The organism is Blautia acetigignens, from assembly GCF_025566865.1.
Classification (GTDB): Bacteria; Bacillota; Clostridia; order Lachnospirales; family Lachnospiraceae; genus Blautia_A; species Blautia_A acetigignens.
Genome location: NZ_JAOQJM010000009.1, coordinates 1 through 57,671, shown reverse-complemented (window position 1 = coordinate 57,671; position 57,671 = coordinate 1). Strand labels below are relative to the sequence as shown.

At 42.2% G+C, this 57,671-nt stretch carries 54 protein-coding genes and 4 pseudogenes (1 of these 58 running past the window's edge); 41 read left to right on the top strand and 17 right to left on the bottom strand.

Features of this window, described 5'->3' with window-relative positions:
* The 6 genes from OCV70_RS11830 to OCV70_RS11805 form a co-directional block, all read left to right on the top strand.
* A protein-coding gene (locus tag OCV70_RS11830; protein WP_262579715.1) for a S1C family serine protease crosses the window boundary here: on the top strand, positions 1–12 show its end. 1,380 nt of this gene lie to the left of the window's left edge; 12 of the gene's 1,392 nt are visible here — the last part of the coding sequence; the start codon falls outside the window, past its left edge; its stop codon occupies positions 10–12.
* Between the two features lie 202 nt (positions 13–214).
* Positions 215–922: an HAD family hydrolase gene (locus OCV70_RS11825; RefSeq protein ID WP_021925256.1), complete on the top strand. Its 708-nt coding sequence runs from the start codon at positions 215–217 to the stop codon at positions 920–922.
* 194 nt (positions 923–1,116) lie between these two features.
* Positions 1,117–3,102, top strand: a complete 1,986-nt coding sequence (locus OCV70_RS11820) for a diguanylate cyclase domain-containing protein (RefSeq protein WP_173767081.1) — start codon at positions 1,117–1,119, stop codon at positions 3,100–3,102.
* Between the two features lie 42 nt (positions 3,103–3,144).
* Positions 3,145–4,626: a sensor histidine kinase gene (locus OCV70_RS11815; protein WP_173767083.1), complete on the top strand. Its 1,482-nt coding sequence runs from the start codon at positions 3,145–3,147 to the stop codon at positions 4,624–4,626.
* Complete coding sequence (locus OCV70_RS11810; RefSeq protein WP_021925252.1) at positions 4,623–5,654, top strand: ABC transporter substrate-binding protein; 1,032 nt, start codon at positions 4,623–4,625, stop codon at positions 5,652–5,654. The genes OCV70_RS11815 and OCV70_RS11810 overlap by 4 nt, the downstream gene beginning before the upstream one ends.
* The gene (locus OCV70_RS11805; protein WP_243000116.1) at positions 5,629–7,233 is read left to right on the top strand and encodes a response regulator; all 1,605 of its coding nucleotides are present in this window, start codon (positions 5,629–5,631) and stop codon (positions 7,231–7,233) included. Before OCV70_RS11810 ends, OCV70_RS11805 begins: the two co-directional genes overlap by 26 nt.
* A gap of 6 nt (positions 7,234–7,239) precedes the next feature.
* Here OCV70_RS11805 and OCV70_RS11800 read toward each other — a convergent pair whose 3' ends face one another.
* Complete coding sequence (locus tag OCV70_RS11800; RefSeq protein WP_173767085.1) at positions 7,240–8,331, bottom strand: GntR family transcriptional regulator; 1,092 nt, start codon at positions 8,329–8,331, stop codon at positions 7,240–7,242.
* Positions 8,332–8,814: 483 nt separating this feature from the next.
* Between OCV70_RS11800 and OCV70_RS11795 the strand changes: the two genes are divergently transcribed.
* From OCV70_RS11795 to OCV70_RS11780, 4 genes are all read left to right on the top strand, one after another.
* Positions 8,815–9,798, top strand: coding sequence for an ABC transporter substrate-binding protein (locus tag OCV70_RS11795; RefSeq protein WP_173767087.1), 984 nt, complete (start codon positions 8,815–8,817; stop codon positions 9,796–9,798).
* Positions 9,799–9,944: 146 nt separating this feature from the next.
* The gene (locus tag OCV70_RS11790) at positions 9,945–11,462 is read left to right on the top strand and encodes a sugar ABC transporter ATP-binding protein (RefSeq protein ID WP_021925084.1); all 1,518 of its coding nucleotides are present in this window, start codon (positions 9,945–9,947) and stop codon (positions 11,460–11,462) included.
* The gene (locus OCV70_RS11785; protein WP_021925083.1) at positions 11,462–12,523 is read left to right on the top strand and encodes an ABC transporter permease; all 1,062 of its coding nucleotides are present in this window, start codon (positions 11,462–11,464) and stop codon (positions 12,521–12,523) included. Before OCV70_RS11790 ends, OCV70_RS11785 begins: the two co-directional genes overlap by 1 nt.
* The gene (locus OCV70_RS11780; protein ID WP_021925082.1) at positions 12,520–13,539 is read left to right on the top strand and encodes an ABC transporter permease subunit; all 1,020 of its coding nucleotides are present in this window, start codon (positions 12,520–12,522) and stop codon (positions 13,537–13,539) included. The genes OCV70_RS11785 and OCV70_RS11780 overlap by 4 nt, the downstream gene beginning before the upstream one ends.
* A 105-nt stretch (positions 13,540–13,644) precedes the next feature.
* On the opposite strand, the gene OCV70_RS11775 is transcribed toward OCV70_RS11780, so the two are convergent.
* Positions 13,645–14,196: a prolyl-tRNA synthetase associated domain-containing protein gene (locus tag OCV70_RS11775; RefSeq protein WP_021925081.1), complete on the bottom strand. Its 552-nt coding sequence runs from the start codon at positions 14,194–14,196 to the stop codon at positions 13,645–13,647.
* 245 nt (positions 14,197–14,441) lie between these two features.
* On the opposite strand from OCV70_RS11775, the gene OCV70_RS11770 reads away from it, so the two are divergent.
* The 3 genes from OCV70_RS11770 to OCV70_RS20205 all read left to right on the top strand — a co-directional run bounded on the left by OCV70_RS11770 (position 14,442) and on the right by OCV70_RS20205 (position 17,542).
* Positions 14,442–15,002, top strand: a complete 561-nt coding sequence (locus OCV70_RS11770; RefSeq protein WP_021925080.1) for a TetR/AcrR family transcriptional regulator — start codon at positions 14,442–14,444, stop codon at positions 15,000–15,002.
* 156 nt (positions 15,003–15,158) lie between these two features.
* Positions 15,159–17,126, top strand: a complete 1,968-nt coding sequence (locus OCV70_RS11765) for an oleate hydratase (protein WP_021925079.1) — start codon at positions 15,159–15,161, stop codon at positions 17,124–17,126.
* Positions 17,127–17,299: 173 nt separating this feature from the next.
* Positions 17,300–17,542: an AlbA family DNA-binding domain-containing protein gene (locus OCV70_RS20205; RefSeq protein WP_021925078.1), complete on the top strand. Its 243-nt coding sequence runs from the start codon at positions 17,300–17,302 to the stop codon at positions 17,540–17,542.
* A gap of 114 nt (positions 17,543–17,656) precedes the next feature.
* On the opposite strand, the gene OCV70_RS11755 is transcribed toward OCV70_RS20205, so the two are convergent.
* The 3 genes from OCV70_RS11755 to OCV70_RS11745 all read right to left on the bottom strand — a co-directional run bounded on the left by OCV70_RS11755 (position 17,657) and on the right by OCV70_RS11745 (position 23,057).
* Complete coding sequence (locus OCV70_RS11755; RefSeq protein ID WP_262579710.1) at positions 17,657–21,085, bottom strand: glycoside hydrolase family 3 protein; 3,429 nt, start codon at positions 21,083–21,085, stop codon at positions 17,657–17,659.
* Positions 21,086–21,219: 134 nt separating this feature from the next.
* Complete coding sequence (locus OCV70_RS11750) at positions 21,220–22,386, bottom strand: HAMP domain-containing sensor histidine kinase (protein WP_243000114.1); 1,167 nt, start codon at positions 22,384–22,386, stop codon at positions 21,220–21,222.
* The gene (locus OCV70_RS11745; protein WP_173716471.1) at positions 22,383–23,057 is read right to left on the bottom strand and encodes a response regulator transcription factor; all 675 of its coding nucleotides are present in this window, start codon (positions 23,055–23,057) and stop codon (positions 22,383–22,385) included. The genes OCV70_RS11750 and OCV70_RS11745 overlap by 4 nt, the downstream gene beginning before the upstream one ends.
* Positions 23,058–23,233: 176 nt before the next feature.
* Here OCV70_RS11745 and OCV70_RS11740 point away from each other — a divergent pair, with 176 nt between their 5' ends.
* From OCV70_RS11740 to OCV70_RS11730, 3 genes are read left to right on the top strand one after another with little or no spacing between them, the layout of a single operon-like run.
* Positions 23,234–24,475 carry a TlpA family protein disulfide reductase gene (locus OCV70_RS11740; RefSeq protein ID WP_173767091.1) on the top strand — a complete coding sequence of 414 codons (1,242 nt, stop codon included), beginning with the start codon at positions 23,234–23,236 and terminating at the stop codon, positions 24,473–24,475.
* Positions 24,476–24,493: 18 nt separating this feature from the next.
* A complete protein-coding gene (locus tag OCV70_RS11735) occupies positions 24,494–24,643 on the top strand; it encodes a CD1871A family CXXC motif-containing protein (RefSeq protein ID WP_021925575.1) in 150 nt (49 codons plus the stop codon).
* Between the two features lie 4 nt (positions 24,644–24,647).
* The gene (locus OCV70_RS11730) at positions 24,648–25,490 is read left to right on the top strand and encodes a 4Fe-4S binding protein (RefSeq protein ID WP_021925574.1); all 843 of its coding nucleotides are present in this window, start codon (positions 24,648–24,650) and stop codon (positions 25,488–25,490) included.
* Positions 25,491–25,617: 127 nt separating this feature from the next.
* Here the strand turns inward: OCV70_RS11730 and OCV70_RS11725 are convergent.
* Positions 25,618–26,573, bottom strand: a pseudogene (locus tag OCV70_RS11725) (L-lactate dehydrogenase).
* A 228-nt stretch (positions 26,574–26,801) separates the two neighbouring features.
* Between OCV70_RS11725 and OCV70_RS11720 the strand changes: the two are divergent.
* From OCV70_RS11720 to OCV70_RS11705, 4 genes are read left to right on the top strand one after another with little or no spacing between them, the layout of a single operon-like run.
* Complete coding sequence (locus OCV70_RS11720) at positions 26,802–27,221, top strand: Fur family transcriptional regulator (protein WP_021925374.1); 420 nt, start codon at positions 26,802–26,804, stop codon at positions 27,219–27,221.
* 11 nt (positions 27,222–27,232) lie between these two features.
* The gene (locus tag OCV70_RS11715) at positions 27,233–28,309 is read left to right on the top strand and encodes a metal ABC transporter substrate-binding protein (protein ID WP_021925373.1); all 1,077 of its coding nucleotides are present in this window, start codon (positions 27,233–27,235) and stop codon (positions 28,307–28,309) included.
* Positions 28,306–29,019 (top strand): metal ABC transporter ATP-binding protein, encoded by a 714-nt coding sequence (locus OCV70_RS11710; RefSeq protein WP_173767093.1) that lies wholly within the window; start codon positions 28,306–28,308, stop codon positions 29,017–29,019. The genes OCV70_RS11715 and OCV70_RS11710 overlap by 4 nt, the downstream gene beginning before the upstream one ends.
* Positions 29,016–29,861, top strand: a complete 846-nt coding sequence (locus tag OCV70_RS11705) for a metal ABC transporter permease (RefSeq protein WP_173767095.1) — start codon at positions 29,016–29,018, stop codon at positions 29,859–29,861. Before OCV70_RS11710 ends, OCV70_RS11705 begins: the two co-directional genes overlap by 4 nt.
* A 91-nt stretch (positions 29,862–29,952) precedes the next feature.
* Here the strand turns inward: OCV70_RS11705 and OCV70_RS11700 are convergent, their stop codons facing one another.
* Positions 29,953–30,723: a sulfite exporter TauE/SafE family protein gene (locus OCV70_RS11700; RefSeq protein WP_117849526.1), complete on the bottom strand. Its 771-nt coding sequence runs from the start codon at positions 30,721–30,723 to the stop codon at positions 29,953–29,955.
* A complete protein-coding gene (locus tag OCV70_RS11695; protein ID WP_173767097.1) occupies positions 30,720–31,172 on the bottom strand; it encodes a MarR family winged helix-turn-helix transcriptional regulator in 453 nt (150 codons plus the stop codon). The genes OCV70_RS11700 and OCV70_RS11695 overlap by 4 nt, the downstream gene beginning before the upstream one ends.
* 178 nt (positions 31,173–31,350) lie before the next feature.
* Here OCV70_RS11695 and OCV70_RS11690 point away from each other — a divergent pair, with 178 nt between their 5' ends.
* The gene (locus tag OCV70_RS11690; protein WP_243280828.1) at positions 31,351–31,890 is read left to right on the top strand and encodes a hypothetical protein; all 540 of its coding nucleotides are present in this window, start codon (positions 31,351–31,353) and stop codon (positions 31,888–31,890) included.
* A 16-nt stretch (positions 31,891–31,906) separates the two neighbouring features.
* A complete protein-coding gene (locus OCV70_RS11685) occupies positions 31,907–32,317 on the top strand; it encodes a hypothetical protein (protein WP_243000112.1) in 411 nt (136 codons plus the stop codon).
* Positions 32,318–32,386: 69 nt separating this feature from the next.
* Here OCV70_RS11685 and OCV70_RS11680 read toward each other — a convergent pair whose 3' ends face one another.
* The 4 genes from OCV70_RS11680 to OCV70_RS11665 all read right to left on the bottom strand — a co-directional run bounded on the left by OCV70_RS11680 (position 32,387) and on the right by OCV70_RS11665 (position 34,739).
* Positions 32,387–32,533 carry a hypothetical protein gene (locus tag OCV70_RS11680; protein ID WP_173767099.1) on the bottom strand — a complete coding sequence of 49 codons (147 nt, stop codon included), beginning with the start codon at positions 32,531–32,533 and terminating at the stop codon, positions 32,387–32,389.
* Entirely contained in the window at positions 32,523–33,125 is a 603-nt protein-coding gene (locus OCV70_RS11675) for a sugar O-acetyltransferase (protein WP_117849524.1), read from the bottom strand. Before OCV70_RS11675 ends, OCV70_RS11680 begins: the two co-directional genes overlap by 11 nt.
* Before the next feature lie 11 nt (positions 33,126–33,136).
* Positions 33,137–33,739, bottom strand: coding sequence for an HDOD domain-containing protein (locus OCV70_RS11670; RefSeq protein WP_117849523.1), 603 nt, complete (start codon positions 33,737–33,739; stop codon positions 33,137–33,139).
* 88 nt (positions 33,740–33,827) lie between these two features.
* The gene (locus OCV70_RS11665; protein WP_173767101.1) at positions 33,828–34,739 is read right to left on the bottom strand and encodes an AraC family transcriptional regulator; all 912 of its coding nucleotides are present in this window, start codon (positions 34,737–34,739) and stop codon (positions 33,828–33,830) included.
* A gap of 172 nt (positions 34,740–34,911) precedes the next feature.
* Between OCV70_RS11665 and OCV70_RS11660 the strand changes: the two are divergent.
* Positions 34,912–35,013, top strand: a pseudogene (locus OCV70_RS11660) (TnpV protein); the annotation flags it as partial.
* A 286-nt stretch (positions 35,014–35,299) separates the two neighbouring features.
* Here OCV70_RS11660 and OCV70_RS11655 read toward each other — a convergent pair.
* Positions 35,300–36,511 carry an ATP-binding protein gene (locus OCV70_RS11655; RefSeq protein ID WP_416795313.1) on the bottom strand — a complete coding sequence of 404 codons (1,212 nt, stop codon included), beginning with the start codon at positions 36,509–36,511 and terminating at the stop codon, positions 35,300–35,302.
* Positions 36,512–36,592: 81 nt separating this feature from the next.
* Positions 36,593–36,805, bottom strand: a pseudogene (locus OCV70_RS11650) (SAM-dependent methyltransferase); the annotation flags it as partial.
* Positions 36,806–37,069: 264 nt separating this feature from the next.
* On the opposite strand from OCV70_RS11650, the gene OCV70_RS11645 reads away from it, so the two are divergent.
* The 3 genes from OCV70_RS11645 (at position 37,070) to OCV70_RS11635 (ending at position 39,248) form a co-directional block, all read left to right on the top strand.
* Positions 37,070–37,216 (top strand): hypothetical protein, encoded by a 147-nt coding sequence (locus OCV70_RS11645; protein WP_173767103.1) that lies wholly within the window; start codon positions 37,070–37,072, stop codon positions 37,214–37,216.
* A gap of 124 nt (positions 37,217–37,340) precedes the next feature.
* The gene (locus OCV70_RS11640; protein ID WP_243280825.1) at positions 37,341–38,324 is read left to right on the top strand and encodes a PDDEXK nuclease domain-containing protein; all 984 of its coding nucleotides are present in this window, start codon (positions 37,341–37,343) and stop codon (positions 38,322–38,324) included.
* 66 nt (positions 38,325–38,390) lie between these two features.
* Positions 38,391–39,248 carry a reverse transcriptase domain-containing protein gene (locus OCV70_RS11635; protein WP_330385722.1) on the top strand — a complete coding sequence of 286 codons (858 nt, stop codon included), beginning with the start codon at positions 38,391–38,393 and terminating at the stop codon, positions 39,246–39,248.
* A 115-nt stretch (positions 39,249–39,363) separates the two neighbouring features.
* Here the strand turns inward: OCV70_RS11635 and OCV70_RS11630 are convergent, their stop codons facing one another.
* On the bottom strand, positions 39,364–40,722 hold the full coding sequence (locus OCV70_RS11630) for an MATE family efflux transporter (protein ID WP_117849520.1): 1,359 nt from the start codon (positions 40,720–40,722) through the stop codon (positions 39,364–39,366).
* A 651-nt stretch (positions 40,723–41,373) separates the two neighbouring features.
* Between OCV70_RS11630 and OCV70_RS11625 the strand changes: the two genes are divergently transcribed.
* From OCV70_RS11625 to OCV70_RS11550, 15 genes and pseudogenes are all read left to right on the top strand, one after another.
* Positions 41,374–42,243 carry an IS701 family transposase gene (locus OCV70_RS11625; RefSeq protein WP_243280824.1) on the top strand — a complete coding sequence of 290 codons (870 nt, stop codon included), beginning with the start codon at positions 41,374–41,376 and terminating at the stop codon, positions 42,241–42,243.
* Positions 42,228–42,842, top strand: a complete 615-nt coding sequence (locus OCV70_RS19380; protein ID WP_243280823.1) for a site-specific integrase — start codon at positions 42,228–42,230, stop codon at positions 42,840–42,842. Before OCV70_RS11625 ends, OCV70_RS19380 begins: the two co-directional genes overlap by 16 nt.
* Positions 42,843–43,442: 600 nt before the next feature.
* Positions 43,443–44,660 (top strand): annotated as a pseudogene (locus OCV70_RS11615) (SrtB-anchored collagen-binding adhesin); the annotation flags it as partial.
* Between the two features lie 4 nt (positions 44,661–44,664).
* Positions 44,665–45,795 (top strand): conjugal transfer protein, encoded by a 1,131-nt coding sequence (locus OCV70_RS20320; protein WP_470256107.1) that lies wholly within the window; start codon positions 44,665–44,667, stop codon positions 45,793–45,795.
* A gap of 17 nt (positions 45,796–45,812) precedes the next feature.
* A complete protein-coding gene (locus OCV70_RS11600; protein ID WP_262579705.1) occupies positions 45,813–46,481 on the top strand; it encodes an ABC transporter permease family protein in 669 nt (222 codons plus the stop codon).
* 58 nt (positions 46,482–46,539) lie between these two features.
* On the top strand, positions 46,540–47,199 hold the full coding sequence (locus OCV70_RS11595) for a response regulator transcription factor (RefSeq protein WP_015530206.1): 660 nt from the start codon (positions 46,540–46,542) through the stop codon (positions 47,197–47,199).
* Entirely contained in the window at positions 47,196–48,200 is a 1,005-nt protein-coding gene (locus OCV70_RS11590) for a sensor histidine kinase (RefSeq protein WP_055223653.1), read from the top strand. Before OCV70_RS11595 ends, OCV70_RS11590 begins: the two co-directional genes overlap by 4 nt.
* A gap of 293 nt (positions 48,201–48,493) precedes the next feature.
* Entirely contained in the window at positions 48,494–48,913 is a 420-nt protein-coding gene (locus tag OCV70_RS11585) for an RNA polymerase sigma factor (protein WP_009261829.1), read from the top strand.
* A gap of 1 nt (position 48,914) precedes the next feature.
* Positions 48,915–49,163: a helix-turn-helix domain-containing protein gene (locus tag OCV70_RS11580; protein WP_004613734.1), complete on the top strand. Its 249-nt coding sequence runs from the start codon at positions 48,915–48,917 to the stop codon at positions 49,161–49,163.
* Between the two features lie 434 nt (positions 49,164–49,597).
* Positions 49,598–49,792, top strand: coding sequence for a hypothetical protein (locus OCV70_RS11575; protein ID WP_004614488.1), 195 nt, complete (start codon positions 49,598–49,600; stop codon positions 49,790–49,792).
* A 104-nt stretch (positions 49,793–49,896) separates the two neighbouring features.
* On the top strand, positions 49,897–51,117 hold the full coding sequence (locus tag OCV70_RS11570) for a tyrosine-type recombinase/integrase (RefSeq protein WP_055223655.1): 1,221 nt from the start codon (positions 49,897–49,899) through the stop codon (positions 51,115–51,117).
* Positions 51,118–51,401: 284 nt separating this feature from the next.
* Positions 51,402–51,869: an Hsp20/alpha crystallin family protein gene (locus OCV70_RS11565; protein ID WP_117849513.1), complete on the top strand. Its 468-nt coding sequence runs from the start codon at positions 51,402–51,404 to the stop codon at positions 51,867–51,869.
* 368 nt (positions 51,870–52,237) lie between these two features.
* Positions 52,238–52,720, top strand: a complete 483-nt coding sequence (greA, locus tag OCV70_RS11560) for a transcription elongation factor GreA (protein ID WP_173767105.1) — start codon at positions 52,238–52,240, stop codon at positions 52,718–52,720.
* Positions 52,721–52,733: 13 nt separating this feature from the next.
* Positions 52,734–54,779: a lysine--tRNA ligase gene (lysS, locus tag OCV70_RS11555; protein ID WP_173767107.1), complete on the top strand. Its 2,046-nt coding sequence runs from the start codon at positions 52,734–52,736 to the stop codon at positions 54,777–54,779.
* A gap of 219 nt (positions 54,780–54,998) precedes the next feature.
* Positions 54,999–55,601, top strand: a complete 603-nt coding sequence (locus OCV70_RS11550; RefSeq protein WP_173767109.1) for a Type 1 glutamine amidotransferase-like domain-containing protein — start codon at positions 54,999–55,001, stop codon at positions 55,599–55,601.
* A 131-nt stretch (positions 55,602–55,732) separates the two neighbouring features.
* Here the strand turns inward: OCV70_RS11550 and OCV70_RS11545 are convergent, their stop codons facing one another.
* On the bottom strand, positions 55,733–57,031 hold the full coding sequence (locus OCV70_RS11545; RefSeq protein WP_117915774.1) for a tyrosine-type recombinase/integrase: 1,299 nt from the start codon (positions 57,029–57,031) through the stop codon (positions 55,733–55,735).
* A gap of 87 nt (positions 57,032–57,118) precedes the next feature.
* The coding region (locus OCV70_RS11540) for a transcriptional regulator (RefSeq protein WP_262579704.1) at positions 57,119–57,671 on the bottom strand (553 nt) is incomplete at its 5' end.

The following is a 57,671-nucleotide window of genomic DNA, read 5'->3' as shown; positions in this document are numbered from 1 at the left end:
GGCTGGAACTAAAGAACAAAAATAAAATACAGTTTGAATTTGGAATTCAAGACTGATTCCGGGTTTGGATTTGAAACTGCAGAGACTCATCTATAACAGGTGGGTCTCTTTTTTTGCGCCTTTTGCGCTCAAAGAATCCATTGCACATCCTGACGTAAAACGGTATAATTATTGAATCACGTAATGTAGAAAAGTGTAGAAAAGAGTCGATTTGATGAACAAAGAAATTTCTCTGGTTTTTGATATAGATGACACGCTGTACAGCCAGATGGAACCGTTGCTTACGGCGTGTGAATTTAGTCTTGGAAGAGCGCTGCCGGATCCGGAGCTGTTTTACCGGATCTTTGGGAAAAGAAGCGCGGAAATGTTTCTGTTCAGCGAGAGCGGACAGGTTTCTATCCACGAGTCCAGGCTGTACAGAATTGAGAACACCATGAAGGATATGGGTATCCCTTTTACCCGGGAACAGGCGGAAGTTTTTCAGGCAAGATATAAAGAAAATCAGTCTCATCTTCATGTGTCCGATATCCTTGCGGGAATGTTAGATACATGCCAGGAAGCCGGCGTGAAAATGGGGGTGATCACCAACGGCCCTTTTGCCCACCAGGTGCAGAAGTTTCATACATTGGGACTGGACAAATGGTTTACAGAGGATCAGCTGATCGTATCCGCTGGCGTAGGCGTAGCTAAGCCTGATGTGCAGATTTTCCGGATAGCAGAAGAGAAGTGGGGAATGAATCCTGCCAATACCTATATGGTGGGAGACTCTCTGGAGAATGATATTACGGGGGCCAAAAATGCCGGCTGGAAAACCATCTGGATGAATCACCACAGATATACAGTATCACCTGGTATGGCAGAACCGGATTACATCGCATATACAGAAGAAGAACTAAGAAAATTAGTAGAAAAATTAATCTGAATTCTATTTTTGCGTGTATGTTAGGCGAACTAAAGATAGACAAATAACGTTTGGTTGATTATAATAAACATATTAGTAAATTAGATGATGCCATCTGATTTGCAGCTGGCGCTGACCGTATAGCCCGGTAGTGACTGTGGCTGTGCGGTCATTTTTTTGCATCACAGGCTTCACGATGAAGAGGAAGATAAAATATGGATTCAGATTACAAAATTACAATGGAACAGGCAGAAACAGAAATGGCCTGTTATCGCAAGGTTTTCGATGATGTGTGGCTTTACGACGAAGCGGCCGTAGACGCATTGAAAAAAGAGGATGATTGTGGAGAGGAACAGCATCCCACGCACCAGTGCATGGGACATGTGGCCGTGGATGCTTTTTACAAAAAAGAAGAGTTATCCAAGCTGGAGTTCATCGGTGATGATATTTACCAGATCATGGCGAAATATCTGGAGATTGACGGCAAGCCATATGTGATGGAACTGCTCAAATCCATGGATAAGAATTACCTGGTTGCACAGGGCGACCGTGACCGCCTGATCCGCAGTCTTTCCGGCTACAATGAACGGCTGTACAGTGATGTGCTGACCAAGGTTTATAACAGACGCTATTTCGAAGAAGAACTGAAGAACCAGAAGGGTCCTGCCGGAATTGCAATGATCGATCTGGACGACTTCAAGCTGCATAATGATACATATGGACACAAGGCAGGCGATATGGCCCTTGCCACAGTAACCCAGGTGATCTCCAGATACATTCGTAAGACCGATATTCTGGTTCGTTACGGCGGGGATGAATTTCTTCTGATCATTCCCAATGTGAAAGAGGCAGAGTTTACCCACAGACTGCAGGAGATTCTGGACAGGATCCATGCAGCTACCATACCGGGATATGCCAGAATCCAGCTCTCTGTAAGCATTGGAGGTACCATTGCCAGTGCGGATGAGACCATTGAAAGTGTTGTGGGAAGAGCGGACCGCTTTATGTATCAGGCGAAGACACATAAGAACCTGGTAGTGACAGAGACGAATGAAATAAGAAATCAGGATGAGGACGGTACAGAGGTTGACCGTAATGAGCTGAAGCAGCAGATTCTGATCGTAGATGATTCTGAATTGAACCGTGAAATACTAGCGGAAATCCTGCACCCTGATTTTAAGACTATGGAGGCCTGCAGCGGGGAGGAGTGTCTGTCAATGCTGCGGCAGTATGGCGCAGGAATCTCGCTGGTATTGCTGGACATTGTTATGCCTGGTATGGACGGTTTCGCAGTTCTGGATGAAATGAACCGAAATCACTGGCTGGAAGATATTCCGGTCATTATGATCTCCAGTGAAGAGACAGAATCATATATACGCCGTGCTTACGAAATGGGAGTCTCTGACTATATCAGCCGTCCATTTGATTCCAAGGTTGTTTATCGGCGTGTATATAATACCATTAAATTATACGTAAAACAGAGGTACCTAATCACACTTGTAACGGATCAAATTCGGGAAAAAGAAAAAAATAGTCAGATTCTGGTAGATATTCTCAGCCATATCGTAGAATTTCGTAATGGAGAGAGCGGACTTCACGTTCAGCACATCAAGACGCTCACCGGACTTTTACTGGAGAGACTTGTGCAGAAGACGGATAAATACCATCTGCAGTGGTCGGATCAGTACATGATCACAGTGGCATCTGCCCTTCATGATATCGGCAAGGTGGGAATCGACGAGAAGATCCTGAACAAACCGGGCAGACTGACCAAAGAAGAGTTTGAGGAGATGAAGAAGCATACTCTGATCGGAGCCTCCATGCTGAAGAGCCTTGGCGTATACCAGGACGAGGAGCTTGTGAAGGTTGCTTATCAGATCTGCAGATGGCATCATGAGCGCTACGATGGAAAAGGCTATCCGGATGGACTGAAGGGCGAAGAGATCCCCATTTCCGCCCAGGTAGTTTCTGTAGCGGACGTATATGACGCACTGACAAGCGAGCGTGTATACAAGAAAGCCTTTACCCATGAGAATGCAATGGAGATGATCCTTGCCGGAGAATGCGGAACCTTCAACCCGCTTCTTCTGGAGTGTCTGAAGGATATTGCAGGAAATATTCCGGTAGAGATGGCGAAAGCCGCTGAGCAGCCCACCTATTCCCAGGGAAGCCATGCAGGGAAGCTGCTTGAGAGCATATAAAAAAATACGGGATTTTGAATAAAGGGAGGTACGCTCTGCTTTATGAAAAAGAAAATTCTTACATTAGCGGCAGTGGTAACACTGCCGTTTATTCTTCTGGTAATGTATCTGCTTGCTTCCATGGCAAGCTACAGCAACACATATTCGGAGATTGTAAGCAACATGACAGTTGCCAACAATTATAACCTGAATTTCAAAGAGGAAATGGATGAAAGCCTTTATAAACTGGTAGTTGGCTATGTGACGCTGGATAACATTGAGTCGGACAAAAGCCTGAAGAATCCATATGTCCTGATCGAGGAACTGCGCAGTGAGTTTACCAGACTTACGGCAATCACTACAGAATCAGAAAGTAAGCTGTGGCTGGAGAGTCTTTTGCGAAACATCAATGCTCTGGAAAAAAGAGTGGATGATATTGTGGACAGCATCGATGCCGGAGGCCGGTACAGTGAGAATATCGAGATGCTGGATAACAATATCTATATTCTTACAGAGCTGATCCAGGATGACATCCAGTATTACATTTACTATCAGACCCGGTACATGGAAAAGGTTACAGACACCCTGCAAAAACAGATTGGACGCTTTATGGTGGTGTGCAGCATTCTGATCGCGGTGCTGATTGCAGTAGTGGCTGTCAGTGCGGTGATGATCGTTTCCGGAATCCTTCAGCCCATCCGGCAGTTGAATTCCGTGACGGAGAAAATTGCCCAGGGAGATTTCAATGCCAGGGCACAGGTGAATTCTGACGATGAAGTTGCGGAACTTGCGGTGAGCTTTAATAAGATGGCGGGAAATATGCAGTCCCTGATCGACAAGGTGAAGGAAGATGAGCGCAAAATGCGAAAGGCAGACCTGCGCCTCCTCCAAGAGCAGATCCAGCCGCATTTCCTTTACAACACACTCGACACCATTGTGTGGCTGATCGAATCCAATGAGCCAGACGAAGCAGTGACAATGGTTGTTACCTTGTCGGACTTTTTCCGTGAGATTCTCAGCAAAGGCAAGGAGTTTATTTCCATTAAGGAAGAGGAGAAGCACATCAGCAGCTATCTGCAGATCCAGGAAATGCGTTACCGGGATATTCTGGAATATGACATTCAGCTGGATCAGGTAATTTATAAATATCAGATCCTGAAGCTGACACTTCAGCCGGTAGTGGAGAATGCGCTTTATCATGGAATCAAATATAAGCGTGCCAAGGGATGCATTCACATTCACGGGGAAAAAGAGGGGGATATTATCCGCCTGACTGTCCGGGATGACGGCGTGGGTATGGATGAGGAAGAACTTGCGCAGCTTCGCCAGCAGATCGAGAAGCCTTGTCAGGAGACGGAGAAGGGCTTTGGGCTGGCAAATGTAAATGAGCGTATCCATATGTATTTCGGTTATGAGTACGGCATGAAGATTGAGTCTGAAAAGGGCAAAGGAACTACGGTGGAGATTGTGATTCCTGCTATTCTGGAAGCCCCGGCAGAGAATGCCGCAAATGTACAGCCACAGCAGGAGGGGGCACGCTTATGAGACAGTTTATAAAGAAAAACATCTGGGCTGTGGCGCCGGTTGTATTTGTGCTGGTAGCGCTGGTTCTTCTTGGAAGCCCTTTTGGAAGCGGCAATGTGCAGGAAACTCCTGCAGAGGATGACAACTTAATCGTAGTGGGCGTTTCCCAGGTAGGAAGTGAATCCGTGTGGAGAACCGCACACACCCAGTCTGTTCAGGATGCTTTTACCAGAGCCAATGGCTATCTGCTGATTTTTGACAATGCCAGACAGAAACAGGCCAACCAGATCAAGGCAATCCGAAGCTTTATCTCCCAGCAGGTGGACTACATTGTGCTTTCGCCCATTGAGGAAACCGGTTGGGACACTGTGCTTCAGGAGGCGAAGGATGCAGGGATTCCGGTGATCCTTATGGACCGTACTGTGGAGGTAGCGGATGATTCCCTCTATACCACATGGGTAGGCTCTGACTTTATCCGGGAAGGACAGGATGCGGGATACTGGCTGGAGGATTACCTGAAAGAACAGGGAAGAGATGAGGATGAAATAAACATTGTGGTTTTGCAGGGAACCAAAGGGGCAACTGCTACCATTGGAAGAACCAGAGGGTTCAATGAGACTGCAAAGATCCAGCATAACTGGAATATTCTGGAACAGGTAGACGGAGAATTTACCACAGCCAAAGGCAAAGAAGAGATGGCAAGGCTTCTGGAGAAATATGAGGATATTGATGTGGTGGTGTCCCAGAATGATGACATGACGTTCGGAGCCCTGGAGGCTATTCATGCTGCTGGCAAAACAACTGGCGTAAACGGCGATATCACAGTGATTTCCTTTGACGCGGTAGATGCTGGAGTGGAACTGGTAAGAAACGGTGAAATCAACATTGACGTCCAGTGTAATCCGGACCAGGGAAAATATGTGGAACAGGTTATAAAGGATATGGAAGCAGGTAAAGAAGTAGAAAAAGCGTATTATGTTCCGGAACGGGTATATACGCAGGAGAATGCAGGGGAGGATGAAGATGCTGCTGAAGGTATTTCTGGTTGAAGATGAGACTGTGATCCGGGAAGGTCTGCGTGACAGGATTCCCTGGGATCAGTTTGGATATCGCTTTGTGGGGGAAGCTGCTGACGGAGAGATGGCGCTGCCTCTAATCCGAAAAACAAGGCCGGATGTGCTGATTACAGACATTAAGATGCCTTTTATGGATGGGATTTCTTTAAGCAAAATTGTAAGCAAGGAATTTCCGCGGATGAAGATCATCATTGTCAGCGGATACGATGATTTCGAATACGCAAGACAGGCGATAGAGGTAGGAGTGGATCAGTATCTGCTGAAGCCGGTAACCAGGATGAAACTGAAAACCGTTCTTCTTGAATTGAAGGATAAGATCGAACAAGACCAGGAACAGGAGGATTACCGCACCCAGTTTCAGAATGAGATCCAGGAGTACGAGCAGTTTTCCAGACGCCGTTTTATGGAGAAAATTTTGGAAGGGGAACTTTCCGTTAAGGAGATTTACGACGAGGCAGACCGCCAGTCCATTGAGATTACCGCAGCAGGGTACAATCTTCTATTCTTATATCTTCAGGAGAAAAATAAGGACAAGATGGAAGGCTTCCTGAAAAAACAGGACGAAGTGCTTCACTATTTTCTGCGCTATCCGCAGTATCTGCTTTTCCGCTGGAATGTAAACAGCTATGGCGTTCTGGTGAAAGGAGAAATGTCCCAACTGGAAGAGCTGACCGGGAACTGTGTGGAATATATGGAAAGAACCTGCGGAGACCAGGATCAGCTGGAGTGGTATGTGGCTGTGGGAAAACCAGTCGAAAGGCTGAGTCTGCTTTCCCAGTGCTATCAGAGTGTGAACCACTATTTTGCATACCGCTTTATGGTGCCAGGGCTGCATGTTCTTACGGAAAAGACTTTGGAGAATTATGTAAACTCACAGGGAGAGAACCGGCTGGATGGAGTAGATTCTTCTCAGCTGAATCCGGAAGTCATAAAGGATTTCCTTACCAAGGGAACCAGCTGCGAAATCCAGGATTTTGTCCAGGGGTATTTAAGCGGTATGAGCAAGGCTCTGGAATCCAGAATGTTCCGGGATTACGTAGTGCTTCACATTCGTTTTACGACTATCATGTATCTGGAATCTCTTGGCGTTGCCAAGGAAGAATATGTGGGCCGGATTGATGAGAAATATGAGGAAACATGCCTGAAAGCTTCCCAGGTGGCGGAGTATTGTACGGATATGCTTCAGGCAGCAGTGGACATCCGGGATGAGAGAAGTGAATCCCAGGGGACCAGTGCCATGAGAAAGGTCCTGGATTACATTGATGAGAACTGCTGCAGGGAGAGCATTTCCCTGAACGAGGTTGCGTCAGCTGTAAATATGAGTGCCAATTATTTCAGTGCTATTTTCAGTCAGAAGATGCAGAAGACGTTTGTGGAATATCTGACTGGAAAAAGAATGGAGCGGGCGAAGAAGCTCCTGCGCGAAACGGATAAGTCATCCGGGGAGATTGCGCAGGAGGTGGGCTATAAGGATCCTCATTATTTCAGCTATGTGTTTAAGAAAAATATGGGCTGCAGTCCAAGGGAATACAGAAGCAAGGGCAGCGCATAATCGTTTTTATTTGGGCGGCAGCAGCTGCAATGGGACTTCCTGTGAAGAGACAGGGAGTCCTTTTAATTTGTCTGCAATCATCCGGGCAGCCATCTGGGCGGGCTCATGGGTTGGACTGGTCAAAGTGGCGGCGCGCAAAAGCCCGGAAGCGGTGAGATAACTGGTATTGAAGGCCGACAATGCCAGTTGGGAGATGCTGCCAGAGGGCTGTGTTTCCATAAATGGAGCAGAGGAAGAGAGGGAAAGCTTTTCCCACAACAGCCAGGCAATAAAGTCATCTTCGCAGACGATTGCAGTACAGTCAGCAGTGAGTTTTTCCAGGAATTTCTGCAGAAAACGGATATCCCGATTCTGCCTGAAATCATCCAGATCTTCTGTGGTAAACCATCCAAGGTTTCGGTCCGGAACCAAGAGCCCCTGATTTTCCATGGCGTTCAGAAAGCCCTGGCAGTGCTGATGTCCCCGCAGGTCATCCATCTGGAAAATGCCTGCAATGCAGGTATGGCCTTTGGCAGCCAGATCCTGTACCAGCAGGCTGGCTCCGTAATCCGGATTGCCGGAAAGAACCGGAACCTGTGAAAGGCCAGGGTAGGCACAGCCCAGGAAAAAGACGGCAGTTCCCTTTTGAAGAAGCATCTGATAAAGCTCGGTGTTGAGAGTGGGCAGCGCGCTTTTTACAGGTTCTGCAAGAATGGCACGAAGAGGATTTTTCAGGAGAAACTGGAGAATCTGCCGTTCCTGATCCTGATGACCGTAGGTGGGGAAAACTTTGCAGGTATAGCCGTAGGCTGCCAGGGCTGTGCGAAGGTTATTTACAAAAGCGGGGTATTGGTACTGCTGTTCATCTGGGATTAGGACACCGATCACGTTGCGGGATTCCTGGTCGGAAAGTCCGGTAATATAGGAGCCGCTGCCCTTTATCCGGCGGATTTCCTGAGATTCCTTCAGGACTGCCAGTGCAGCCCGCACGGTCTGGCGGCTGACCCGATAGCGGGCGCATAATTCCTGTTCTGCGGGCAGCCTGTTCCTTCCATTTTGAATATATTCCTGAATCAAGTCCCGCAGCTGTTCGGTGAGCCATTTATATTTGATTGCCATAGGTTCCTCCTGAATAGATGTGCCGTTTTTCCGGCAGCGTTCTTATAAATGAAAAAATTATTTACTGTGTTAAAAAAATCTCATAATTTTTCCTACCGTAAAAAATTATAAATAGAAAATTTCCTGGTTTTTTACCAAAGAAAATCTTACTTTCTTTTCGGGAAGTTAAACTTTTTTATACGTTGTTGGACAGTTTGCCGCAGTGAAAAACGGGGAAAAAAGAGGAATATTTCTGGGATATCTTAAGAAAACAAACGTTTTTCCTATATAATCCGTAAAAAATTCCACCTTTTGCAGGTTAGGAATCATTATAATACAAATCTGTATTTGTTTCACTACTAAAATAACAAAATCTGTATTGGATGAACTGACGAAACTGCCAAAAACACGGAAAGTAATATTGAATTTTATGTTGATTTCAGCTAAATTATAGACATCAAGAAAAACGTAAAACCTTTAAAAAGAAAGAGAGGAACAAACACTATGAAAAAGAAATTAGCAGTTATGGCACTCGCAGCAGCAACACTCAGCATGATGGCTATGCCAGTATATGCAGATGATCTGGTAACAGTTGGATATGCACAGGTTGGACATGAGTCAGACTGGCGTACAGCAAACACCCAGAACTATCAGGATGTTTTCTCAGAAGATGCTGGATACAGCCTTGACCTTGTAGACTGCGACAATGACAATGCTGCACAGCTTGAAGCTGTTCGTACTTTCATCAGTAAAGATATGGATTATATCGTAATTGCTCCGATCCAGTCCGCTGGCTGGGACACCGTTCTTCAGGAAGCACAGGATGCCGGAATCCCGGTAATCATTGCAGACCGTGAAATCGAAGCAAGCGATGACTTATATGACGCATGGGTTGGAACAAACACCACAAACGAAGGTATCACAGCAGGAAACTGGCTGGCTGAGTATCTTGGCGATGCAGACGCTAACATCCTTGTAATCGAAGGTTCCGTAGGAGCTTCCGCAACACTTGGACGTACAGATGGATTCAATCAGGTAGCTGGCGAGCATGACAACTGGACAATCCTTGATTCCCAGTCCGGTGACTTCACACAGGCTGGCGGCCAGGAAGTTATGGAGTCCTTCATCAAATCCTACGAGGGACAGTTCAACGTAGTTATCTGCCAGAATGATAACGAAGCATACGGCGCAATGGATGCAATGGATGCAGCAGGTATCACCTATGGTGTAGACGGAGATGTAACTCTTATTTCCTTCGATGCAACACATGACGGACTTCAGTACACATTAGACGGAAAGATCAACTGTGACGTTGAGTGTAACCCAATCCAGGCTGAGACCGTTAAGGGCGTTATCGAGAAAATGCAGGCTGGCGAAGACTATGAGAAGACAACACTTGTTGAGGATCAGGCATTCGTAGCACCTGGAATCGAGAGCGAATATGCAACAACTATGACTCAGGAAGTTCTGGACGGACGTGCTTACTAATTAGAAAAGTGTGAACTTACAGGGGGAGGAAAGTCCCAGGGCGGATTTTTCCTCCCCCTTATCATTGAACAGGACTGTGGCGCAGTCCTGCTGGCAAATGAGGAGAATGAAAAAATGTTGCTCGTAACGGGAAGGGAGGAATCGCGTTGGAGGCAGGAGTAGTATTGAAAATGCAGGGAATCTGCATGACATTCCCAGGTGTAAAAGCACTGGAAGGCGTGGACCTTACATTGAAAAAAGGTGAAATCCGTGCGCTGATGGGAGAGAATGGCGCGGGTAAATCCACACTGATCAAATGCCTGACTGGCGTAAATAAATTTGAAGCCGGAGAAATCTATCTGGAAGGATTTGATCATCCCATTGTAAATAAAGATACCATGGATGCCCAGAAAAAGGGTATCTCCACTGTATATCAGGAAGTAAACCTCTGTCCGAATCTTTCAGTGGCAGAGAACCTGTACATAGGCCGTGAGCCTTTAACAAAGCTTGGCACGGTCAACCGAAAGGCCATGAACCGTCAGGCAGCAGCACTGATGAAGCAGCTGGAGCTTGACATTGATGTAACACGTAATCTTGAAGAATATTCACTGGCATTGCAGCAGATGATCGCAATTGCCCGTGCTGTAGATATGGATTGTAAAGTGCTGATCCTGGATGAGCCCACTTCTTCACTGGATGACCGTGAAGTAGAAAAGCTTTTTACCATGATGCGCAGACTGAAGGAAAAGGGTGTTGGAATCATATTCGTTACCCATTTCCTGGAGCAGGTATATGCGGTATGTGACGGAATCACAGTTCTTCGAAATGGTAAGCTGGTAGGAGAATATGACATTGCAGACCTGCCGAGAGTAAAGCTGGTAGCAGCTATGATGGGAAAAGATTTCGATGATCTGGCATCCATCAAACCGGAGACTACTGGAGATAAGAGAAAAGAGCCGATGGTTATTGAAGCCCGCGGATTAAGCCACGCTGGTACCATCAAACCGTTTGATCTTGATATTCACAAAGGAGAGGTTATCGGACTGACCGGACTTCTTGGAAGCGGACGAAGCGAGCTGGCCCGTGCCATTTACGGAGCTGACCGTGCACAGACCGGAACCCTGAAGGTAAAAGGCCAGGAAGTAAAAGTAAAGAATCCAATTGATGCTATGCATCTTGGAATGGGACTTCTCCCTGATGACCGTAAAGCAGAAGGCATTATTGCAGACCTTTCTGTAAGAGAAAATATCATTCTTGCCGTACAGGCAAAACAGGGCATTTTGAAAAAGATTCCTATGGCAAAGCAGTGTGAGATCGCAGACAAGTATATTGATCTTCTCCAGATCAAATGTGCAAGCCGTGAGACTCTGATCAAGCAGCTTTCCGGTGGAAACCAGCAGAAGGTTATCCTGGCAAGATGGCTTGCCACAAATCCAGATTTCCTGATTCTGGATGAGCCTACACGAGGTATTGATATCGGTACCAAAACAGAGATCCAGAAGCTGGTTCTGAAGCTGGCAGATGAAGGTAAGAGCCTGATCTTCATTTCTTCTGAGATTGAGGAAATGCTTCGTACCTGCAACCGTATGGCGGTTCTTCGAGACGGCCAGAAGGTTGGAGAGATTGATGAGCAGGATATGAACCAGATGAACGTAATGAAAGCAATTGCAGGAGGTGACAAGTGATGAGCAGCATAAAAAAATTAACGCAGAAACGCCTGTTCCTTCCGATTTTCAGTATGATCCTGGTTATGCTGATCAACGTAGTATATGATATTGCAACAGGCAGTGCACCCCTTGGATTCTTTATGATTTCCATTAAAAACGGTGTGCTTTACGGACGTCTCATTGACATCCTGAACCGTGGAAGTGAAATTGCAATTCTGGCAATCGGTATGACTTTGGTTGTATCAGCTTCCGGCGGTACTGATATTTCCGTTGGTTCTGTTATGAGTCTTTACGCAGGTGTCTGCTGTATGATCCTTGCAGGATATGGAAATGTAAATGTTCAGCAGTATGCACATCCGCTGCTGGTTGGTATCGGGGCAGGTCTTCTGGTAACTTTGATCTGCGGTATGTTCAACGGCTTCCTGGTTGCGTATATGAATATCCAGCCTATGGTTGCCACACTGATCCTATGGTCGGCAGGCCGTGCGGTAGGACTTCTTCTTTGCAACAGCCAGATCGTTTATGTACGTGTACCATCTTTCCAGAAGCTCGGCGGTTACTGCGGAATTATCCCCACACCGATTATTGTTGCTGCAGTTTGTGTGGCAATTGCATCTATTGTACTTCGGTACACTGCACTTGGAACTTATATCCAGAGTGTTGGTATTAACAAAAAAGCTTCCCGTATCGCAGGCTTTAATTCCTCAAAGATCATCCTGATGTGCTATGCGATCTGCGGTCTTTGTGCAGGCCTTGCAGGTATGGTTGCAACCTCCAGAATTTATTCCGCTGATACCAATAACATCGGTCTGAACATGGAGCTGGATGCTATCCTTTCCGTAGCACTTGGCGGAAACAGCCTTGGCGGCGGTAAATTTTCCCTGGCAGGTTCCATTATCGGAGCTTACACCATTCAGGCGATTACCACAACCCTGTATGCACTTGGTGTTTCCTCTGCACAGGCGCCGGTATTTAAGGCAATCGTTGTTATTATCATCGTAGTTATTCAGGCTGAGCCAGCCAAAGCATTCTTTAAAAAGCTGACAAAGAAATCCGGAAAGGAGGCAGCTCGGGCATGAAAAAGAAAAAGATAAACAGCAATAACCTGTTGCTGCTGATTACCATTGTTTTATTCTTTGTAATGTATGCTGCAGGATGTATCGTATATGCGGACAAAGGTTTTACTCGCTTCCAGACATTCCTGAATATCCTGATCAATAACGCTGGTCTGATCTGTATTACAGCAGGTATGACATGCGTTATGCTTACCGGCGGAATTGATATTTCCGTAGGTTCTGTAGTTGCTATGGACTGTATGATCCTTGCGGTTGGTATTGAGCAGTGGGGCTGGACCAGTCCGGTGCTGATGCTTTTCATCCTTGCAATTGGTATCGTGTTCGGTGTTGTCCAGGGCTTCTGTATTTCCTATCTGGAAATTCAGCCGTTTATTGTAACTATGGCTGGTATGTTCTTTGCGCGAGGCATGACAGCTGTGATCTGTAAAGAGCAGGTAAGTATTGTTTCCGACAAGATTTTTACCACACTTTCCAGTTACAAGATTTCCCTTCCTTTTGGGGGATATCTGAACAAGAAAGGAATTATGCAGTATCCTTATCTTCGTGTAACGGTTGTGGTAGCGCTGATCGTAGTACTTGCTATTTATCTGATGCTGAAATATACACGTTTCGGACGCAGCATTTACGCAGTGGGCGGAAACCAGCAGTCAGCAACTTTGATGGGACTTGATGTTAAGAAAACTCAGATGAAAGCTTACATACTTTCCAGCTTCCTTACCTCTATCGGCGGTATCTGCTATTGCCTGAACACAATGGCTGGTACAACCACACAGGCAACCGGACTGGAAATGGATGCCATTTCCTCCGCAGTTATCGGCGGTACCCTTCTTACCGGTGGTGTGGGAAATGTGCTTGGATCTCTGTTCGGAGTATTGATCAACGGTACTATTTCTACATTGGTTAAGACCAATGGTAAGCTGATCAGCTCCTGGTCAAACATTGTAACAGCGATTCTGCTTTGCTTCTTTATTGTGCTTCAGAGTGTGTTTGCACTGGTGAAGGAGAGAAAGAGTAAATAAGGATTAGAAGTGCGGCATGAGGCTGCATGGAAAATAAAAGAACTGCTGGACATCCCGGAATTTAATTTCCATGGATGTCCAGCAGTTCTTTTATTGGGAAAAAAATTATTCTTCCTGTCCCAGCTTCACAAAGATCGGTTCGTGCTCCATTGCCGGGATAATTTTTTCCATCATATCTTTCATGTCAATTTTCAGGCTGGAGGTGTTGATGCAGGGATGGCAGCCGATATAAGGCTCTTTCAGGAGATCCTCGTCAATAAGCAGCTGAACGTGATGCTCCTTGTCATTCATCAGACCGAGGACGCTTACAGAGCCAGGGGTGATGTCCAGGTATTTTTCCATATAAGTCTCATTTCCAAAGGAAAGTCTGGCTACGCCAAGCTGGGAGGAAACTTCCTTGGTCTTGAATTTTTTGTCTCCGGGAAGAAGGAGAAGGTAGAAGTTGGTCTCCTGGCGATTGCAGAGGAACAGGTTCTTGCAGATGACAGCGTCCAGGATTTTGTCTACATCTTTGCAGGCTTCGATGGTCATGAGAGCTTCGTGGTCGACTCTCTGATACGGTATATTCAGGGAATCCAGAAAATCATATACGCGTATTTCTTTTTCAAGCCTTCCGGTGGTATCGGAAGGACGTCCGGTTTCAAGGGTTAATTCCATAGTGATTGTGCTCCTTTTATGATAGCTGCGGCGCATAGGTGCGCTGAACAGCTGAATTTTTTGGCTGGGTTTGGGGTTATTGTGGCATGGTGCAGTTTTACTGTAAAGAAGGAGATTGGTTTGCATGATTCTTAAACTTTTCTAAATTCTTTGAAGAGTTTACCGGGAAGCAGATTATTTATGGTAAGATAGGGATATGCAACTGAAAGGAATGATTACAGAATAATCAGGAGGAGCATATCTGAATGAACAATATTACAAAGAATGCACTGGAAGAATCTTTGAAGAAATTTCTGCTGCAGAAGCCGCTGGATAAGATTACCATCAGTGACCTGACAACAGATTGCGGCATTAGCCGGATGGCGTTTTATTATCACTTTAAGGATATTTATGATCTGGTAGAGTGGGCATGCATCGAGGACGCCTCCCGGGCTTTGCAGGGGAAAAAGACCTATGACACCTGGCAGGAGGGGCTTCTTCAGATTTTTGAGGCAGTGCTGGAAAATAAGCCGTTTATTTTAAATGTATACAGGTCCGTCAGCAGAGAGAGGGTGGAGAATTATCTGTATGCCCTTACCTATGAATTGATCGAGGGCGTAGTAGAAGAACAGAGTGAGAATCTTATGGTCACAGAAGAGCAGAAGAAATTTATTGCAAACTTCTATAAATACAGCTTCGTAGGTGTCATGCTGGACTGGATCAAACGTGGAATGAAAGAATCCCCGGAAGAAATGGCAGGTTTGATTACTGTGACGATGCACGGAAATGTGGGGAATTCTTTGCGGAATATGGAGAAAAATAAATAACATACTTTACAAAATCAGGCGGATGATAAGTTTTTTGTCATCTGCCTTGTTTTGTAAATTGAGGAAAATTTATTTTCGACGTAGAATACACTCAGAAACAGGAAATACTAAGAAATAGAAAATTATAAATAGTCTGAATGAAAGGTGGTAATTTTTATGTCAAAGAAGAAACATTCCGTATTAGGTATGGCAGCACTTGCCGCAGCTGGTGCAGGAGTAGCAGTTCTGGCAAATAAGAGCCGTGAGGAGAAACAGATCACAGAAGCACACGTAGACCCGAATTACCGCAATACAGAGCGCGGCAAAAACGAGAAAAACAGCAAGGGCATTTATTATACAAACGGTAATTACGAAGCATTTGCCCGCCCGGAGAAACCGGAAGGCGTAGATGACAAGCATGCATATCTGGTAGGAAGCGGACTTGCTTCCCTGGCAGCAGCTTGTTTCCTGGTAAGAGACGCACAGATGCCGGGAGACCACATTCATATTCTGGAGGCAATGGACATTGCAGGCGGTGCATGTGACGGTATCTTCGATCCAATGAGAGGCTACGTAATGAGAGGCGGACGTGAGATGGAGAACCATTTCGAGTGCCTCTGGGATCTGTTCCACAGCATTCCGTCTCTGGAGAAACCAGGCGCATCTGTACTGGATGAGTATTACTGGCTGAACAAGCATGATCCGAACTACTCTCTTTGCCGTGCAACTGTAAATCAGGGAAAAGATGCTCATACAGACGGCAAATTCAACCTGAGCCAGAAGGGCTGCATGGAGATCATGAAGCTGTTCTTTACAAAGGATGAGGATCTTTATGACAAGACCATCGAAGATGTATTCGATGATGAGGTACTGAATTCCACATTCTGGTTATACTGGAGAACTATGTTTGCATTCGAGAACTGGCATAGTGCACTTGAGATGAAGCTTTATATCCAGAGATTCATTCACCACATCGGCGGACTTCCGGATTTCAGTGCTTTGAAATTTACAAAATATAATCAGTATGAATCTCTGATCCTTCCAATGCAGAAATATCTGGAAGAAGCAGGTGTTGATTTCCAGTTCAACACAGAGGTTACCAATGTACTTTTCGATATCCACGATGGAAAGAAAGTGGCAACAGCTATTGAGTGCAAAGTAAAAGGTGTTGAGAAGGGAATCCTTCTTACTGAGAACGACTATGTATTTGTTACCAACGGAAGCTGTACAGAGGGAACTATTTACGGTGACCAGAATCATGCTCCAAATGGAGATGCAGAGGTTCGTACAAGCGGATGCTGGAGTCTCTGGAAAAATATTGCAAAACAGGATCCGTCCTTCGGACATCCGGAGAAATTCTGCTCTGACATTGCAAAAACAAACTGGGAGTCTGCAACTGTTACTACACTGGATGACAAGATCATTCCTTATATTACAGATATTTGTAAGAGAGATCCAAAGAGCGGAAATGTTGTTACCGGCGGAATTGTAAGCTGTCAGGATTCCAGCTGGCTGTTAAGCTGGACCATCAACCGTCAGGGGCAGTTCAAGGATCAGGATAAAGATAAGGTTTGCGTTTGGGTATATGGTCTTTTCACAGATGTACCTGGCGACTATATAAAGAAACCGATGAAGGAGTGTACCGGTAAAGAGATTACAGAAGAGTGGCTGTATCACATGGGTGTGCCGACTGATCAGATTGAGGATCTGGCTGAGAACAGCGCAGTTTGCGTACCGACCATGATGCCATATATCACAGCATTCTTCATGCCGAGAGCAAAAGGCGACAGACCGGACGTTATCCCGGATGGCTGTGTGAACTTCGCATTCCTTGGACAGTTCGCTGAGACTCCAAGAGACACTATTTTCACAACTGAGTATTCTGTACGTACTGCTATGGAGGCTGTATACGGACTTATGGGCGTTGACCGTGGTGTTCCGGAAGTTTGGGGCAGTGTTTACGATGTACGTGAACTTCTTGATGCCAGTGTTAAACTGATGGATGGCAGATCACCACTTGAAATTGAACTTCCTGGACCGCTGAATCTGGTAAAGAAACCTCTGCTGAAAGCAATTAAGGGCACCTTAGTCGAGAAGGTACTGAGAGACCATGATGTGATTAAGGATTATATGCTGGAGAAATAAGCGGTGGTGAAAATTTTATAGTAACATATGGAAGGATGTCAAGTGAAGCCCCTGGCTGCGGGAAATAATCTGCCGTGATAAAGTAAGTCAAGCGGATATTCCAGGTCCGCTTCGCTACTTGCTCATAGCAGAACAATTGCTTCGTAGTTTATCAGGAGGAGCACAAACAATAATTGAAATCAATCAAAAAAACAATCGTAAAAAATACGATTGTTTTTTTGCGCGTTTTTGCATATAATAATAGAAATATAATTGAAAAGGAGCTGAATCGTATGAAGGAAACACGAACAATAGAGTTTAAAGAAAATGTTACAAACACTTTTTTGAAAACTGTTAGCGCCTTTTCAAATTACGATGGCGGTATGATATTTTTTGGCGTTGACGAGTATGGGGCAAAAAGGCATTATAATGGTTGAGGGCAGAGGCAGAGGTACGAAATATATTATAAGATAAGCATGTCTTTACACCGGGGAGAGCCTTGCCGCAGAAGCATTATAGCTTTTGCAGCAAGGCTTTTTTAGACATTTATTTTAATTTCCCTGAACCGTGTAAATCTGTGTATCTGCATTCTTAAATACCAGATAAACATCATGTGTTCCGGAAACTTCGGAAGTCAGCTCAGCTTCCACATTTGTATAACCAAGCTCATGCACTTCATAATCTTCAACTGCATCCACCGTATAAGTATTCACGTCAGTCGCACCAAAGTTAAATTCTGCAACCTTTTCGCCATCTGGAGAATCCAGGTGAACTTCGATTCCGGTTTCGCCTTCGCCATCGTAAGCAACAGAAGCAGTCAGTTTGGTAATGCCGTCTAGAATTACGCCATTCAAGGCTGTCCATGCGCCTTCGTTTCTTGCCATAACAGTTGAATATCCGCCAACCAGCACATCATTTTTCAGGTTTTCAGCGGTGTGAGCTTTGGAATACTCGTTATAGGTCAGATTAGAAGCAGCAAAGCTCTTGTCATATACGCAAACTGGTTCACTGATATCAAGACCATCAAAATCAGATCCTGTGATTTCAGCCTGTGCAGTTGCTTTTACATCCTGGCTGGAAGCACCTGCTTCGAAAGTATAAGTTCCAGCTTCAATTTCATATTCATCGGTGTTGCTGTTCCACAGTGCCATATCTTCACCAGAAACCTTTAAGGTCACTTCCTTTGTCTCTCCGGTATCAAGCTCAATTTTTTCAAAAGCAACCAGACGTTTCTTAGGAGCATAATTTTCATAGGTAGAATCCGGATTGGAAGCGTAAAGCTCAACGATCTCTGCCCCAGCCTTGTCACCCGTATTTGTTACGGAAACGGTAGCTGTAAAATTGCCGTCAGTGTCTTGTTCTCCGATGCTCAGTTCGCCGTATTCATAAGTAGTATAGCTCAGTCCATAACCAAAATCATAAGTAACAGGTGCGTTTGTATACTGGTAAGTAAGTCCGGTCGCTGCTGCGTCTGCCTGGGTAATATCAACTGTATATCTTGGGGCAATGCCGTTCAGATCAGTAGTGTTGTTGGTTCCGTCTGGAATGCTGTAATCATCCAGAAGTGGGAATGCAGACATATCTGCGTACCAGGTGGAGGTCAGTTTTCCAGTAGGAGTTACATCACCATAAAGAACCTGTCCAGTTGCATATCCGTCATATTGTCCGGCATATGGAGCGTATACAATTGCTGCAACATTTTCATTATTTTGAATTTCTTCTGCAATTACAGGGAAAACGCTGTTGATCACAACAATTGTTTTGCCAGGATAAGCAGCAGAAATATTGTCAATCAGTTCGTACTGGTCTTTTCCAAGGTAAAGATCACTTCGATCGCTTCCCTCGCCAGCACTATGACGGGTAGGAGCACCTACGACAACTACTGCATAGTCAGCACCTGCATTTACCGTTACACTTCCTGTTTCCTGAACGGTTTCTACGGTAAACTGGTTTTGTGTTTCGGCTGCAAGGGTGGTCTGGCCGTCTTTGTCCACGATTTGGTCAGTATATCCTACAGTGCCATCTTCTGCAGTTGTGAGAAGACGGGTGTTTTTATAATAAGTGCTCTCTGCGCCGAAGAAGGATTCACTGTAGCAGTTGAGAAGAATATTTGAAGAACCGTCATCATTTGTGGCAATGCTGATTCTAGATGGAAGAGTTGCAGTGTAAGAAGTTGCAGAAAGTCCGGTGTCAGCAACGTTCAGTTCTTCTGTTCCCACTACTCCAAATTCAATATTTCCGTCTCTGTCTTCAGAGAATTTCAGCCATAGTCCGTTATTAGAATTGTTATCTACACATTTATAGCTGTAGCCGTCGCCCTGTCCCCAGGAATATGCCTCGAATTTGGATGCCTCATCGGCAGTGTCCGCAGAAGCGGTAAGTATTCCGTTTTTGTCAGCCACCACATATTTTCCACTCTGGGAAGCTTTCAGCACAATAATATTGCCGTCGGAAGTCATTGTAATAGTATCTTCTCCTGCAACGGCCATCATACCGCGGCCGATTGAAAGACCTGCATTTTCCAGATCTGGAGTCCGTCCAACCGCATAAGTGGTTTTGAAACGTGCATCCGATATCGGTCCGGCAACTGCAACATTTGCGTCCTTGGCAAGTGGAAGAATATTGTTGTCATTTTTCAGAAGGACAATACTTTCCTGAGCAGCCTGAAGTGCAACTGCCTGGTGCTCATTATTTGTGTAGTCATATGCGGTGTCACTTGCGCCCATAGATTCTGAAATGAATGGATAGTTGACAGGATAACCGTTTTCGTCGCGTTCGTTAAATATGCCATTTCGAATCAGCGGAATCACCTGTGCCCGGGCTGTTTTTTTAATATCGCCAAGAGAAAGACCGGAGGTGCCGTTTTCCAGCTCTGCCATAACTGCGTCCTGATTTTCTGTGTTTGGCTCTTCCAGAGTGGACTGGTCGTTGGCTGCGCCCTGTCCGGTGCGCGCCATAAGCATAAGGGAAAGGGCATCAGAGTAAGTTGGAACATAGGAATTGTCATATCCATTTCCCATGCTGTTTTCAGAGTAAAGCTGCCAGTCAGAGGAGTAGTCAGTTACTACATAATTTCCACCGTCCTCACCCCAAGGGGCAAAACACTGAATCCACTGTACCAGTGGAGAAAGGCTGTTAGGAATACCGGCAGTACGTCCGTAGCTTGTCATAAAGCCGCTGACGGAACCGTCAGAAATACCTTTTTTGATATTTTTTGCCTGCTGTTCCATAACACTTCTCAGACTGTTTGCAATGTTGGCAGAACGTCTGAACTGTTGTCCGGCATAGTCGGTGTAATGCTTTGTGGTTACAATACATTTTGTCCAGAAGCCATCCTCATTTTCTTCCTCTTCAATTCCGGAAGCACCTGTCGCCATTGCATCAACCATTTCCGAAACGAGGGTTCCGTCTTCACCAAAACCTTCATCGTAGCGTCCGCTTAACGGATTTACACGAAGATCCTGCATTGCAGTACAGGTGACCGCATTAAAGTTACTGATGGTATCCAGAAAATCACAGGTGTTCAGGTTTTCAGTTCCAATTACTTTACCTACTTTTTTAACAAGTTCCTTGTTCCAGGTCTGACCGAGTGCAATGATTGCCGGGAAATCTGTAGAAACACCTTGCACATGATCGCCGAATAGTTCTGAACCTGGAATGATATTTCCGGCATGTTCGCCAAAGCGCAGCTGGTAATCGCCACGGTAGCCAAGGGCGTAGCGAACCATTCCTTCAGTTCCGATGTAATCCATCAGCACATCCAGATATGCATCCAGGTGGGCCGGGATACCATCAAACAGTGGAAGTCCTTTGTAGATGGAGTCCTCACCAGCTGTTTTAAATTCAATCTTTTCAGCAGATTCCTGTGCAGAATTGTCTGATGCATAGATTGCAAGAGGTGCATTGATAGTTGACATAACCATGGTTGTAGCTACTACAGAAGAAGCAAATTTGCGGCATTTTTTTAACTTTTTTTTCATTTTTATATCCTTTCGTGCTGAGAGTTGGTGAAATGGTCTGCCTGTTTTTCAAACATGCTCTAAGTATCTGCTTCAGTTTTTTTGTCTGAAATAGTTAACATAAAAATTACCTCTAAACTTTAATAAAAAAAGTTTCAGGAATTATCCACAGGCAGCATAAGCACTATCGTGCTCCCTGCGCTGCTGCTTTCCAGTACCTTCACGGTTCCCCGGTGCTCTTTAGCGATAGAGTCAACCAGTGCCAGCCCCAGTCCGGCACCGCCCATGGCTCGGCTGCGAGATTTGTCTACACGGAAAAAAGGATCAAAGATTTTTTTCTGATTTTCAGGTGAAATGCCGATGCCGGTGTCCGTTACCAGAACCATAGCCTGTCCGTTTTCCTGTTTGACAGAAACTGAGACAGAACCATGGGGGCGATTATATTTAATGGCATTTTCCACCAGATTGTAGACAGCACGATAAAGAAGTACATAGCTGCCGGTAACATCGGTATGCAAATCCTGATTGGAACTGTCATTAAAATGGATAGAAATTCCTGCTTTTTCTGCAATTGGATCCAGGTCGCAGAAAACCTCATCTACAAGCTCTTCCAGTGAAACCTGATCGGTTCGTGGAACAGATTTCAGGTTCGTCATGTCAAGAAGGGTTCCGACTAGCTGGGAAAGCCTTGCGGTCTGTTCTTTGATCATAGTGAAAAGCTGTCTGTACTCAATCATTTCCGGTTTCTGTTTTTTCTCAAAAACTTCCAGGTTGGTCTGCAATACTGCAAGAGGTGTCCGCAGCTCATGAGCTGCATTTGCAGAAAACTGCTTTTGTGTACTAAAGGCATTGTCCAGCCTGGTCAGCATTTCATTGAAAGAGCTGGTCAGCTGTGCAATTTCATCCTTTGAATTTGGAACTGGAAGCTGGGTGGAAAGGTTCTGAGCCTGAATCTGACTGACTTCGCTGGTTAGCTTCTGCAGTGGTGTAAGGGCCTTTTTCGTAAGAAAATAAGTACACACACTGGAAAGAAGAATAATGATCGTGGTGGCAATAACACTTCGAAGAAGAAAAGACTCTTTGGTTTCCTGGATTTCCTGCTCAAACTGAGGAAAAAGAGCTTTGGGATCTACATTAAAGGTAATAGGTGAATCTCCATCCTGTGGGTCTACCTTGATCATGTAGTTCTGCAATCCATCCATTCCCGATACGGCAGAATGGCTGATGAAGAAGTACATAAGAACACAGGAAACAATCATCAGTAAGGACAGCAATAAAGTAAGCTTCAGCTGAAGCGAGGTGTGGAAATGTTTTTTCGTCATCTGTATTCCTCCAATATATAGCCCTGGCCGATTTTATTCTGAATAGGGTCAAATCCAATTGCTGCCTTTAGTTTTTTTCTCAGAGATGAAATGTGCACACGGATGGAATTGCTGAAGGTATTTACGCTTCCGTCCCAAATATGTTCAATCATTTCTTCTGGTGAAATGACTCGGTTCTGATGGAGCAGGAAATATTCCAGAAGGCTGCTTTCTTTCCTGGTAAGGGAAAGCGGCACTCCATTTACAGAAGCTTCTCTTGTTCTGGTATCAAAGGTGAGCTGATTCCATTTCAGGCATACATCCTCCTGAACAAATTTCCGTCGGGTAAGGCTTCGGATTCTGGCTTCCAGCTCCTGAAAGTGAAATGGCTTGGTAAGATAGTCATTTGCTCCCAGATCCAGACCGTTTACTTTATCTTCAATCTGATCCCGGGCGGACAGGATTAGAACCGGGGTATTGGTATTGTGTTCCCGGAACTGGCGGAGAATTTCCAGACCGTCCGTGCCGGGAAGATTCAGATCCAGCAGGATCAGGTCATAATTTTCTGTCATACACAGGCAAAGCCCTTCGTCTCCATCGAAACAGATATCTGTTTCATAACCGTCTATGCGAAGTCCCTCTGCAACAGAACGGCAGAGCTGCTCTTCGTCTTCTATAATTAAAATGTGCATATTGTCTCCTTCCATAATGTAATTTTGTGTAAATAAGATACGAGTGCTAAAAGACATTCTGATACTCATTTTATATTATCATATTTTGAAAAAAATAAAAATCTTAACACAGATTTTATAGGAAAGATGTTAAAATACGTTCAGATAAATAAAAAACGCTGAAAGGAAAATTAAAAATGATGAATAAAAAAAGACTTATGGCAATTCTGGCAGCAGGAGTTCTGACAGCAACATCTTTCAATCCGGTTATGATCAAGGCTGAAAGCGTATCAGCAGAAGAAGCTGGTATGGCAGTACCAGCAGATGCAGCCGGAGCTGCCGTTTCCGCAGACGAAGCTGGAGCAGCTGTATCTGCAGATGAAGCAGGCGTAGTGGTAGCTGGTGATGGCTCTGAGACAGCTGTTTTCTCCGAAGATGGCACACCTGTGAAAAAAACAGTAAAAGCAGCAGATATTAATATGAATGTTCAGGATTCCTATGATTTCCCATTCCTTGGATTAAAGGCAGTCCTTCCGGAAGAATTGAAGAAACAGATGGAAACTTCTGATATGCTTATGGTCACAGAGGAAGAATGGAATGATGACATGACTGGCTTTAAGTATGCCTTTTTCCACTGGAATAAGCTTACTGAGGAGCAGAAGAACGAAGATGTAAATCTCCTTGGAACCGGTTATGATGACTGGCTTAAGAGCATCGAAAGAGTTGGTACACTTGGAGTTTACAGCAAGGATGTGATCGATGATCTGGATTCCATCACTGGCTGCAACGAGCACAAGGAGCTGGGAACCAGCGAGGATGGAAATTACAAGTATTATCTGAGCATTAATAAAAATGCAGAGTCTGATTTGACAGACGAGATTGAAAAAATTGAAACTACAATCACAGAAATGACAGCATTTGATCCAAGCAAATCCGTATTTGATATGCCGGCAGAAAATGCAAATCCAGATGCAGAAAATGTAGGTGCATTTGAGACAACTGATATTGACGGAAATGCCTATACAGAAAAAGTATTCAGCGACTATGATCTGACTCTTGTAAACTGCTTTACAACCTGGTGTTCTCCATGCGTAAATGAAATGCCAGACCTTGACAAGCTTTATCAGGAAATGAAAGAGAAGGGCGTGGGTGTAGTAGGAATGGTTATTGATTCTGTAGGCGAGGACGGAACTACAGATGAAGATACTGTGAAAAAGGCTCAGATTCTCAAGGAAAAAACAGGAGTTACCTATCCGCTTCTGATTCCGGATGCAGGAAATATGAACGGACGTATCAGCGGTCTCAGCAGCTTCCCGGAATCCTTCTTTGTAGATAAAGATGGAAACATTGTAGGAGAACCGATTATGGGCAGCAGAAGCCTGGAAGACTGGAAGGCAGCTGTAGAGAAGCAGCTTGAGGAAATTAAGGCAGGCAAATAATCAAAAATGGAGTAACCTATGAAAAAAATAATAGATTCAAAGTGGTCAGGAATTGCTCTTGCAGCGGCAGGCATTCTGATGATGGTTTATGGGATCAGCCGCGGAGAGATGGCGGTTGTCTTTACAAAGGCTGTAAATATTTGTATGGAGTGTATCGGAATTGGATAAAAAAATGAATATAAAAAACTGGCCCAGACATACCATACAGGCACTTTGGGCGCTGCTTACAAATTCACATATATCCGGATTTGTAACTGGAAAAATATACACAGGAAAGCTGAAAAATGCCTGTGTTCCGGGACTGAACTGCTACTCATGTCCCGGAGCAGCAGGAGCCTGTCCAATTGGTTCCTTACAGGCCGTGGTTGGAAGCTGGAACTTTAAATTTGCCTATTATGTAATCGGATTTCTGATTTTCGTAGGCGCGATCCTGGGAAGACTGGTGTGTGGTTTTCTTTGTCCATTTGGTCTGATCCAGGACCTGCTGAATAAGATTCCTTTTCCAAAGAAAATCCGTACTTTTAAATGGGACAAAGTACTTCGAAAACTGAAATATGTGATTTTCCTGGTATTCGTAATTTTGCTCCCACTATTCCTTACAGATATAATGGGACAGGGAGCTCCTTATTTCTGTAAACTGATCTGTCCGGCCGGAACGTTGGAGGGCGGACTTCCGCTGGTGCTTTTGAATAAAGCGATGCGCGGTGCCATTGGCTGGCTGTACATATGGAAAAATACGATTTTGATCGTAACGATTATTTTGTCCATTATTATTTACAGACCTTTCTGTAAATATATTTGTCCCCTTGGAGCTTTTTATTCCATATTTAATAAGGTATCCATTTACAGATACAGTGTAGATATGGATAAATGTATCCGCTGTGGAAAATGTGCAAAAGCCTGTCAGATGGAAGTCAACCCTGTGGAAAACCCTAACAGCCCGGAGTGTATCCGCTGCGGAAGATGTAAACAGGCCTGTCCGGTACATGCCATTGCGAGTGGGTGCAAGAGATAACAGGAATGCTTCTACCATTTTTATAGGGATTAACTTTAGGTATGTTTTATAAGAAAAAAAGCTTACTGCAATTTAGACATGGAAAAATGTATGTTTAAGTTGTAGTAAGCTTTTATTGTTTATGGTGTCAGGAAATACTCTCGATTACATTACGAAGATACTCGTAGCAGATCTTAAGATTTTTCTCACCTTCTTTATCCAGCGGAATCTGCAGTGTGCGTTCCACGCCATTTCGTGAAATAACGCATGGAAGGCTCATTGCGATTCCCTCTAAACCATATTCACCTTCCAGAACAACAGAAGCCGGTACGACGGCACGTTCATTTCGCATAATGGCTCCTACAAGACGGCAGACGCTAAGGCGATGCCTGAGCTTGTGTAGCCCTTCAGTTCTACAATGTCCAGACCGCTGACCTTCACCTCGTGAAGCAGCTTCTCACAGTCAACAGGCTCTTTCAGGCCAAACTGCTTCTGAAAATCATGAAAAGGAATTCCAACAATATTAACTGCATTCCATGGAATAAAACTGGTCCCACCGTGTTCCCCCAGAACGAAGCCGGTGACATTTTTGGCATCTACACCACACAAGTCGGCAAGCATTTTATTAAAGCGGGCAGTGTCCAGGAGAGTACCGGTACCAATCAGAAGATTTCGAGGATAGTTGAATTCCGTCTGTGCAATATAGGTAAGAATGTCCATAGGATTTGAAACATTAATAATAATAGCAGACCGGGTGTAAGCAGTGATCTGTGTCATGATTTCTTTCATCACCTGCACATTGGTCTGCAGCAGTACCATGCGGTCACGGGAGTTGCCAGGCTGAATGCTGGGACCTGCAGTGTTGATAATAATTTGGGCGTCCTTACAGTCTTCGTAGGTACCTACGCGGATGTTTGCATTGGCACTGTATGCAAAGGCAGTGGTGTGGCCGGCATCCAGTACGACCCCCAATGCTTTTTTTTCATTTCTGTTTATGACAACAATCTCATCTGCAAGATTCATTCGCAGAAGAGAGTCCAGAATTGCAGATCCCACATGACCTGCACCAATCAGAACAATTTTTCCATAACTTATATTTTCCATGATAATAGTCTCCTTTGAAAGAGTGGTTACGGCTCATGATTTGATTAGTAACCGCTTTAATGTATTAACTTGCGAATAGAATAGCACTTGTGTGTGGCAGAAACAAGTGTATTTTAGATTGCACTGTAAAAAAATAAAGTATGTTAAAAATGAAAACGATTTTCATATTGACTTTGAAAACGAACCTGTTATAATATGAAAATGATTTTCAAATTGGAGGCGTAAGCAATGAGTGAAAAAGCACAATATCGTACCAGGCAGATTACAGAGCTGGAGAATTATCTGTGCTCTATGAAAGGTAAACATGTTACGGTTAGTGATATATGTAAATACTTTAAAAATCAGGGAAGTTCCATTGGAATCACAACGGTTTACCGCCAGCTTGACCGGATGGTGGAGCAGGGCCTGGTTGCCAAATATGTGGTGGACGGAACCAGCAGCGCGTGCTTCGAATATCTGGGACATGATGAGCATTGTCATAAGCATTTATGCTTTCATTGCAAATGTGAAAAGTGCGGAAAGGTGATTCATCTGGAATGTGAAGAGATGACACATCTGGGAGAGCATATGCTGGCAGACCATGGATTCCAGTGGGATTTTACCAGGACGGTGTTTTATGGAATCTGTGAGGAGTGTAGAGAAAAATAATGAGGTTGATTATGCACAAATTAACAAATAAATTCAGAAAGTTACTTTTGTCAGCTGTCACAATAGGCACTGTAGGTCTTCTTGCAGGATGCGGTGTAAGTGCGTCTGGGGTGGAAGCTGACAATTCTGGTGTGACGGAAAGCCAGAGTGAGGCTAATGGAAGCGGACAAAATTATGCCGGTTCAGATAGTCAGAAGCTCCAGATTGTAGCCACCATTTTTCCGGAATATGACTGGGTAAAAGAAATCCTGGGTGAACAGGCTGACAATGTGGAGCTTACCTTGCTTCTTGGCAATGGAACTGACATGCACAGCTTCCAGCCTACCATGGAGGATATTTTGAAAGTATCTACCTGTGACATATTCATTTATGTAGGCGGCGAATCTGATGCCTGGGTAGCTGATGCGCTGAAAGGCGCCGGAAACCCGAACCGAAAGGTCGTCAATCTGATGGAGGTGCTGGGAGATCAGGTGAAAGAGGAAGAAATTGTGGAGGGGATGCAGGACGAAGATGGACACGCCCACGAAGACGGACACACCCATGATGATGATCTGGAATATGACGAGCATGTCTGGCTGTCTTTGAAAAATGCGTCTCTTTTCTGTGACACCATTGCCAGTATCCTTGCCGACGCTGATCCAGAGCATTCAAAGCTTTACCAGCAGAATGCAGATACTTATGAGGAGAGGTTGGCGGTCCTCGATCAGGAATATAAGACAACTGTAGAACAGTCTCAGTTTAAAACAGTCCTTTTTGCAGATCGTTTTCCATTCCGCTATCTGACAGATGATTATGAGCTTACCTATTATGCTGCCTTTACAGGATGTTCTGCGGAAACAGATGCAAGCTTTGAAACCATTACATTTCTTGCCGGAAAATTAGATGAGTTGAAGCTTCCGGTGGTATTCACTATAGAAAACTCAGACCAGAAGATTGCGAAAGCAGTGATTGAAAATACGAAAACCAAAGATCAGAAGATTTTGTCTTTAAATTCCATGCAGTCTGTTACAAAGAAGGAAGTAGAAGAGGGAACTACATATCTCTCTATCATGGAAAATAATCTTGAGATTCTGAAGGAGGCATTATGAAACTGATCACATGTGAAAATCTGACTCTTGGCTATGAGGGAAAAGCTATTTTGTCAGGACTGAACTTTACCGTAAATTCCGGAGATTATCTTTGTATTGTAGGAGAAAACGGGTCAGGGAAATCTACGTTAATGAAAACTCTTCTTCATCTGCAGTCGCCTATGGCAGGAACCATTACCATGGGGGATGGACTGAAAATCAATGAGATTGGATATCTTCCTCAGCAGACAGCTCTTCAGAGAGACTTTCCGGCATCTGTAGAAGAGATTGTTATGTCCGGCTTTCTGGGCAGAATGGGACTTCGCCCGTTTTATACCAAGGCCGAGAAGAAGGAAGCCAGAGAACTCATGGAAAAAACAAGAATTACCGATCTGGCTGCTCGTTGTTACAGAGAGCTTTCCGGTGGACAGCAGCAGAGAGTGCTTCTTACCAGAGCCTTATGTGCTACGAGAAAAATCCTTCTTCTGGATGAGCCGGTTTCCGGCCTGGATCCGGTGGCAACTGCGGATATGTATCAGATTATCAGTGAATTAAATAAAGAAGACCATGTAACAATTATTATGATTTCACATGACATTGGGGAAGTGGCAAATTACGCCAGCCATGTGCTTCATATCGGACATAGACTTTTCTTTGGAACAAAAGAGGAATATATGAATAGTAAAATCGGGAAACATCTTGCGGTTGCAGGAGAGGAGGCAAAAGCATGAGCGGAATTATTGAAAAGCTGACATTTTATTTTCAGTATCCATTTGTGTGGTATGCGCTGATTGTTGGAATTCTCATTGCGTTGTGCTCTTCCCTGTTAGGCGTTACTTTGGTACTTAAGCGATTTTCCTTTATCGGTGACGGACTTTCTCATGTGGCATTTGGTGCTATGGCCATTGCCTCAGTATTGAATTTCAGTAACAACATGCTGTTTGTAATGCCTGTGACAGTAATCTGTGCTGTGCTGCTTCTTCGAACCGGTCAGAGCACAAAGATAAAGGGGGATGCAGCAATTGCAATGATCTCAGTGGGAGCGCTGGCTGTGGGATATCTTTTGATGAATGTATTTTCCACGGGTGCCAATATTTCCGGAGATGTGTGCAGCAGTCTGTTTGGCTCCACTTCTATTCTTACATTGACGAGAACGGAGGTATGGCTTTGCGTAGTTGTTTCTGCCATTGTGGTGATTTTGTTTGTGGTTTTTTATCACAAGATATTTGCAGTAACCTTTGATGAAAATTTTGCCAAAGCGACAGGAACAAAAACAGATGTGTATAATTTGCTGATTGCGGTGATTACGGCGGTAATTATTGTACTTGCCATGAATCTGGTAGGCTCTCTTTTAATTTCTGCGCTGATTATTTTCCCAGCATTGTCAGCTATGCGGATTTATAAGCGCTTTCGGGCTGTGATTATTTTTTCTGCAATTTTGTCTGTGGTGTGTGCATTTTTTGGAATTATTGTTTCTATACTGGGAGGAACTCCGGTTGGTTCTACCATTGTAGCTGTGGACATTGTGGCATTTCTTGTAACAAGCATTATCGGAAAAATATTGGAAAGATAAGATGATAGCAATAAAAAGGACAGGCAAAACAGTACTTAAAAATACTGAGTTGTCTGTCTTTTTTGCTATTAATGCAGGTGCAATCTGGCTGCTACTGGAAAAATTTTACCGCCAGGATCACTACGCCAAGAACGGTAAGCACAACGCCAAGTGCACGGTTCAGTGTTTTGGCAGATGCTTTGTTCGCAAATACAGCAGCAAGGCGGGCAAATACCAAAGTGCTTACAGCACAGAGAACCAGAACGGTAATGTCTGGCATACCGCCCAGATAAAAGTGACTGGCAGCACCTGTAAATGCGGTGAAGGTCATGATAAAGACACTTGTTCCGACTGCGGTTTTCAGTTCGTAACCAAGTACGGAGGTAAGGATAAGAAGCATCATCATTCCACCGCCGGCACCTATGAAACCACAAATCAGACCAATTACAGTGCCGCAGAGGATGGACTGGATAATGCGGGTTTTTTTGTCAACAGCCATCATTTTTTCCTTGGTGGTCATAACTGGTTTCACAATAAACTTAATACCGAGAAGCATAGTCATAAAAGTGGAAAAGCTTCCCATAGTATTTCCTGAGATAAATTTGGAAAGGAAGCTGGCAATAAAGGTAAAAATCATGACAGTGAACATCATTACCAGACCGTTTTTGATATCCAGGTTTTTGTTCTTTCCATATTCATAGGAAGAAACTGCACTGGCCAGTACATCACTGGCAAGCGCAATTCCGATTGCCTGATAAGGGTCCATTCCGAGAAACGTGATCAGCATAGGGCTGATTACCGCAGCTGCACTCATTCCGGCGAAGCCTGTGCCAAGTCCTGCACCAAGTCCGGCAAGAATACAGACAATGACAGTTGTAATCATAATAATTCTCCTTTCTTATTGTGGGTAATTGCAAGAATATTTTCTTTGAATTTCTGTATGATTTGTGTATAAGCTGCAAGCTCTTCTTCTGAGATACCATGAGTCAGGCGCTTTCCAAATTCCTGCTGAACAGCCCGACCTTCCTGAATGATGGGAGCACTTTTTTCTGTGATGAGCAGACGCCAGATTCGTCGGTCGATGTCATCTGACTGTCGTAACAGATAGCCGTTTGATACCAGAAAATCAACTGCTACAGACGCAATGCCGGTGCGAATTCCGCGAATTTCGCAGATATCTCTGGCTGTGTTGTATTTTGGGTTATTTGCCAGAAACATAAGTACATCAAAGCTGGTCTGATTCAGCTGGAATTTTTTGCATACAGGCTGACAAAAGGCTTCGTATGCCTTCATGGTCTTGGTACTAATGAAGATAAGGTCGATTGGATTCATGATGTAGTGTCACCTTCTTTACAATTGTTCTAAAATTAAACATTCTAATATTAGAATAAATTTTGCGATATGTCAATATGTGATAGCAAAAAAAGGAAAGTCTCTACATAAGGATATACAAGTTCACAAATTCTTCACAAAAAATTAGCACTCACCTCTTGATAATGGAAGTCGATTTTTGTCCTGTCTTGTGTATCCCGGAAGTGCCTGTTTTACAGGCTTTCCGGGGCATCAGTCATTTTGTCTGGTCCAGGAAGATGACGGATATTATTTCAGTGCAGATTCCTTTATAGAAGAAATGAGAGCTATTCAGTTTACTGGAAGCTGTCAGAGTGCCTATCATTATGTGGCTTCCTGTTCAGTGAAGTGGGTAAATGATAAGTTACTGACATTTTTCAAAGACGCTGGTCTTGATGGAAAAGCAGGCTGGCAGTTGTTCAAAGAGAAAGAGTATCTTGGCAAACTGGATAATCAGAAAGAAGTTGAGAAATTACTGGAACAGTATATTCTTCGGTTTGAGCGAGATCCAAAAGAAGAACCGGAACTGAGCTGTTTTCACTTATTTGATGCAAAAGGGAATGTGAAAGGTGTCCGGGATATGGAGATTGTAGATTATCTGGTGGAGAATGTTCAGTTTTTTGTGGTGGGAATCACACCGTATTATTATGAGCATGGTGTTTTCTTGGAAGACCATGATGGGGTAAAATGGATATTATGATCCGGTTACGGGTGAAATGCTGGAACACAATCCAGATTATCTGACAATCAATCAGATACCATTTCCCTATTATCCGGAGGACAGGGAGCAGGTATTGCAGGGTGGAGAAAATATCAAAAAGTATCTTGCATCGTCTCTTCCTAACAAAGAAGAACAGCAGACATTCTGGGAGTATTTTGGATACTGCATGACACAGGATACGCAGTTTCAGAAATTCCTTACACTGAAAGGAAATGGTGGAACCGGAGAGTCTGTGGCAGTATCGCTGATCCAGCATGTAGTTGGAATCACCAATATGTCCAGCATTTCTTTACAGGATTTAAATAAACGATTCTATGCGACTGGAATGTATGGAGTATTTCTGGGGAATGGGATACATTATGGTAGTTCTGTTTGCAATTCTACAGAATGGTGCTTTTCAACATGATTTCATAGATTTTTTCATGACTCCATTCATGTGGTATATTCGATTTTGTAAATGGCTGGTATATCCAACTTATGATAATGGATTTAACCAGAAAATAGCATATACAGGTGGAGAAGTATGGGTTATCAGGATTCTGGCAATCGTAGCTGTGCTTTTCATAGTGGGAATCTTAATAGTAATACCGTCAATGTCAAAAACAATATGCTTATACTTCATGCTGCCACCTTTCCCTGTCTGTATCAAAATAACGTAGTACCCTGCATGGATTCCCTACTGCAACACAATTAGGAGGGACAGGGCGGGTAACCACGCTTCCAGCCCCTATCACGCTGTTTTCTCCTATAGTGACTCCGGGAAGAAGAATACAGCCGCCGCCAATCCAGACATTGTTTTCTATCTCTATCGGACGTGCATAGGTTCTGAAAAATGTTGTCTTGCGTTCCCTCCAATCCGGCACAAGCCTTTCCTGTGGCAATACAGGGTGCGAAGATGTATACATCTGCACATTTGACGCAATCAATACCCTGTCACCAATTCGGATAGTTTTGTTATCCACAAAGGTACAATTCATATTGATTATCACATCATTTCCCAAAAATATATTTTTCCCATAGTCGCAATGAAAAGGCGTGTCGATTGCCACATTTTCTCCCATTCCACCCAACAGCTCCCGAAGAATGGAAGTGCGTTTTTCCATATCTACATAATCAGAAAAATAATATTCCCGTGTCAATTCCCTTGTGCGGGCAATCTGCTTTAATGTATCGCTGTCCGCAGTTTCCAAAAAATCACTGGATTCGTAATACATAATATCCCTCCTTAACGAAAACTATTTTCCACAATGCCCGGAAGCAGAGAATAGATAGAACAGCCAATCTGATTTTCAAACTGTTCTTTAATCTCTAAAATCTTTTTCCACCTGTCTATTGTCGCCGTGTGAACGCCGTACCGTATTGTCACGTCTACAAATCGCTTTTCCAAAAGACAGAACCCCGTCGGCATAGCCAATGCGTCACATAACTGTACAAGACGGTCATAATCATCATATACCGCATTTGCAACAAATTCTTTCATAAACAGGTAATCCTCATCACTGACGTCAAACTCACCGATAGATGTGGCAATATCCTGTATCATAAATGCGTGGGATATACATATCTGTGCAGCTTTTTCCCATCCGCGCTCCATACAGTACCGATAGCCGTCTATCAGATGCCTTTCCGAACTCACTCCGGCATAGCGTCCAATATCATGCAACAGCCCGAAAATATATGCCTGTTCAGAAGATAAATCTTTACAATGTGATGCGATGTTTTTACATGCTTCGGCTACAAAACGGGAATGGTCTGCCCATGCTCCCGGATTGGATTCTGACGCTTCCCTTAATGCCAGTTCCGCGGTCTGAATGTTCAGTTTTACCACCTTGCGTTCACCTCCTGTAAATTGTTGATTTTCTTTACAAGTATCATTATAATGCAAAAGACATAGGAAAAATATTTCTTTTCCGCCATTACCTATCACTATTCTGACATTTTTTCCTATATTCTATAGGTGAACAATGTGCATATTCCCGAAAAACCTTTCCAAAATAACTGCTGCTCCCTAAACCACACTCATGACTGATAACAGTAACAGCTTCCTGCCCCTTTGCCAACATCTGACAGGCAACTTGTAAACGGTAAGCTGTTATATACTCTACGGGTGTCATGTGCAGACAGTCATGGAACACTCTATAACATTCCCTTTCGCTTAAATATGCTGCCGCAGCAAGTTCCGGAATAGATATTTTTTCTCTGTAATGTTCATGAATGTATATCATCATCAGCTTTATTTTATCGTTGCTTTTGTTATGTTCATTTTTCTTATCACGCATAGAACGAGAAAGTTCAAAAAGCATGAGCCATATTTCCGTTAGAGCTTCCCGTAGTTTTATTTCATATCCAAATTCATCACCGGATAAACAAAATGAGGCAGCAAGCAGTTTCAAAATCCTTTCTTCTTCTGCATTGCCCGGAAAAAGCGGGATTACCACAATCTGCGGGGCTGTTATGACAGGCGAAATATATTTTTGATCAATCCTGCTTCCCTGTTCTCCAGCAAGTAAGGATACGTCGAAAATATGAAGTAACTGCATATTCTTTTCTTTCTGCGATATTGCTTTTGTCATATGGAGTACATTGGGATTTATCATGCCGCCGCTTCCAGCCGGAAACAATATTTTTCCTCCTGGCGTATCATATTCAATGCTGCCGCTTTCCATATAAAAAAGTTCCACTGTCCTGTGCCAGTGCCACGGTACATAACACCCTATATATTTGTCAAGTTCTGCCCTCGAAGCGATATAGGGAAAATCTTTTTCAAAACCGGGAAGCAATTCTTCCTTGCTTCCGGTATAAAATTCAATGCTATGGATATTTTTCATGTCTGATCACCTGTACGTCTGGGATTTTGTATCTGCTTTATGGGTTAAATATACGGGAATAGCTCGGTAATTATGAATCAATCAAAACAGATGCATTCGGAAGATTATAAAAAATAGTAGCGTCACAAAAAGGCACAAAGCCAGGTCACAAAAGCCTCACAAAATAATTAGCACTCAGGTGATGCTTTTACAGGATACAATTGGAGAACACCTTCTGGAAGTAGATAAGGCAGCCAGAGAACGGGAAGAAGTGATTTTGAAGCAGTGGGCAGAATGAGAAAAATAGGGTAAAATGGGAAGATTTTGGGAACTCATAAGAAATGATTGTGCGGTAAAGTAACTTGAAATGCCAGTTTGGCACTTCAAATGGCAGTGGAACAGAAAATGGTTATGGCGGCAGACGTACGCTACCGTATGTATTTACAGAGCAATATGGAACACACCAGTGTGTGCTTTCGGTAAGGGAATCCTTGTTGAAAGAACTGGGAACAGTGGCTATTATGATTTAGCCACAGTTTACCAGCCCGTGCACGTCAACTATTGAAAGCACCGTATACCGATTAGTTATCCAACAACCATTTCCAAATAGGAATTACCTCAATATTGATTCCATCGCAATCAATAACCGCCTCTTCGCTATTAGTAATGAGAATACATTTGGCGTTGGGGATAAAATTATTTAGCTTCACAAAGGCTCTGGTTTCACGTTCTCTTGTATCTATGTTATCTAGAACCTGCATACTGACCTGGATAGCAAGATTGTCTAATGGTACATAAAAGTCAATTTCTACATTATTCTCAAAGAAATAGACATTTTCGGTACCATAACGTCGCATCAGCTCGATTGCAACAAGATTTTCCAGCTGAGCAGATTTGCAGTCTAGCAGCATAAGTCCTAGAAGTCCGGTATCCATAAAGTAATACTTAGGAGAAGTTTCTTTTTCTACAAGTTTGGCGGCATAGTTTTGCAGAGTAAAGAGCAGGTAGGAGTCTGTCATATAGCTGACATAGTTTATTACGGTTTGTTTACCGATAGACATTCCACTACTTTTTAATATATTAGTCAGTCGGTTATACGATAAAGGTTTTGTGACAGATTCTGCAATTTTCTTTAGGATTAGCCTTATTGCAAAATCATTGGTGATTTTATTTCTGGTTATAATATCACCGAGATATACAGTTTGATAGATACTGCTTAAAAAAGCTCGTTTATTTCTTATCTCAACTAATTCTGGAAATGCTCCATAGGTTACATATTTGTTATATTGATTTTGGACATCTGCTCTGTCTTTGGTGCTAATAACATCCAGGTAATTCTTTGTCATATTATTTGCAATAAGATATTCAGAGAAAGAATATGGATAAATATTCATAATAACAAAACGCCCACCTAAAGTGGAAGCTATTTCGCTGCTTAGCATTTTACTATTACTGCCGGTAATATTGATTCGATACTTCATATCTGCAATTCTGCGAACGAACTTCTCCCACCCGTTAATATTTTGAATCTCGTCTAAAAATAAATATGGCTTGATATCAGTTTCGGATATTTCTAATCCAATTTCTAAAATGAGATTTAAATCTTCAGCAGTCATTTCCAAAAGACGCTCATCTTCAAAATTTACATAAATAATTTGGGACAAGGGAATTCCATCGGCTTCTAATTGTTTTATTTGTTGATACATCATATATGACTTTCCGGTTCTTCTGATACCAACAAAGCAATAGTTGACATTGGCTTCTAGAAAATATTGTCTTGTGCGCAAGACAATATTATGAATAAGTTGTCTTGTTCAATGAGGATAGAGATATAGATAGTATATGCGTATTGATGGGTATTATAACAGGGAGCCGATTGGCTTGTCAGATAATCCGGAAGAAGCTACATTTTCTTTTGCCCATGCAACCATACCTTTGGATGCGTCTACATGCGTTACGCTTGCTCCGGCAGCAGCTGCTGCAAGTGTTGTACATCCGGTATAGGCAAAAAGGTTCAATGCCTTGATTGGTCTTCCGGCATTTATAATCTTTTCAGAGAACCAGTCCCAGTTTGTTGCCTGTTCCGGAAGGCTGAACAATATCTGTGAACATTCACAATCACAAATCACAAACAATCACAAATTCACAAAGAGTTCACAAAATAATTAGCACTCACCTCTTGATAATGGAAGTCGATTTTTGTCCTGCTTTGTGTGTCTTGGAAGTGCCTGTTTTACAGGCTTTCCGAGGCATCAGTCATTTTGTCTGGTATTGTAAAGCAGTGTCAGATTTGTCGTAAATGTCGTAAATTTGTGGTCAAAAAATGATGAGAAATGGAGAGTGCTAATAAAATGAAATTAACGTACACGAATGTAAATGGATATCTGATCTCGAACCTTACTTATAAGTCAGGTGAACAGATGGTCTGGGTAAGAGCTGCTAATCAACACAAAGCGATTGCGGAAGAGATTATTCTCAAGGAATTGATTTATGTTTAAATGAAGGCGATGAGGTCGTGGATTGCGACATCATTATTATATGTGAACATGAAATAGCAGTAGGCAGAATGAAAGAGTTGGGGTAAAATAAGAACATAGATTTTGGAGATTTAAAGAAATCGTTTTGGGGTGTCAATCTGGAACTTCAAAATGGAAAAGTTGCGACAGTGTCGCAACAATTATCGAAAAAGGAGGTTGCTTTGATGGAAAAAAACATTCTGAAAAAGAAAAAACAAGTTTGGATTCACCGAGTTCAAAATTAAATAAAAGTATGATTGCTTATCATGAAACAGGAGATTTATTTGCTGATACATGCGAAATCGTGGAGAGTGCACAAAGTATTGCGTATGCGGCTGTCGATATAATTCTGGTTCAAAGGAACTGGTTGTTGGGAAAACGAATTGCTATAGAGTGTCTGAATGAAAATGGAAAAGCGGACTATGGCAAAAAAACTATGAAAAAGCTATCAGCAGAATTAAAAGAAAAATATGGTAAAGGTTTTGATTTTAGTAGTCTGTATAAATATGTGAAATTTCATCAGGAATTTCCTCAAATTTTGGACTCACTGCGTCCAAAGTCTGGGCGTCCCTTGTCATGGACACATTATAGAATTTTGCTTCAGGAAACATCAGCAGAGGCACGGGCATGGTATGCAAAAGAAGCACAGGAGCAAACATGGTCAGTTCGGACTTTGCAACGGAATATTTCTTCACAGTATTATTACCGAATGCTCATGTCTCAAAATGTAGAACCTGTTGAAAAAGAAATGAAAGAACTGACAGCTTCTTATCAGGCTGATAAGCTGGAATTTATCAAAAATCCAGTAATAGCAGAATTTCTTGGATTATCTTCTAATACAGACTTTACAGAAAGCGAATTGGAGCAGAGAATTATCACGCATATTCAAAAATTTCTCATGGAGTTGGGGAAAGGATATGCGTTTGTAGCGAGACAACAGCATATTCGAACTGAAAAAGAAGATTATTACATTGATCTTGTTTTTTACAATTACATTTTGAAGTGTTTTGTATTGATTGATTTAAAAACGTCGGAAATTACACATACCTATTGCTCCATCATTATACAGCTTAAGCAACAAGATGGATAATTCCTTACTGGCTGTAAGGGTTATTAACCATAAATATATTGTAGTAGAAAGGAGGAATGACCGTCTATGGCAGAAAACATTGAAAACAATGGCTGTTCGCAAAGAGATAATGCGGAACATGAAGGGTATGTGAAAGCGTCTAGGTCATTCAATCGGATATGGAAAGAAAGAGACAGTGCACAGCCGAGACTTTTGGAAGCGATACTGTATAAAGACAACTTTAACAGAGCATATAAGAGAGTTAAGGCAAACAAGGGAGCGCCGGGAATTGATGGCATGACCATTGAGAAGGCTCTTCCATATCTAAAGGAACATCAACAAGAGTTAACCGACCGCATTTATCGTGGAAAGTATACTCCGTCTCCAGTAAGACGAGTTGAGATTCCAAAACCAGATGGTGGTGTGCGAAAGCTTGGCATACCAACAGTGATAGACCGTACACTTCAACAGGCAATAACCCAACAGTTAGTGCCAATCTATGAACCGCTGTTTGCAGATGGTAGCTATGGCTATCGTCCGAACAGAAGTGCAAAAGATGCAATACTTAAGGTTAAGGAGTATGCCGAACAAGGCTATACATTTGCTGTAGTCCTTGACTTGTCAAAGTACTTCGATACTCTTAATCATGAAATTCTCATAAATCTTCTCCGGAAGAATGTAAAAGATGAACGTGTGGTACAGTTGATAAAGCGCTATCTGAAAAGCGGTGTAATGGAAAACGGAGAAATCCGTATACGGCCTACGATTCCGGATGAATGGTCCTGCTACAGACTGGAAAAAATAAAATGCCAGGAAAAAGAACTGAGCATTATCTATGATAAAACCGGAGAAAAATATCACCGGGAAAAAGGATTCCAGGTATGGTGCAATGGAGAATGTATCCATAAATCTTTGTATCCGGAAGAAATAAAAGTTGCAAGATGATAAAACGGCTACAATGCCCATTGATATGTTATCACATATTTACTGGGTTTGTAGCCGTTTCTTTTGGGGTGAAATCATGTTGTCTTTTGCACTCTGCAGAACTGTCTCAAATGCATTAATTAAGAGGATTGCTATAATTATATTTATGCATCCGCACATAATAGCTGATGCATAAAATCATAGTGGCTCCGCTCCATGCTGCGATCTCTGCAAAGAAAATACCGTCCTGTCCGATGAAATGGGGAAGGATCAGTGCAGCACTGATACGCATGACAAATTCAGCCATACCACTTACCATAGGCATTAAGGTATCTCCCAGCCCCTGAAGTGCAGATCTGTACACGTACAGGAAGTACAAAACCCAGAGCATGGCAGCCATAATAGAGAGGTATTTAAAAGCAATTGCCAGTACCTGCTGTGTCTGCTGTGGTTCACCTGAAATGAAAAGTGAGAGAATATTTTTTCCAAATAAAAACATGGCAGCAGAAATGATCAGTGAGGTAAGCAGGGAAAGCAGCATACTGCTGCGGACACCTTTCCTGATCCTGTCAATCTTTCCGGCTCCCAGATTCTGTCCCACATAAGTAACGATGGCATATCCATAGGAAATAGCTGCCATTTCCAGCAGACCATAAAGCTTATTTGTAGCTGTAAATCCTGCCACAAAAAGGAAACCGTAGCCATTGATCACATACTGGACTACCAGACCGCCCACACCGATGATGATATTCTGGAATACAACAGGAATGCCAAGCTTCATCAGGCGGGCATTCATGCCGGAGGCAGGCATAAAATCTGTTTTGGTCAGATGAACGATATCAATTCTGCGTAAAATCAGGAAACAGTAAACAGCAGAGAAGCTCTGTGCGATTACAGTTGCGATTGCTGCTCCTGCAACACCCCATCCGAAGCCTGCCACAAAAAGGATGTCCAGTGAAACATTCAGCACAGATGCGATGATCATTGCAGTCAGTGGTGTTTTGCTGTTTCCCATAGCCCTTAGGGCAGAGGCAAACATATTATAGGCGGCTGTGGCCGGGATTCCACAGAAAATGATGCGCAGATATAACAGAGACATTCCGATAATATTGGAAGGTGTATGCAGTCCTGTTAATATCAGTGAAGCAAAGGACTGGCTGAGAATGAATACTCCCACTGCGATGAATGCGGTCAGCCGATAACTGTGTGCCAGAGATTTACGCAGATTTTCGAAATTCTTTGCCCCATAATACTGGGAAAGCTGAATGGAAAATCCCTGGGTGAGTCCGGTGGATATTCCTGTGACAACCCACATCAGAAAGTCAACAGCGCCCAGTGCTGCAAGAGCCTCTACACCTGCAATCTGGCCAACGACCATGGTATCCACCATTGTATAAAGCTGCTGACAGATATTCCCCAACATCAGGGGAATTGCAAAAAGAATGATCAACCGTCCCGGCGAACCGGAGGTCATATCCTGAATCCTGGTTTTCATTGGTATAAAAGTTCCTTTCCGGAGCATATTTGAAAAGGATTGAGAATGATTTTTCAAATATGCTCTGATATTTACATTGATAATTTTATATCATTAACGTGAAAAATGAAATATAATATTTCATCCGGATGATATAAATTTATCTGTTATTGTAGATATATTAACTGAATCAGTTAAGTCCCCTGCTTCAATTGCAAAAAGCAATAAATTATGGATGGAGACTTTATATTTGCAGCAATATATTCTGTAGAGACAATGGCTATTTACAAATATGACCACCACTTTACAACTTTTTCATAAAAAAATATTGTACAGGGCTTTCTGATGTATAATGAGTTTGCTCCAAAACATTACAAAGGAAAGTGACCCTGTACGACAAAGACATTATACAACGAAAAGACTCTGACTGGTAGACTTCACAAATATTTTTTGATTTATTTTGAAACTTTTTTTGCTCCAACAGCAGATACTTTGTTTTTACTCGTTTTATCAATACTAACATTGGAATCTGTACATTCCATTCGATTTTTATATCAGCACTTTTTGTCTGGGATTACCACAAAATCCCTCAATACCTTTTACCACGCATGTTCCTATGCATAAGTTGATTATTCCCACTTTATGAATATCACAGCTAAAGTTGCTTTGAGAATGATACCGGATTCACTGGCAACACAGCCGATATTTCTTTGTGTGGATGATACCATGGTAGCAAAGGCAGGAACTCGGTTTGAGAATGTTTCAAAACTCTTTGACCATGCCGCACATAATGGTTCCAATTATCTGAATGGACACTGCTTTGTAAGTATTATGCTTTGCACACCTGTATGGAAGAATGACAGGGTATCTTATCTTTCACTTCCTCTTGGATATCGCATGTGGCAGAAAAAAGAATCAAAGCTGGAACTTGCTGCATCCATGATCCGTCAGGTCATGCCTGAATTTCAGGAGAAAAAGCAGGTTATTATCCTCTGTGACAGCTGGTACACAAAGCGAAATCTGGTTTCAATCGTTGATGAATACCTGAATCTGGATCTTATCGGCAATGCCAGGATTGATTCTGTCATGTATGCTCCTGCACATACCGGCCGCAGAGGACGTCCCGCCAAACATGGGAAGAGACTTTCTGTTGAAACAGATTTTGCTTTTTCCAATGAAAAGATCGGAGATTACTATATCGGAGCACACCGTGTGATCACCAACCTTTTTGGATGTCGGGAAATTCAGGCTTATGTGACCGCTACTGAAAAAGAACACGGTACAAAACGCCTGTTTTTCAGCACCATTTTCCCGGAAGACTTGCAGATTTTCTGTGCCTGGCAGGAAAAAGAACCATTAAACCAGACAGGAAGTGACAGGATGAAATATATTCCGCTGTTTTTGTACTCGTTCCGGTGGAACATAATACCGATATCGGCATTAGGAATATTGAAACAAGCTACTATGAACAGAAAACGTTCTGGTCTTTTTGTAACTATATGGTGCGAAGCTGCAAAGGGATTGAAATGCTTGTCAATCTGATTAACATCAGTTACTGTGCCATGAAGATTCTGCCCTATCAGAACGAACATTTTTCTGAGTACCGTACAAAAAGCGTACAGGAGTTTCGTTTTGAATTAAGTCAGGGCATTCGCAGTCAGATATTTTTTGCCACTTTCGTGAAAAATATCGAAACACATATAAAATCAAATGCTATGACAAAGGCCTTAAAACAGCTGATTCATCAACAAGTCTATGTGGATATGAAGAACCGGGAGATTCATGTAGGTGGACAGCTTGTGTATTATGAAGGCGGTGAAGGATATTGTTTCCATAATTCAGAAACCAAAACGGATGCAGATATCAGAGGTATTCCTATGACGCAGATGGTATATGATGCGTTCCGTAAGCAGAGAGAACTGAATCTGATGCTTGGTTTGCAGAGTAATGTGGAGATTGGAGGACGCAGTGGATTCATCTTCAATACAAAGAATGGACATCCGTTTAGCGCCGACCGTAGCGAAGACCATTCAGATGCACAGATCACCATGAATGTCTACAATCATATTGCAGAAAAGTCTCATGTGGAGAATGAAATGTCTAAAATGAACCTGCCGGAAACCGTACCTGCTGTGGTATAAACCATAAGTCGTTGTCGTAAAATGTGGTAAGAAAATCAGACGAATATATTTTTCCAAAGATTTGTCGTAAAAATGTGGTTAAATCAAGAAAATCGAGTGCGAAAGAAAGTGAAAATCCCTGTGAAGCTGTGAGATACGCCATGCACAGCTCGGGAAAGAATTCCCTCGCTGTAGGGCTGTCGCCCTATAAAATAGCAAAAATAAACGCCTTCGCAAGTAAACTTGCGGGGCGTTATTTTCACCATTTTGCATGGCTTGTAGCGTTCACAAAATCTTCACAAAATAATTAGCACTCACCACTTGTTATTACAGCGTAGCTTTTGTCTTAGTTCATAGAGTGCCGTAAAGTGCCTATTTACAGGCTTTTCACGGGTTTTATGAATTTATCATATTTCATCAAAAATCGTCAATATACAAAAAATTGGTGTCAAAATTGGTGTCAAATAACCTTAATTTGAGATTTTGATGAGCAACACATCAGTATAAAAAATTGAATATTTTATAGATTATGGAACGCCTAAAATGACGTTCCTTTTCTATTTCCAGCCGTTCTTATTGGACGGCTATTTTATTACCCAAAATGAAAGGAGCATTAGATTTATGAAAAAGACATGGAAACGATTGTGTACGGGCTTCTTAGTTCTTGCAACTGTCGTTACTGCTTTACCGACTACACCTGTCCATGCAGAAAGTAAGCAATACTGGACGGAAAGTGCAGAGCGTGTCGGTATCATTGAAAAAGTAATGAATGACGGTTCTATCGGTTCGACATTCAATGAGGGCTATATGAAAGTCGAGGGCGAAACTGCCTATTGTATTGACATCAATACAGATTTTAAGAACGGCTACAAGACCAGAGCTGACGCAAGCTCACGCATGAGTGCCGACCAGATTTCAGATGTGGCGTTATCCTTAGAGTATGTCAAACAGTATGGCGAAGCTCACAAGGAACTGAATTACAAACAAGTCTATCTGTTGGAACAATGTGTAGTCTGGCAAAGATTGAGCGTACATCTTGGCTGGCAATGTGATAACGTGCGAGCTTCTTATGATGAAATTCCAAAGGCTACGCAGGACGAAGTTTTCTCTGGTGCAAGAGCCTTTGTCAAAGAGAATAAAGGACGCTATGAATGTGGCGGTTATATCTACTCTGGCGAGGGGCAGGAATTGGGACAATTCTGGGCGAAACTGAATGTTGGAAATGCAAAACTGCAAAAGACTTCCAGTAATGCCAGCATTACAGACGGTAACGGGAATTACTCTGTCGCTGGTGCAACCTATGGGGTATTTTCTGATAAGGACTGCACGAAACAGCTTGCCACCCTTACGACTGATGAAAACGGAAATACAGATGTTGTAGAGGTAAAAGCAGGCACAGTCTATATCAAGGAATTATCCGCACCGGCAGGATATAAAGTAGATAAAACCGTATATTCCTTAAAGATTCAAGCTGGAAAGACAGCGACTTTGAAAGTATCTGATACGCCAAAAGTAACGGACACTTTGATTGAGCTTTTCAAGATTGATATGGAAACACAGAAAGATAATCCGCAGGGAAACGCTTCTTTAGCAGGTGCGGAATTTACATGGAAGTATTATGCTGGCTTCTACAATAAAGGAAATCTCCCTGCCGAAGCTACTCGTACATGGGTTACAAAGACAATCGCTGAAACTGACAGCGACGGGACAACCCACTACATCACAAAATTAGCGGACGCATACAAGGTATCTGGCGACAGCTTCTATATGCAGGACGGCAAAGCGGTTCTTCCACTTGGAACGCTAACCGTTGAAGAAACAAAAGCTCCAAACAATCATTGATGTGATTGTGTGGAGTATCGAACAATCGGGAACGGACACTTTTTCTGCTACCTACGAAGTAGATCAGCAGATAAAAGAGGGAGAACAGACAAACAATGTGAAAGCAACCTATATGGTAAAAGTCCATGTGGAGGCTGACGGGGATATGGTAATCGTTCAGAACCCTACCCTTGCACCAGCAATCGAAAAATCAGACTATGAGCCTAAGACACCAGAAGCAGACGCAAGTGTAGACGCTGATACTGTAAACGACGCTACCGCATTTCTGGAAACATTCTTTAAGCTGTACCCAACAGCCACAGAAAAAGAACTTGCCTATTATGTATCTGGTAATGTACTTGAACCTATCGGCAGGGACTACCTTTATTCTGAATTGGTAAACCCTATCTTCACAAAGGACGGGGACAATGTGAAAGTCAAGGTTGCCGTGAAATTCCTTGATAATCAGACAAAGGCGACGCAGGTGTCGCAGTATGAGCTTGTGCTACATACCCTATTAAACTGTATCTCTACGATTGATACTGTAACCAGTGGACACATTACAGTCAATAATCAAGATATTACAAAAATCAAGGATAAAGATTTTGCTGATTTCAGACGTGAAAATCTAGGGTTCATTTTTCAAGATTTCAACCTTTTAGATACTTTAACGATTGAAGAAAACATTTCTTTGTCATTGGTAATCAACAAACGGAACCCTGCTGATATTGAAAAAAGAGTTCATGCTATCGCCGATAAATTGGGTATTCGTGATATTTTATCGAAATTTCCTTATGAAGTTTCTGGCGGACAAAAACAGCGTTGTGCTTGTGCTAGAGCCTTAATCAATGAACCGAAACTGATTTTAGCTGATGAACCGACGGGAGCTTTGGACTCAAAAGCTTCCAGATTGTTGCTGGAAACAATGGCTGACATCAATAAGAAAATGCAGGCAACTATTTTGATGGTAACACATGACCCGTTTAGTGCGTCTTTCTGTGAACGTATTTTGTTCTTGAAAGACGGTAAAATATTCAATGAAATCTTCAAAGGAGAAAAAAACAGAAAAGACTTCTTCAATGAAATACTGGATATATTACAAATAGCAAGTTTGCATATGAGGTTGAAGATAACAAAGACATTGAAACTATAACAGTAGCAAATAAAAATTTGAAATTAAAAGGATATGACACTAAGTCTTATTGGAACTCTATAACTAATACTGGCAGATTTGTTGTTGTACTTCCAGATAAATATGTTCAAGGACTTGAAGTATCAGAAAATCATTTGATTATAGATACAAAAGAAGAAACAGATGCAGAATTAGAAAACAAGATAAAAGAAGATATGCAACATCAATTAGTAAAGGTTGATAAAAATGGAGAAATAAATGACGAATCGTATAGAGTAAATGTAAGAGGTGCAGAAATAGAACAACAAAAAGCAATGGTTGCAATAGTAGCCAGTCTGTTTATGTACATTGCATTTATTTTGATTTCCGCAGTAGGGACAATTTTGGCAGTTCAATCATTGAGCGACTCTACTAAATACAAATATCGCTACTTGACCTTGCGAAGATTAGGAATAAATGATAAGTCGCTATTTAAGACAATCAGAAAACAATTATTGATATTATTTTGTGTCCCTGCAATATCAGCAATATTATGTTCTTTTGTGATGATGTCGTCATTGAATAATGTGTATCAACAAATTTTGGGAGATAAACACCTTTATCTAATCTACTTTGGCTTGAATTTAATTATCTTCTTCCTAATTTATAGTATTTACTGGATTGCAACGTATATTGGTTTTAAACGAAATATCAACGAGGAGAGTTAGACTTTTCTAGCTCTCCTACTGTGAAATTATTATAATGATAAATCAAGGGGGTGTTGAAATGAGAATAGCAATTATCGAAGATGATGAAATCACTCGTTTGGAGCTTTCTAAATTATTGAACACACAAGGATATGAAACAGTTTTATTGACTGACTTTGGAAACCTGACAGATGAATTAAAGCAATATTCCATAGAACTGGTTCTGCTTGATATTAACCTGCCGTATGAGAATGGCTATGAAGTATGCAGGAAAATAAAACAAGTCATGCCAGTACCGATTATCTTTGTAACAAGCAGAGATACAAATGCTGACGAATTGAAAAGTATTCAAGTGGGTGGGATTGACTTCATAACAAAGCCGTATGACACGCTTATTCTTCTTGAGAAGATCAAGCGTGCATTGCAGTTGTCAAACCCGAATAATTTCCGTGAGCTTGTCAAAAAAGATTGTACCCTTGATTTACATTTATCCATTTTGAAGTATCAAGAGCAAAGCATTGAACTGACAAGAAATGAATTTCGTATTTTGTACTACTTCTTTATGAACGAAGATAAAGTTATTAGCAAAGAAGAACTATTGGAAAAGCTGTGGAATGACAAATATTATATAGACGAAAATGTATTATTGGTTAATATGACCCGTCTAAAAAAGAAAATGAAAGAAATCGGTATTGTTCATTTATTGGAAAATATACGAGGAAAGGGTTGGAAACTGTGAGTTTTTTTACATTCTTAGAAGAAAAAATAACAGAGATATTGTTTCAGCTTTTCTTTCTTGCCGTAGTAGCATTTCTCTTGATTTTCTACGGTGTAGATACGCTGTTTGTTGTATCGTTGGTAATTCTGTTCATCAGCATACAAGGGCTTTTTCAATGGTGTTTGTATCGGAAGAAACGTAACGTTTCACAACATATTATTGATTTAGTAGACGGACTGGAAGAAACCTATTATATTGCAGACGTTTTACCAAAGCCAAAAGAATTTCAAAATAAAGCCTATTGCTACGCACTAAAAAAAGCCTGCAAATCTATGAATGATGAAATCGGCAAAATCACAGAGGAAAAGCAGGACTATCAAGAATATGTGGAAAGTTTCGTCCATGAAATTAAAATACCGATAGGAGCATTGTCTTTGACGTTTGACAATACAAAAAATTACACATTAAAAAAAGAAACAGACAAAATATTTCAGTTAGTGGAACAAATGCTCTACTATGCAAGAAGCGAAAATACGGAAAAGGACTATTTTGTAAAACAGTTGCAGTTAGACGAAGTGATACATAATGTCATTCTGAAATTCCGTCATTCGCTTATGGAAAGAAAAGCAATTATCAATATCCATGACATAGAAAATGTCATTTATACTGATGAAAAATGGCTGACATTCATTCTATCTCAAATCGTGCAAAATGCGATTAAGTATTTTGATAAGCAAGAAAATAAACTGACGATATACAGTCAAGACAATGGTACAAATATATTGCTTGTGATTGAAGATAATGGTTGTGGAATAAAAGCGTCTGATTTATCCCGTGTATTTGAAAAAGGTTTTACGGGTTCAAATAGAAACAAAGCAAATGCAACGGGTATGGGACTGTATCTATCGAAAAAATTATGCGATAGGTTGGGCTTGAAATTGGATATTGCTTCTACGGAAAAAGAATATACAAGACTGACCATTACATTTCCAAAAGGAACAGTTCATAATTTTTCAGAGTAATTTGAAAACCATGCCAACATTGATACGGTGCTTTAAGGGGGCTTGCATTATGGAAAGCTTTAAGTACAATTATTTGCAATCAAATTCCACCTAATAGCACACTATTAAAAATTGAATATGTTTTAGCTTTAAAGGCTCGTACAGACTATATGTTTTGTGCGGGCTTTTTTCATACCCGAAAAAAATTTAAAAATTTTTCAAAAGAGGTCATTAAATCACACCTTTCATTCCCTATATGGTGCGGAAAGAGGGATAAACACTTTTCAAATCATAGTGGAAAGGGGGTGAGATTGATGAAACCGTCTGACTTCCAGAAAACAGTTCAATGTCGCTTTGAAAGTTGTTTGAAGAAAGTTGTCCGTCATGTTGTAAAGGACTACCAACAAGGATTAAAACGACGAAAAGATAAAGAAATTCCATTCTGTGAACTTCCAGAAATTTTCGTTGAAAATTTTGCTGTGTGGGACGACTACGAAACAGATTATACAATCTTTTCAGTATGTGGCATTGATATTCGTGTCCTTGATGATGAGCTGGCAGAAGCCTTGAAAAAACTTCCAGAAAGAAAGAGAAATACTCTGTTAATGTATTACTTCTTGGAAATGACAGAAAGTGAAATTGCCAACTTACAAAAGATTACGCAAAGCGGTGTATTTAGAAACCGACATCATGCTTTGGAAACTATGAAAAAAATACTAAAGGAGAAGCAGTAAAATGAAGCAAACATTTAAGAAGCCGTCCTACTATTTGCTTTCGCAAGCAATGGACGGGGACGAAAAAGCGATTGAAAAAATACTGGCATTTTATGACCCGTACATATCAAAGTGCTGTTTGCGTCCACTCTATGATGAATACGGCAATGTCTATATTGTTGTAGATATGGAGTTAAAGGGACTTATCCGAGAAGCACTTATCAAAATGATTTTAGGGTTTGATATTGCCTTAGAAATCGAAGAAGAATAAGCAGTTTTTAGCAGAGCATGGTTTAATGTCCCCCTCTTTCCTGCTCTGCCCTGCTTTTACATGAAAGCAACACGCTTTCGCCACAGCTCTTTGACAACTGAATAAAGCAGACAGATACGTTTGTGAGATAGCGAGCCACGGGGACTGTACGCCACGACCTTTCCAAAAGAAAGCGAGCGACCCACGCAGTGATCCGAGAGCGACTGTTGGAAAAGTCGTTTTGCCATGACCTATCCTCACAGAATAATGATACGTCCGCATGGTGCGGTTCTGCCCACAAGAATGGGAATAGTTGAGATGCTAATGGAGCTTTCCAAAGCCGTCTGTCTGCTTATGTAACTTATAAATAGACACACAGCAAAGGGGGTGTTACATTATGTTAAATACTGATGTGTTAAATGATGTGATGTTCCAGCGAGGTAAGGTGTTGGAATATGAATAAAACGAAGATAAGAGCAACGGAACAGCCGATTGCTGTTGATATAGAGGGACTGTCTGCTATGTTATCTTGTGGTCGTGCTACTGCAAGAAAGATTGGCGAGCAGGCAGGAGCAAAAATTGTGATAGGTCGCAGGGTTCTTTATTCCATAGAAAAAGTCAAGAAATACTTGTTATATTTGGAAGAATAGAGCGATTTTCTATTTATGTTCTCTGGCGTGTGTAGTATAATAAGAAAGGACAAAGCACGCTGTGAGAACAAGAAAAGAGGCTTTTTCAGAAAGGAATGGTTCTCATGGCAATTAGTAGAAAAGACCCAAAAGGAAGAAAATTAAGAGAGGGCGAAAACTGGCGTAATGATGGAAGATACAGTTATCGTTATACAGATGCAAGAACAGGCAAGAGATTGACAGTCTATGCACAAGATTTACCAGAGCTTCGAGAAAAAGAGAAGCAGATTGCAAAAGATATGGAAGATAATATATTGACAGACGGAGCAATCAAAAAAATGACGCTTAACACGTTGTTTGAGCGTTATATGGCAACTCGTGAGCTGGCTGATACTACAAGAGTTAGTTATGTTCGTGCTTGGGAAAACAGAGTAAAAGACGAGATTGGAAATATTAAAGTTGTTCAGCTTTTACCCTCACATATTAAAGCGTATTATGCGAAACTTTCCAAAGCTGGATATGCTTATTCTACAATCAAGTATATTCACAACCTGCTTTATCCTGCATTAGAAATGGCTGTTGATGACGATATTATCCGAAAGAACCCTGCAAAAAGTTCCATTAGTGATTATGGAAAACCAGCAGAGGAAAAGGAAGCCTTAACAGTTTCTCAACAAGAAAAGTTTATGGAGTTTGTAAAACAGAGCAATGTCTATAACACATATTATCCTATGTTTACCATAATGATTGGTACGGGGTTAAGGTGTGGGGAGCTTATTGGTCTTACATGGAAAGATATAAACATCAAGGCAAAAACGGTTAATGTAGACCACCAGCTCATTTATAAGAATTTAGGCGACGGTTGCAAGTTCCATATCTCAACACCAAAAACGTCGTCGGGTATTCGTATTATACCTATGACACAAGAAGTTGCAAAAGCCTTTGAGGAACAAAGAAAAATCAATTTTATGCTTGCAAAGGATAAGAGCATTGAGGTGGACGGGTGTTCGGGGTTTGTCTTTACAGCAAAATCGGGCAGACCGCTTATGCCGAATGGCGTAAATAGTGTTTTATACAACATTGTAGACGCATATAACAAAACCGAAGTAGAGAGAGCAAAAAAAGAGCATAGGAAAGCAGAGCTGTTACCAAAGTTTTCAGCCCATGTCATGCGTCACACAGCTTGTACCAGAATGGCAGAGTGCCGTATGGACGTAAAAGTTCTTCAATATATTATGGGACACGCTCATATAGATGTAACAATGGAAGTGTATAACCATATTGGAGAGCTGACAAGGATTGAAAATGAGATTGCAAGACTAGATAGTATGGTGTTAAATGCTTGACACCACAAAAAGAGAAATTGGTGTCAAATTGGTGTCAAAACAGAAAAAATCACAATTTCAAAAGAAATAAGATACTGCAAACCATTGATTTTAAATGGTTTGCAAAAAAAATCTCAAAAAATTAGCACTCACCACTTGACAGTGCTAATAACAAGTGCTATATTACAACTAGAACAAAGGAAGAGGATAAAAAGAGAGAAAAGAAATGAAAGCTCTATGAATTCTCCACCACCTGAGTTCCAGGAAACAAGGTAAATAGCATATATAAAAAGGAGAGATGACTTATGTTAATGCCTAGTATTTTTGGAGAAAACTTATTTGATGATTTATTTAATGATTTTCCATTCTATTATGATGATAAAGCAGTTAAAGACACAGAGAAGAAGCTCTATGGCAAGAGAGCCAGTCATGTGATGAAGACTGATATTAAGGAAATGGACAATGGCTATGAGCTGGTTGTAGATCTTCCTGGATTTACCAAGGACGAGATTAAAGCTTCTCTGGAGAATGGTTATCTGACCATCAGTGCAGAGAAAGGCCTTGATAAAGATGAGAAAGAGAAAGAATCCGGACGTTATATCCGCAGGGAGCGTTACGCAGGTGCCTGCAGCCGAAGCTTTTATGTAGGCGAGGATATTCAGCAGGAGGATGTTAAGGCCGAATTTAAACATGGTATTCTGAAACTGTTCGTTCCGAAGAAAGAAGCGAAACCAGCAGTGGAAGAGAAGAAACATATTGCCATTGAAGGCTAAAGACTTTTCCTTTCGTCGGGAAGTCTGACCCGGGAGAAAAAGTGAAATAAGCGAATAACCTGAAAGGTGCCGAGGAATCGTTGAAAAATGATTCCCCGGCATCTTTTTTTGCGGGAAAAGTTTGGGAAACGGCAGTTTGTCATCTTGACAATACATGCTGATTTAGCTATAATGATGAAACTGTGAATATCCTAGTGAATTTGTACCCTTTTGGGTGATTAAGTGTCCGCGTTAGCGGACATGTCCGTTTAGAGCGAATTTAAAATATTTTGCAGTCTTTAAGGGGAATTTTCCGGGAGAAGCAGCATATAAGAAGTGTATGACCCGGGGCGATGGACGCCGCCGGAATGAAAGGGAGTAAGGCTAAAATGGAAGAAAAGAAGAACTTACTAACCTATGCAGGACTTAAAAAACTGGAAGAAGAGCTGCATGATTTAAAGGTAGTAAAAAGAAAAGAAGTAGCAGGTAAGATCAAAGAAGCAAGAGAGCAGGGAGACCTGTCTGAGAATGCAGAGTACGATGCAGCTAAAGATGAGCAGAGAGATATCGAAGCACGTATTGAAGAAATTGAGAAAATCCTGAAAAATGCTGAGGTTGTTGTTGAGGATGAAGTAGATCTTGATAAGATCAGTGTAGGATGCAAGGTCAAAGTACATGACTTTGAATTTGAAGAAGATATAGAACTGAAGCTGGTTGGCTCTACAGAGGCAAACAGTCTGGAAGGTAAGATTTCCAACGAATCTCCTGTGGGAAAAGCTCTTATGGGAGCACATACAGGTGATGTGGTAGAGGTGGAACTGCCATCCGGTATCATGAAGTACAAAGTGCTGGAAATCCAGCGTAATATTTAAGGGAGGCACAAAAGTGGCAGAGCAGAAGAATCAGGATCTGAATCAGCTTCTGAAAATACGCCGTGATAAACTGGCAGAACTTCAGGCGAATGGCAAGGATCCATTTCAGATAACAAAATTTAATCAGACCCATCATTCACAGGAAGTAAAGGCGCTTTATGAGGCACATGAGGCAGAACTTCTTAAAGACCACACAGTGCCGGATACAACAGGTCTTGATGAAGAGCAGGCAAAGGAAGCTCTGAAGAAAGACTATGAAGAGAGAAGAAGCATTATGGATGCAAGCCCAATCCATATAGCAATTGCTGGACGTATGATGTTCAAGAGAGTTATGGGTAAAGCTTCTTTCTGCAATATTCAGGATTTACAGGGAAATATTCAGGTATATGTAGCAAGAGATGCAATTGGAGCAGACTCTTATGCAGATTTTAAGAAATCTGATATTGGTGACATCTGGGGATTGGAAGGCTTCGCATTCAGAACCAGAACCGGTGAGATTTCCATTCATGCAGAGAAGATGACTCTCTTATCTAAGAGCTTGCAGATTTTGCCGGAGAAATTCCACGGTCTGACAGACACAGATACACGTTATCGTCAGAGATATGTAGACTTGATCATGAATCAGGACAGCAAGAATGTATTTATCAAGCGTTCCAAGATTCTCAAAGAAATCCGTAATTTCCTTGCAGACCGTGACTTTATGGAAGTGGAAACTCCAATGCTGGTTTCCAATGCCGGTGGTGCAGCTGCGAGACCATTTGAGACGCATTACAATGCACTGAACGAAGATGTCAAGCTTCGCATTTCCCTGGAACTTTATCTGAAACGACTGATTGTAGGCGGACTTGAAAGAGTTTATGAGATTGGACGTGTATTCCGTAATGAGGGGGTTGATACCCGTCACAATCCGGAATTTACGCTGATGGAGCTTTATCAGGCATATACAGATTATGAGGGAATGATGGAACTGACAGAGTCCATGTTCCGTTATCTGGCAGAGAAGGTTTGCGGCTCTGCAAAGATTTCCTATAATGGGATCGAGATCGATCTTAGCAAACCGTTTGCACGTCTGACCATGAACGATGCGATCAAGAAATATGCAGGAATTGATTTTGATGAAGTAGAAGATGATGAAGCAGCTAAGAAACTTGCTGCAGAGCATCATATTGAATATGAGGAGCGTCATAAGAAGGGTGATATTATCAATCTCTTCTTTGAGGAGTACTGTGAGAAAGAGCTGATTCAGCCGACTTTCATTATGGATCATCCGATTGAGATTTCTCCTTTGACTAAGAAGAAACCTTCTGATCCGACTAAGGTAGAGCGTTTCGAGCTTTTCATCAATACATGGGAAATGTGTAATGCCTATTCCGAGCTGAACGATCCGATTGATCAGAGAGAGCGTTTTGCAGCACAGGATGCTCTTGCAGATGCCGGTGATGAGGAAGCAAACCATACAGATGAAGATTTCCTGAACGCATTGGAAATCGGTATGCCGCCGACAGGTGGTATCGGATACGGAATTGACCGTCTGGTAATGCTTCTGACAGACAGCCAGGCTATCCGTGATGTCCTGCTGTTCCCGACGATGAAGTCCTTAGATGGTGTAAATAAGAAAAATGATGTAAATAATACAGCTTCTGAAGCACCTGAAAAAAATGTAAAAACTGAGCCTGAAAAGATTGATTTTTCTAAGGTAAAGATAGAGCCTTTATTTGAGGAAGCAGTTGACTTTGACACATTCAGCAAGTCAGATTTCCGTGCAGTAAAGGTCAAAGAGTGTGTCGCAGTACCGAAGTCAAAGAAACTGTTACAGTTCACTCTTGATGACGGAACAGGCACAGATAGAACCATTTTAAGCGGTATTCACGCTTATTATGAGCCGGAAGAACTGGTTGGAAAGACTCTTATCGCTATCACAAATCTTCCACCGAGAGCTATGATGGGCATTGACTCTTGCGGTATGCTCCTCAGTGCTATCCACGAAGAAGAAGGCGAAGAAAAGCTCCATCTTCTGATGGTTGATGACCATATTCCAGCAGGTGCAAAGCTCTATTAAGATGATGTAAAGATGTACCGTTTTACCAAATAGACAGGACGTACTTCATTTGATAAAAAACTGAAAAAACAGCGATTTACATCAAACTTACATCATTTGATGCAGAAATCGGTGCAAGCAAGAAAAAATCGCATAATTAGTACAATGAGTGGGCAATTCCAATCGGAGTTGCCCATTTTTAAAACAAACAGAAATATAAATTTATAAAGGAGAATATTGATGAAACTATTTTTATGTTCGCACTTTTCAAGTGTGGGAAGTCTGATAAAGGAAGAAATTGAAAATAAGAAAGTCGCATTTATTCCAACAGCTTCACTGCGTGAAGGCTACACCGGTTATGTCGGCTCGGCTCGAAAATTATTCAAAAAGTTGGGAGCAATCGTAACTGAAATTGATATTTCAACGGAGGCTTATTCAACGATACAGTCTGTTTTTGAAGATGCAGATGTGATATATTTTACCGGCGGAAATTCTTTCTTTCTTATGGACCAACTCCGTAAAACAAGAACTGATGGGCTGCTGAAAAAGGAATTGGCAAATGGAAAATTGATGATCGGCGAGTCGGCAGGCGCAATTATATGCGCTCCAAGCATCCAATATATCCAGCAAATGGATGAAAAGCCGGAGGACTACTCACAAGAAGATGATGCAGGGCTTGATTTGATTGATTTCTATGTTCTTCCGCATTATCTTACAGCACCATTTAAGAAAGTTACCGAGAAAATAATGACTGAGTTTTCGGATTTGAATCTATGCCCAATTAACAACTGTCAGGGAATTGTAATTGACGGTGACGGTTCAAAGGTTATTTGCAAAGACTAATTTGAAAATTCAAGTTTATCTATTCAACCCTCTATAAACCCTGTATTTTCAAGGCATATCGCCTATTAAATGTTCAAACCTTAGGTATTTTCCCTTGTTTTTGCCCTTATGAGCCGAAACAAGGGAAACTTTTATTCTCCGCCGATTACCTTATCCAGCAGTCTTGCGGAAGTACGCTTTGCTTCCCTTGTAGCGTGAGCGTAAATATTCATTGTGGTACTGACATCAGCGTGTCCGAGAAGTTCCTGCACATCTTTAGGTGCTGCACCGTTTGAAAGCAGATTGCTTGTATAAGTGTGTCTGAGCATATGGAAGTGGAAGTCCTCCAATCCCTCCACTTTTTTTCTCGCTGTCCTGCACATAATCCCCACCGTACTCGGTGCTTCAAATGCCCCGTCAGGTCTAAGGCAGACAAAGGATAATTCCTTGTACCCCTCTGGGACTTCCTCCGACCTCGGCAGACTGTAAACCTCATAGTAGGTGCGGTCTTTTTCTTTGACCTCCAAATAGTAATTAAGGCTGTACAGTTCCCCGTATCGGAAACGGTTTTTGTGCTGTTCTGTTTTCGCAGTTTTCAGGATTGCGGCAAGCGTATCGCAAAAGTCCACGGTGCGGATTTTTTTACGCTTTGTTGCTCCTATTTCTGTTTTGTGCCTTGCCCCGTTGTAACGCATACTGCGGCGTACTGTCAGATATTGTTCTTCAAGGTTGATGTCCTGCCAAGTCAGACCACAGACCTCTCCAATACGCAAGCCTGTATAGTAGGCTATCTGTATCGGAAGAAGTGCAGGATTGTTTTTCTTTTTCAGGAAGTCCTCTAATCTCTGATACTGTTCGTAGCTGAGCGTTGGTGTGGAGGCAGTTTCTCCGTCCTCGTCCGAGAACAGTTCGTATTCTTCTTTCTTTCCTCGCCATACCACATACTGCATCGGGTTAAAGGTTATCAGTCTTTTCGGGAATACCGCAAAACGGAACGCCCCTTGTAAAACAGCCGAAAACAATCGGAGATACCCTTTGCTGAGTGCCTTTGCGGTTGTACCGTCAGGATTTGTATCGCCAAAGCTGAGAAAGTCTATATACGCCTGTAAATGGTCTGCGGTTACGGTTTTCAGCTTTCGGTTTCCTATCGGGTGCTGTTTGATACGGTTGACCGTTCCCTGATAGGACATTACCGTTCCATTGCTGAGATTGCCGGGTTTCAGTTCTTCCTCCACCCACAGATCGAGCAGCATACCAACTGTGATGTTTTCAGACTTCGCAACGAATTTCTTTTCCTCATAGTCAGCGATTGCTTTTCTGAGCAGGGCTTCTGTTTCAGACTTGCTTTCTGTTCCCACAAACTCTTTCTGTACTTTTCTGCCGCTTTCATCTTCGATATAGAAGCGTGCGTACCACTTTTTACCTTTTTTTCTTACAGAACCTTTTGCCATAGATAAATTTCCCCTTTCTATCCGTGGCAATCGGGACTGTGACATATGGTGTGCGTAAAGTAATAATGTTACTTATGCCGATGAGTGTCAGTCATCGTTTTCACTTGTCAAAGAGCCACGGAATTTTTCTTTTTCAGCAACCCTTTCTTCGGCTGCTGTCACTATCCCGAACAGGTCGCCCATCTTTACAGCGGTGCGTCCCTCATCGTAGATATGTAAAATCCCATCTAAAAACTGCTTCATATCCTCGATAGGAAGTTCCATTTCTTTACGGTAAACCCTTTCCATAATCGCCCCTGACTCAATCGCATAGCGGCGTAAGGACTGCTTTAAGCCCTCGTCCTCCGCTATACGGTCACCCTCAGCCATAGCGTCTGCAAAGTGATAAGTCATAACCGTATAGAGGTCAATCATTTTTCCGAGGAATGTCGTGAGCAGCTGTTGGTGCGGTTCTCTCTTTACCACAGAAGAAACCGTATCAAGATATTTTTTGATATGTTCCTCCATATCCCTTGCACATAAAGTGCGGCTGTCGTATTCCTTATCTTCGGAAAGACCTGTCAGCCATTCGGGAGTGGTCAGGAGTGCTTCTGCCAGCCCGTTGATAATCATTGTACGCTTCGGGTCTACTCCGTCCGCT

Excerpts from the sequence above, each read along its gene's own strand:
- OCV70_RS11570 (WP_055223655.1), top strand. The coding sequence starts at position 49,897 with ATGGCAATTAGTAGAAAAGACCCAAAAGGAAGAAAATTAAGAGAGGGC.
- greA (WP_173767105.1), top strand. The coding sequence starts at position 52,238 with ATGGAAGAAAAGAAGAACTTACTAACCTATGCAGGACTTAAAAAACTG.
- OCV70_RS11730 (WP_021925574.1), top strand. The coding sequence starts at position 24,648 with ATGAATATAAAAAACTGGCCCAGACATACCATACAGGCACTTTGGGCG.
- OCV70_RS11755 (WP_262579710.1), bottom strand. The coding sequence starts at position 21,085 with ATGAAAAAAAAGTTAAAAAAATGCCGCAAATTTGCTTCTTCTGTAGTA.
- OCV70_RS11825 (WP_021925256.1), top strand. The coding sequence starts at position 215 with ATGAACAAAGAAATTTCTCTGGTTTTTGATATAGATGACACGCTGTAC.
- OCV70_RS11595 (WP_015530206.1), top strand. The coding sequence starts at position 46,540 with ATGAGAATAGCAATTATCGAAGATGATGAAATCACTCGTTTGGAGCTT.
- OCV70_RS11625 (WP_243280824.1), top strand. The coding sequence starts at position 41,374 with ATGATACCGGATTCACTGGCAACACAGCCGATATTTCTTTGTGTGGAT.
- OCV70_RS11780 (WP_021925082.1), top strand. The coding sequence starts at position 12,520 with ATGAAAAAGAAAAAGATAAACAGCAATAACCTGTTGCTGCTGATTACC.
- OCV70_RS19380 (WP_243280823.1), top strand. The coding sequence starts at position 42,228 with ATGCTTGTCAATCTGATTAACATCAGTTACTGTGCCATGAAGATTCTG.
- OCV70_RS11665 (WP_173767101.1), bottom strand. The coding sequence starts at position 34,739 with ATGAAAAATATCCATAGCATTGAATTTTATACCGGAAGCAAGGAAGAA.
- OCV70_RS11685 (WP_243000112.1), top strand. The coding sequence starts at position 31,907 with ATGCTGGAACACAATCCAGATTATCTGACAATCAATCAGATACCATTT.
- OCV70_RS11770 (WP_021925080.1), top strand. The coding sequence starts at position 14,442 with ATGAACAATATTACAAAGAATGCACTGGAAGAATCTTTGAAGAAATTT.
- OCV70_RS11635 (WP_330385722.1), top strand. The coding sequence starts at position 38,391 with ATGGCAGAAAACATTGAAAACAATGGCTGTTCGCAAAGAGATAATGCG.
- OCV70_RS11630 (WP_117849520.1), bottom strand. The coding sequence starts at position 40,722 with ATGAAAACCAGGATTCAGGATATGACCTCCGGTTCGCCGGGACGGTTG.
- OCV70_RS11645 (WP_173767103.1), top strand. The coding sequence starts at position 37,070 with ATGAAATTAACGTACACGAATGTAAATGGATATCTGATCTCGAACCTT.
- OCV70_RS11750 (WP_243000114.1), bottom strand. The coding sequence starts at position 22,386 with ATGACGAAAAAACATTTCCACACCTCGCTTCAGCTGAAGCTTACTTTA.
- OCV70_RS11715 (WP_021925373.1), top strand. The coding sequence starts at position 27,233 with ATGCACAAATTAACAAATAAATTCAGAAAGTTACTTTTGTCAGCTGTC.
- OCV70_RS11740 (WP_173767091.1), top strand. The coding sequence starts at position 23,234 with ATGATGAATAAAAAAAGACTTATGGCAATTCTGGCAGCAGGAGTTCTG.
- OCV70_RS11705 (WP_173767095.1), top strand. The coding sequence starts at position 29,016 with ATGAGCGGAATTATTGAAAAGCTGACATTTTATTTTCAGTATCCATTT.
- OCV70_RS11680 (WP_173767099.1), bottom strand. The coding sequence starts at position 32,533 with ATGAAGTATAAGCATATTGTTTTTGACATTGACGGTATTACTATTAAG.
- OCV70_RS11545 (WP_117915774.1), bottom strand. The coding sequence starts at position 57,031 with ATGGCAAAAGGTTCTGTAAGAAAAAAAGGTAAAAAGTGGTACGCACGC.
- OCV70_RS11565 (WP_117849513.1), top strand. The coding sequence starts at position 51,402 with ATGTTAATGCCTAGTATTTTTGGAGAAAACTTATTTGATGATTTATTT.
- OCV70_RS11810 (WP_021925252.1), top strand. The coding sequence starts at position 4,623 with ATGAGACAGTTTATAAAGAAAAACATCTGGGCTGTGGCGCCGGTTGTA.
- OCV70_RS11775 (WP_021925081.1), bottom strand. The coding sequence starts at position 14,196 with ATGGAATTAACCCTTGAAACCGGACGTCCTTCCGATACCACCGGAAGG.
- OCV70_RS11815 (WP_173767083.1), top strand. The coding sequence starts at position 3,145 with ATGAAAAAGAAAATTCTTACATTAGCGGCAGTGGTAACACTGCCGTTT.
- OCV70_RS11765 (WP_021925079.1), top strand. The coding sequence starts at position 15,159 with ATGTCAAAGAAGAAACATTCCGTATTAGGTATGGCAGCACTTGCCGCA.
- OCV70_RS11785 (WP_021925083.1), top strand. The coding sequence starts at position 11,462 with ATGAGCAGCATAAAAAAATTAACGCAGAAACGCCTGTTCCTTCCGATT.
- OCV70_RS11695 (WP_173767097.1), bottom strand. The coding sequence starts at position 31,172 with ATGAATCCAATCGACCTTATCTTCATTAGTACCAAGACCATGAAGGCA.
- OCV70_RS11820 (WP_173767081.1), top strand. The coding sequence starts at position 1,117 with ATGGATTCAGATTACAAAATTACAATGGAACAGGCAGAAACAGAAATG.
- OCV70_RS11580 (WP_004613734.1), top strand. The coding sequence starts at position 48,915 with ATGAAGCAAACATTTAAGAAGCCGTCCTACTATTTGCTTTCGCAAGCA.
- OCV70_RS11585 (WP_009261829.1), top strand. The coding sequence starts at position 48,494 with ATGAAACCGTCTGACTTCCAGAAAACAGTTCAATGTCGCTTTGAAAGT.
- OCV70_RS11735 (WP_021925575.1), top strand. The coding sequence starts at position 24,494 with ATGAAAAAAATAATAGATTCAAAGTGGTCAGGAATTGCTCTTGCAGCG.
- OCV70_RS11550 (WP_173767109.1), top strand. The coding sequence starts at position 54,999 with ATGAAACTATTTTTATGTTCGCACTTTTCAAGTGTGGGAAGTCTGATA.
- OCV70_RS11720 (WP_021925374.1), top strand. The coding sequence starts at position 26,802 with ATGAGTGAAAAAGCACAATATCGTACCAGGCAGATTACAGAGCTGGAG.
- OCV70_RS11675 (WP_117849524.1), bottom strand. The coding sequence starts at position 33,125 with ATGTATTACGAATCCAGTGATTTTTTGGAAACTGCGGACAGCGATACA.
- OCV70_RS11805 (WP_243000116.1), top strand. The coding sequence starts at position 5,629 with ATGCTGCTGAAGGTATTTCTGGTTGAAGATGAGACTGTGATCCGGGAA.
- OCV70_RS11795 (WP_173767087.1), top strand. The coding sequence starts at position 8,815 with ATGAAAAAGAAATTAGCAGTTATGGCACTCGCAGCAGCAACACTCAGC.
- OCV70_RS11745 (WP_173716471.1), bottom strand. The coding sequence starts at position 23,057 with ATGCACATTTTAATTATAGAAGACGAAGAGCAGCTCTGCCGTTCTGTT.
- OCV70_RS11800 (WP_173767085.1), bottom strand. The coding sequence starts at position 8,331 with ATGGCAATCAAATATAAATGGCTCACCGAACAGCTGCGGGACTTGATT.
- OCV70_RS11710 (WP_173767093.1), top strand. The coding sequence starts at position 28,306 with ATGAAACTGATCACATGTGAAAATCTGACTCTTGGCTATGAGGGAAAA.
- OCV70_RS11575 (WP_004614488.1), top strand. The coding sequence starts at position 49,598 with ATGAATAAAACGAAGATAAGAGCAACGGAACAGCCGATTGCTGTTGAT.
- OCV70_RS11700 (WP_117849526.1), bottom strand. The coding sequence starts at position 30,723 with ATGATTACAACTGTCATTGTCTGTATTCTTGCCGGACTTGGTGCAGGA.